This is a genomic window from Brevibacillus borstelensis, assembly GCF_037834415.1.
Classification (GTDB): Bacteria; Bacillota; Bacilli; order Brevibacillales; family Brevibacillaceae; genus Brevibacillus; species Brevibacillus borstelensis_A.
The window spans coordinates 1-55,308 of sequence record NZ_JAUMSJ010000011.1; the positions used below are offsets into that span (position 1 = coordinate 1).

General features: G+C 53.4%; 57 protein-coding genes and 2 riboswitches (1 of these 59 only partly in view). Of the genes, 34 read left to right on the forward strand and 23 right to left on the reverse strand.

The genetic code is table 11. The annotated features are described in order from the left end of the window. Positions 1-7 precede the first annotated feature (7 nt). Complete coding sequence (locus Q3F21_RS11315) at positions 8-178, reverse strand: hypothetical protein (RefSeq protein WP_340252524.1); 171 nt, start codon at positions 176-178, stop codon at positions 8-10. Positions 179-1,458: 1,280 nt separating this feature from the next. After that, entirely contained in the window at positions 1,459-3,450 is a 1,992-nt protein-coding gene (gene istA, locus Q3F21_RS11320) for an IS21 family transposase (protein WP_340252526.1), read from the reverse strand. Between the two features lie 301 nt (positions 3,451-3,751). Between istA and Q3F21_RS11325 the strand changes: the two genes are divergently transcribed. From Q3F21_RS11325 to ribH, 12 genes are all read left to right on the forward strand, one after another. Next, entirely contained in the window at positions 3,752-4,426 is a 675-nt protein-coding gene (locus Q3F21_RS11325) for a GntR family transcriptional regulator (RefSeq protein WP_340252528.1), read from the forward strand. A 10-nt stretch (positions 4,427-4,436) separates the two neighbouring features. After that, a complete protein-coding gene (locus Q3F21_RS11330) occupies positions 4,437-5,639 on the forward strand; it encodes a CaiB/BaiF CoA transferase family protein (protein WP_340252530.1) in 1,203 nt (400 codons plus the stop codon). After that, entirely contained in the window at positions 5,636-6,547 is a 912-nt protein-coding gene (locus tag Q3F21_RS11335; protein ID WP_340252532.1) for a hydroxymethylglutaryl-CoA lyase, read from the forward strand. The genes Q3F21_RS11330 and Q3F21_RS11335 overlap by 4 nt, the downstream gene beginning before the upstream one ends. Before the next feature lie 21 nt (positions 6,548-6,568). Next, the gene (locus Q3F21_RS11340) at positions 6,569-7,654 is read left to right on the forward strand and encodes a DctP family TRAP transporter solute-binding subunit (protein ID WP_340252534.1); all 1,086 of its coding nucleotides are present in this window, start codon (positions 6,569-6,571) and stop codon (positions 7,652-7,654) included. Positions 7,655-7,688: 34 nt separating this feature from the next. Beyond that, positions 7,689-8,195, forward strand: a complete 507-nt coding sequence (locus Q3F21_RS11345) for a TRAP transporter small permease (protein WP_340252536.1) — start codon at positions 7,689-7,691, stop codon at positions 8,193-8,195. Then, positions 8,195-9,469, forward strand: a complete 1,275-nt coding sequence (locus Q3F21_RS11350) for a TRAP transporter large permease subunit (RefSeq protein WP_340252538.1) — start codon at positions 8,195-8,197, stop codon at positions 9,467-9,469. Before Q3F21_RS11345 ends, Q3F21_RS11350 begins: the two co-directional genes overlap by 1 nt. Before the next feature lie 93 nt (positions 9,470-9,562). Then, complete coding sequence (yunB, locus tag Q3F21_RS11355; protein ID WP_340252540.1) at positions 9,563-10,282, forward strand: sporulation protein YunB; 720 nt, start codon at positions 9,563-9,565, stop codon at positions 10,280-10,282. A gap of 177 nt (positions 10,283-10,459) precedes the next feature. Next, the gene (locus Q3F21_RS11360) at positions 10,460-11,548 is read left to right on the forward strand and encodes an NAD(P)/FAD-dependent oxidoreductase (protein WP_340252542.1); all 1,089 of its coding nucleotides are present in this window, start codon (positions 10,460-10,462) and stop codon (positions 11,546-11,548) included. Between the two features lie 85 nt (positions 11,549-11,633). After that, positions 11,634-11,782: riboswitch (FMN riboswitch) on the forward strand. 184 nt (positions 11,783-11,966) lie between these two features. Beyond that, positions 11,967-12,116: riboswitch (FMN riboswitch) on the forward strand. Between the two features lie 106 nt (positions 12,117-12,222). Further along, positions 12,223-13,362, forward strand: a complete 1,140-nt coding sequence (gene ribD / locus Q3F21_RS11365) for a bifunctional diaminohydroxyphosphoribosylaminopyrimidine deaminase/5-amino-6-(5-phosphoribosylamino)uracil reductase RibD (RefSeq protein WP_340252544.1) — start codon at positions 12,223-12,225, stop codon at positions 13,360-13,362. 20 nt (positions 13,363-13,382) lie between these two features. Then, positions 13,383-14,042 (forward strand): riboflavin synthase, encoded by a 660-nt coding sequence (locus Q3F21_RS11370; RefSeq protein ID WP_340252788.1) that lies wholly within the window; start codon positions 13,383-13,385, stop codon positions 14,040-14,042. A gap of 14 nt (positions 14,043-14,056) precedes the next feature. Next, entirely contained in the window at positions 14,057-15,259 is a 1,203-nt protein-coding gene (locus Q3F21_RS11375) for a bifunctional 3,4-dihydroxy-2-butanone-4-phosphate synthase/GTP cyclohydrolase II (protein ID WP_340252546.1), read from the forward strand. Between the two features lie 3 nt (positions 15,260-15,262). Next, entirely contained in the window at positions 15,263-15,730 is a 468-nt protein-coding gene (gene ribH, locus Q3F21_RS11380; protein WP_425341245.1) for a 6,7-dimethyl-8-ribityllumazine synthase, read from the forward strand. Between the two features lie 65 nt (positions 15,731-15,795). Here ribH and Q3F21_RS11385 read toward each other — a convergent pair whose 3' ends face one another. The 3 genes from Q3F21_RS11385 to Q3F21_RS11395 form a co-directional block, all read right to left on the reverse strand. Further along, positions 15,796-17,325 carry an aldehyde dehydrogenase family protein gene (locus tag Q3F21_RS11385; protein WP_340252550.1) on the reverse strand — a complete coding sequence of 510 codons (1,530 nt, stop codon included), beginning with the start codon at positions 17,323-17,325 and terminating at the stop codon, positions 15,796-15,798. Further along, complete coding sequence (locus tag Q3F21_RS11390; protein WP_340252552.1) at positions 17,326-18,018, reverse strand: TetR/AcrR family transcriptional regulator; 693 nt, start codon at positions 18,016-18,018, stop codon at positions 17,326-17,328. Positions 18,019-18,428: 410 nt separating this feature from the next. Beyond that, the gene (locus Q3F21_RS11395; RefSeq protein WP_340252554.1) at positions 18,429-19,463 is read right to left on the reverse strand and encodes a M23 family metallopeptidase; all 1,035 of its coding nucleotides are present in this window, start codon (positions 19,461-19,463) and stop codon (positions 18,429-18,431) included. Positions 19,464-19,614: 151 nt separating this feature from the next. Between Q3F21_RS11395 and larC the strand changes: the two genes are divergently transcribed. Both larC and Q3F21_RS11405 read left to right on the forward strand, forming a co-directional pair. Beyond that, a complete protein-coding gene (gene larC, locus Q3F21_RS11400) occupies positions 19,615-20,682 on the forward strand; it encodes a nickel insertion protein (RefSeq protein WP_340252556.1) in 1,068 nt (355 codons plus the stop codon). Positions 20,683-20,771: 89 nt separating this feature from the next. Beyond that, positions 20,772-21,329: a DJ-1/PfpI family protein gene (locus Q3F21_RS11405; protein WP_340252558.1), complete on the forward strand. Its 558-nt coding sequence runs from the start codon at positions 20,772-20,774 to the stop codon at positions 21,327-21,329. 185 nt (positions 21,330-21,514) lie between these two features. On the opposite strand, the gene Q3F21_RS11410 is transcribed toward Q3F21_RS11405, so the two are convergent. Next, complete coding sequence (locus Q3F21_RS11410; protein ID WP_340252560.1) at positions 21,515-22,348, reverse strand: LarC family nickel insertion protein; 834 nt, start codon at positions 22,346-22,348, stop codon at positions 21,515-21,517. A gap of 136 nt (positions 22,349-22,484) precedes the next feature. Here Q3F21_RS11410 and Q3F21_RS11415 point away from each other — a divergent pair, with 136 nt between their 5' ends. Both Q3F21_RS11415 and Q3F21_RS11420 read left to right on the forward strand, forming a co-directional pair. Beyond that, on the forward strand, positions 22,485-23,618 hold the full coding sequence (locus Q3F21_RS11415) for a metallophosphoesterase family protein (RefSeq protein ID WP_340252562.1): 1,134 nt from the start codon (positions 22,485-22,487) through the stop codon (positions 23,616-23,618). After that, complete coding sequence (locus Q3F21_RS11420) at positions 23,615-25,831, forward strand: ATP-binding protein (protein ID WP_340252564.1); 2,217 nt, start codon at positions 23,615-23,617, stop codon at positions 25,829-25,831. The genes Q3F21_RS11415 and Q3F21_RS11420 overlap by 4 nt, the downstream gene beginning before the upstream one ends. Before the next feature lie 91 nt (positions 25,832-25,922). On the opposite strand, the gene Q3F21_RS11425 is transcribed toward Q3F21_RS11420, so the two are convergent. Next, the gene (locus tag Q3F21_RS11425; protein ID WP_340252566.1) at positions 25,923-27,125 is read right to left on the reverse strand and encodes a TIGR00300 family protein; all 1,203 of its coding nucleotides are present in this window, start codon (positions 27,123-27,125) and stop codon (positions 25,923-25,925) included. A 170-nt stretch (positions 27,126-27,295) separates the two neighbouring features. Between Q3F21_RS11425 and lipA the strand changes: the two genes are divergently transcribed. After that, on the forward strand, positions 27,296-28,183 hold the full coding sequence (gene lipA / locus Q3F21_RS11430; protein ID WP_340252568.1) for a lipoyl synthase: 888 nt from the start codon (positions 27,296-27,298) through the stop codon (positions 28,181-28,183). A gap of 41 nt (positions 28,184-28,224) precedes the next feature. On the opposite strand, the gene Q3F21_RS11435 is transcribed toward lipA, so the two are convergent. Next, positions 28,225-29,220, reverse strand: a complete 996-nt coding sequence (locus tag Q3F21_RS11435) for a YhcN/YlaJ family sporulation lipoprotein (RefSeq protein WP_340252570.1) — start codon at positions 29,218-29,220, stop codon at positions 28,225-28,227. 113 nt (positions 29,221-29,333) lie between these two features. Between Q3F21_RS11435 and Q3F21_RS11440 the strand changes: the two genes are divergently transcribed. After that, a complete protein-coding gene (locus tag Q3F21_RS11440; RefSeq protein ID WP_340252572.1) occupies positions 29,334-29,924 on the forward strand; it encodes a YutD family protein in 591 nt (196 codons plus the stop codon). 113 nt (positions 29,925-30,037) lie between these two features. Here the strand turns inward: Q3F21_RS11440 and Q3F21_RS11445 are convergent, their stop codons facing one another. Beyond that, positions 30,038-30,313 carry a hypothetical protein gene (locus Q3F21_RS11445; RefSeq protein ID WP_340252574.1) on the reverse strand — a complete coding sequence of 92 codons (276 nt, stop codon included), beginning with the start codon at positions 30,311-30,313 and terminating at the stop codon, positions 30,038-30,040. A 570-nt stretch (positions 30,314-30,883) separates the two neighbouring features. On the opposite strand from Q3F21_RS11445, the gene Q3F21_RS11450 reads away from it, so the two are divergent. Next, positions 30,884-31,516, forward strand: a complete 633-nt coding sequence (locus tag Q3F21_RS11450) for a nitroreductase family protein (RefSeq protein ID WP_340252576.1) — start codon at positions 30,884-30,886, stop codon at positions 31,514-31,516. 192 nt (positions 31,517-31,708) lie between these two features. On the opposite strand, the gene Q3F21_RS11455 is transcribed toward Q3F21_RS11450, so the two are convergent. The 3 genes from Q3F21_RS11455 to glpX all read right to left on the reverse strand — a co-directional run bounded on the left by Q3F21_RS11455 (position 31,709) and on the right by glpX (position 34,367). Next, positions 31,709-32,878 (reverse strand): dicarboxylate/amino acid:cation symporter, encoded by a 1,170-nt coding sequence (locus tag Q3F21_RS11455; RefSeq protein WP_340252578.1) that lies wholly within the window; start codon positions 32,876-32,878, stop codon positions 31,709-31,711. A gap of 207 nt (positions 32,879-33,085) precedes the next feature. After that, on the reverse strand, positions 33,086-33,382 hold the full coding sequence (locus Q3F21_RS11460) for a DUF3055 domain-containing protein (protein WP_340252580.1): 297 nt from the start codon (positions 33,380-33,382) through the stop codon (positions 33,086-33,088). A 10-nt stretch (positions 33,383-33,392) separates the two neighbouring features. After that, positions 33,393-34,367, reverse strand: a complete 975-nt coding sequence (glpX, locus tag Q3F21_RS11465) for a class II fructose-bisphosphatase (RefSeq protein WP_340252582.1) — start codon at positions 34,365-34,367, stop codon at positions 33,393-33,395. A gap of 122 nt (positions 34,368-34,489) precedes the next feature. Between glpX and Q3F21_RS11470 the strand changes: the two genes are divergently transcribed. The 4 genes from Q3F21_RS11470 to Q3F21_RS11485 all read left to right on the forward strand — a co-directional run bounded on the left by Q3F21_RS11470 (position 34,490) and on the right by Q3F21_RS11485 (position 36,717). Further along, the gene (locus tag Q3F21_RS11470) at positions 34,490-34,594 is read left to right on the forward strand and encodes an amino acid ABC transporter permease (RefSeq protein WP_340252584.1); all 105 of its coding nucleotides are present in this window, start codon (positions 34,490-34,492) and stop codon (positions 34,592-34,594) included. Positions 34,595-34,700: 106 nt separating this feature from the next. After that, positions 34,701-35,135: a type VII toxin-antitoxin system HepT family RNase toxin gene (hepT, locus tag Q3F21_RS11475; RefSeq protein ID WP_340252586.1), complete on the forward strand. Its 435-nt coding sequence runs from the start codon at positions 34,701-34,703 to the stop codon at positions 35,133-35,135. Positions 35,136-35,226: 91 nt separating this feature from the next. Continuing rightward, positions 35,227-35,862, forward strand: a complete 636-nt coding sequence (locus Q3F21_RS11480; RefSeq protein ID WP_340252790.1) for a helix-turn-helix transcriptional regulator — start codon at positions 35,227-35,229, stop codon at positions 35,860-35,862. 75 nt (positions 35,863-35,937) lie between these two features. Then, on the forward strand, positions 35,938-36,717 hold the full coding sequence (locus tag Q3F21_RS11485; protein WP_340252588.1) for a TIGR01457 family HAD-type hydrolase: 780 nt from the start codon (positions 35,938-35,940) through the stop codon (positions 36,715-36,717). 111 nt (positions 36,718-36,828) lie between these two features. On the opposite strand, the gene Q3F21_RS11490 is transcribed toward Q3F21_RS11485, so the two are convergent. Continuing rightward, on the reverse strand, positions 36,829-37,344 hold the full coding sequence (locus Q3F21_RS11490) for a phosphatidylglycerophosphatase A family protein (RefSeq protein WP_340252590.1): 516 nt from the start codon (positions 37,342-37,344) through the stop codon (positions 36,829-36,831). Between the two features lie 123 nt (positions 37,345-37,467). Here Q3F21_RS11490 and Q3F21_RS11495 point away from each other — a divergent pair, with 123 nt between their 5' ends. Genes Q3F21_RS11495 through Q3F21_RS11505 form a run of 3 tightly spaced genes read left to right on the forward strand, consistent with a single transcriptional unit; the run spans position 37,468 to position 40,428 of the window. Next, positions 37,468-38,553 (forward strand): hypothetical protein, encoded by a 1,086-nt coding sequence (locus Q3F21_RS11495; protein WP_340252592.1) that lies wholly within the window; start codon positions 37,468-37,470, stop codon positions 38,551-38,553. Continuing rightward, a complete protein-coding gene (locus Q3F21_RS11500) occupies positions 38,510-39,469 on the forward strand; it encodes a 2-hydroxyacid dehydrogenase (protein ID WP_340252594.1) in 960 nt (319 codons plus the stop codon). Before Q3F21_RS11495 ends, Q3F21_RS11500 begins: the two co-directional genes overlap by 44 nt. Next, positions 39,466-40,428 (forward strand): alpha/beta hydrolase, encoded by a 963-nt coding sequence (locus Q3F21_RS11505; protein WP_340252596.1) that lies wholly within the window; start codon positions 39,466-39,468, stop codon positions 40,426-40,428. Before Q3F21_RS11500 ends, Q3F21_RS11505 begins: the two co-directional genes overlap by 4 nt. Positions 40,429-40,449: 21 nt before the next feature. On the opposite strand, the gene Q3F21_RS11510 is transcribed toward Q3F21_RS11505, so the two are convergent. Beyond that, a complete protein-coding gene (locus Q3F21_RS11510) occupies positions 40,450-40,671 on the reverse strand; it encodes a NifU family protein (protein WP_340252792.1) in 222 nt (73 codons plus the stop codon). Between the two features lie 195 nt (positions 40,672-40,866). Between Q3F21_RS11510 and cysK the strand changes: the two genes are divergently transcribed. Genes cysK through Q3F21_RS11525 form a run of 3 tightly spaced genes read left to right on the forward strand, consistent with a single transcriptional unit; the run spans position 40,867 to position 43,300 of the window. Continuing rightward, the gene (cysK, locus tag Q3F21_RS11515; RefSeq protein WP_340252598.1) at positions 40,867-41,790 is read left to right on the forward strand and encodes a cysteine synthase A; all 924 of its coding nucleotides are present in this window, start codon (positions 40,867-40,869) and stop codon (positions 41,788-41,790) included. A gap of 1 nt (position 41,791) precedes the next feature. Continuing rightward, positions 41,792-42,925 carry a bifunctional cystathionine gamma-lyase/homocysteine desulfhydrase gene (locus Q3F21_RS11520; protein ID WP_340252600.1) on the forward strand — a complete coding sequence of 378 codons (1,134 nt, stop codon included), beginning with the start codon at positions 41,792-41,794 and terminating at the stop codon, positions 42,923-42,925. A gap of 36 nt (positions 42,926-42,961) precedes the next feature. Then, the gene (locus tag Q3F21_RS11525) at positions 42,962-43,300 is read left to right on the forward strand and encodes a YuzD family protein (RefSeq protein WP_340252602.1); all 339 of its coding nucleotides are present in this window, start codon (positions 42,962-42,964) and stop codon (positions 43,298-43,300) included. A 147-nt stretch (positions 43,301-43,447) separates the two neighbouring features. On the opposite strand, the gene Q3F21_RS11530 is transcribed toward Q3F21_RS11525, so the two are convergent. Further along, on the reverse strand, positions 43,448-43,735 hold the full coding sequence (locus tag Q3F21_RS11530; protein ID WP_340252604.1) for a hypothetical protein: 288 nt from the start codon (positions 43,733-43,735) through the stop codon (positions 43,448-43,450). Positions 43,736-44,445: 710 nt separating this feature from the next. On the opposite strand from Q3F21_RS11530, the gene Q3F21_RS11535 reads away from it, so the two are divergent. Then, positions 44,446-45,345, forward strand: coding sequence for a hypothetical protein (locus Q3F21_RS11535; RefSeq protein WP_340252606.1), 900 nt, complete (start codon positions 44,446-44,448; stop codon positions 45,343-45,345). Between the two features lie 234 nt (positions 45,346-45,579). Further along, positions 45,580-45,921: a hypothetical protein gene (locus tag Q3F21_RS11540; protein ID WP_340252608.1), complete on the forward strand. Its 342-nt coding sequence runs from the start codon at positions 45,580-45,582 to the stop codon at positions 45,919-45,921. A gap of 111 nt (positions 45,922-46,032) precedes the next feature. On the opposite strand, the gene Q3F21_RS11545 is transcribed toward Q3F21_RS11540, so the two are convergent. From Q3F21_RS11545 to Q3F21_RS11560, 4 genes are all read right to left on the reverse strand, one after another. Further along, on the reverse strand, positions 46,033-46,368 hold the full coding sequence (locus Q3F21_RS11545; protein WP_340252610.1) for a hypothetical protein: 336 nt from the start codon (positions 46,366-46,368) through the stop codon (positions 46,033-46,035). 97 nt (positions 46,369-46,465) lie between these two features. Beyond that, positions 46,466-47,038 (reverse strand): hypothetical protein, encoded by a 573-nt coding sequence (locus Q3F21_RS11550; RefSeq protein WP_340252612.1) that lies wholly within the window; start codon positions 47,036-47,038, stop codon positions 46,466-46,468. Between the two features lie 199 nt (positions 47,039-47,237). Continuing rightward, a complete protein-coding gene (locus Q3F21_RS11555; protein WP_340252614.1) occupies positions 47,238-47,720 on the reverse strand; it encodes a hypothetical protein in 483 nt (160 codons plus the stop codon). A gap of 159 nt (positions 47,721-47,879) precedes the next feature. After that, positions 47,880-48,947 carry an NAD(P)/FAD-dependent oxidoreductase gene (locus Q3F21_RS11560; RefSeq protein ID WP_340252616.1) on the reverse strand — a complete coding sequence of 356 codons (1,068 nt, stop codon included), beginning with the start codon at positions 48,945-48,947 and terminating at the stop codon, positions 47,880-47,882. Positions 48,948-49,133: 186 nt separating this feature from the next. Between Q3F21_RS11560 and Q3F21_RS11565 the strand changes: the two genes are divergently transcribed. Continuing rightward, a complete protein-coding gene (locus tag Q3F21_RS11565; RefSeq protein ID WP_340252618.1) occupies positions 49,134-49,394 on the forward strand; it encodes a DUF1450 domain-containing protein in 261 nt (86 codons plus the stop codon). Positions 49,395-49,530: 136 nt separating this feature from the next. Here the strand turns inward: Q3F21_RS11565 and Q3F21_RS11570 are convergent, their stop codons facing one another. Both Q3F21_RS11570 and mqnE read right to left on the reverse strand, forming a co-directional pair. Then, positions 49,531-50,766, reverse strand: a complete 1,236-nt coding sequence (locus Q3F21_RS11570; RefSeq protein ID WP_340252620.1) for an MFS transporter — start codon at positions 50,764-50,766, stop codon at positions 49,531-49,533. A 190-nt stretch (positions 50,767-50,956) separates the two neighbouring features. Further along, a complete protein-coding gene (mqnE, locus tag Q3F21_RS11575) occupies positions 50,957-52,060 on the reverse strand; it encodes an aminofutalosine synthase MqnE (RefSeq protein ID WP_340252622.1) in 1,104 nt (367 codons plus the stop codon). 429 nt (positions 52,061-52,489) lie between these two features. On the opposite strand from mqnE, the gene Q3F21_RS11580 reads away from it, so the two are divergent. Together Q3F21_RS11580 and erpA are read left to right on the forward strand one after the other, a co-directional pair. Beyond that, positions 52,490-52,711 carry a Spo0E family sporulation regulatory protein-aspartic acid phosphatase gene (locus Q3F21_RS11580; RefSeq protein ID WP_340252624.1) on the forward strand — a complete coding sequence of 74 codons (222 nt, stop codon included), beginning with the start codon at positions 52,490-52,492 and terminating at the stop codon, positions 52,709-52,711. A gap of 139 nt (positions 52,712-52,850) precedes the next feature. After that, a complete protein-coding gene (gene erpA / locus Q3F21_RS11585) occupies positions 52,851-53,210 on the forward strand; it encodes an iron-sulfur cluster insertion protein ErpA (RefSeq protein WP_340252626.1) in 360 nt (119 codons plus the stop codon). Between the two features lie 521 nt (positions 53,211-53,731). Here erpA and Q3F21_RS11590 read toward each other — a convergent pair. Both Q3F21_RS11590 and Q3F21_RS11595 read right to left on the reverse strand, forming a co-directional pair. After that, positions 53,732-54,856: a hypothetical protein gene (locus tag Q3F21_RS11590; protein WP_340252628.1), complete on the reverse strand. Its 1,125-nt coding sequence runs from the start codon at positions 54,854-54,856 to the stop codon at positions 53,732-53,734. Beyond that, positions 54,832-55,308: the 3' portion of a sigma-70 family RNA polymerase sigma factor gene (locus tag Q3F21_RS11595; RefSeq protein WP_340252630.1), read on the reverse strand. The gene runs 75 nt beyond the window's last position; the window shows 477 of its 552 coding nt (coding positions 76-552); its start codon lies off the right edge, out of view; its stop codon occupies positions 54,832-54,834. Before Q3F21_RS11595 ends, Q3F21_RS11590 begins: the two co-directional genes overlap by 25 nt.

A 55,308-nucleotide genomic window follows, 5' to 3' on the forward strand; every position in this document is an offset into this window, starting at 1 on the left:
TGAGGGGCTAAAAAGGAACCTCGGCGAGTTCTTCCAAGCTTACGCCCTCAGCAAGCTGAATCGGTAAATTCTCAAAGTCAATTTTTTCTTCTGCTGAGATAGTTGAAGATGAGTATAATGTGGGTAAAAGCAAAGAAATTGTTAGTACAGGAACTAAAAGCTTCTTAAAAAGTTTCATCGTTTTCTCCTTCCTTCTCTATAATACTCTTTTACAATAATGTAAAAAACTCGAGAAATATGTCGAAATTTGTAAGACACAAAAATTTAACATTTTAAAATATTTTACTTTAAATGGATCTGGGGAAATGTAATAGCCATCATACATGTCGCTTAAAACTGGTGAAATTAATCCTTTAGAATAACTGCCTTTAATAAACAACACCGGTTTAACCCCTCAAAATTTGAGTCAATCTCTCTTATACTCGCATTTTCATAGGACTCTTCTTTTATCCCGCCTTGAGTGCAGGACAGGAAAAGTCTAGCGTCAAGGGGTATGCTTGACCCCAGACTTTTCCTGTCCTGCTTGACTACCAAGTTGAAAAAAGGTTTCGTGTGCTTCGCTGTCTAGCTAAACTTTCACGATAAATGGTTTTACACGGTGCAGTGCAAGAGTCTTGCTGAATTCTATGGGTGATAAGTCATACAAACTGCCATGTATCCGGCGTTGATTGTAAAAAAGCAAGTCCACGATCGCTCGATCATAAACGTCGATGAGCCCTTGAGGAAAAAGAAACGATGCTCCCCGACAATAAAGCCATATTTGACGTCTACTTCCCACAATTGATTCGGAGGCGTAATTTCGCGGTTATTGGCGAGCTTTCGAGGATGCTACTTTTTTGGGGGCGTTGCGGTTGTAAGAGTTTTTCTTCTTTCAACAAGCGGTATTTTTTCTTGTTGATTATCAGTTGGTGGTTTTGCCGAAGGCATACGGTTAGCTTTTGATATCCATAAGCAGCTTTCTCAGCAGTAATCAGTTCGGATAACCATTGTTTGATTTGTTCGTCGGAGATTGGCCGGCCATCCTTTGACAACGAATAACCAGGGACAGGTCGACCTCTGTGATAAACACGGATAAACACGCGGTTCTTGAACAGTTTTGTTCTTGCGGTAATAGTAGGTTGCTTCAAGGATGCCGACAATACGTAGCACTATTTTGGTTGTATACCCCAGCTGTATCCATTTGTCGGCTATTTCCATTTTGTCCGATAAGCTGGGTTCATCTTTTTTACAAGATCACGGAGGATTGCAATTTCCAAATCCTATTCTCAGTAAATTTCTTCAGTTTATCATTCTCGGTTTCGAGTTCGCGAAACTCTCCTGGACTTGGTGTATAGCTTGTTACAGCCTTTACATCGGAAGATGTGAATGTCAATCAAAATGTTGACCACCGTGCTCATCAAAAAATTGACCACCTTTGCAAAAATCAATCCACCCGGCGGGTGGGTAACTTTTTCATGATCACGATCTTTGAATACTTTGCTTAAAACGATAGCTGTCCCCATTCATGGCAAAGATATGAGCACGATGTGTAAGCCTATCAACCAAAGCTGCTGTCATTTGTTCATCTTTAAAAATCTGTGTCCAATCCGTAAACTCGAGATTACTGGTGATGATCATGCTGCCTTTCTTATAGCGGGCTGCACAAAATTGAAACAATAACTCCGCCCCCGTTTTACTGAGGGGAACAAATCCTACTTCATCTAAAATGATCAAATCCGTTTTTAACCATTGTTTCCCCAACTGGAGAATTCGTTTTTGGGACTGCGCTTCTATCAGTTCGTTACATATTTTAGCCGCTGTCCAAAACTGTACAGAATAGCCCTGATGACAAGCCTCTTTTCCGAGAGCAATGGAGAGATGCGTCTTACCCGTACCGGAGTTTCCGATAAACATGATGTTCTCTGCCTTTTCGATGTACTCACAGCGAGCAAGTTGTAACAGCTTAGGTTTCACACTCCTTTTTTGTAACAAACGATTATACTGGCTAAGATCAGGGGCTTTTACTTGAATATGTGGAACAGAGCCATCCTCGGTCAACGTGAGTCGGGGGAGGCGATGTTCCGGTAATGTCCGCTGAAACAACAATTGCCTTACGGCATCATACTGAAACATCCCTTTTTGACAAGCTTCACCCAGTGTTTCTTCCACAAGAGAAGCATCGAATTCGCGATGCAGTAACAAGAGTCTGACGAATTCTTTCGTTCCTCCTGGTCGATATCTGCACTTGTCCAGAAACCGTTGGTAAATCGGGGGAAACCCTGCCTGATGCAAAGGTCTGGCGTATAAAACCGCACCTGGGCGAGTAAGAAGCAAATCCAAGTAATGATCGTATTGCAAAAGCTCTTTTCCCTTTTCCAAGCATCGCTCATGTGTAGCAATCAAATTTTTGCCGTGGTAAACCTCAATCCGTTCAGTAAACACTCGACAGGAAAGCTCGGTAGATGCGTGAGAAACGGGAACGGAATAGGCATTTTTCTCAAAGTGAATCATAGACAGGGAATTACTTTTCACGGATACAATACGGCAACAATCCAGCGGTCTTGAAGGTAATGGCAACATGAGCTGTTGCTCCAGTGCAAACGCTTCTCCAACGGTTAGGGAGAACCTCGGGACATTGGTTGTCTCGTAAGAGATACACTTTTCAAGAAGAATTTGATTTAGCTCCTCGAGAGAAGAGATGTTAGGTACTGGAGTAAAGAATTGCTTCTGAACAAATTTTACGAGATTTTCGACTTGGCCTTTTGGATGACCTTTTCCCGGGTCACAGAAATAGCTATCGAACAGGTAGTGAGCACGAAGTTGGACAAACCTTTCTTGCTCCTCGCGATTTTTGCCTTCTAGAACCTTTTTTACAGCTGTTGTTAGGTTGTCATAGGTGACGACCTGAGGAACAGCACCGAGAAATGCAGAGGCATCGACATGCCCTTGAAGAAGAGCCTCTTGCTTTTGATGAAAGAATGTTTTGACAAAAATCTTTCTGCTGTACGCACAACGCATACAAAAGACTTGGACCTTTACCTGCTTGCCCTGTAAAAGAACGGTAACCTCCCCCCAGTCAAATTGAGCAAATTTCCCTGGCGGGAAGTCGAGGGGGACAAAAGCTTTTGGAGGAGAGACCCTTAGTTGCCTGACGTAACGACGTACCGTAGATTCGCCGCCGGTGAATCCATACTCATCGACGAGTCTCTGGTAGATGCGTTTGGCAGAATGACGCTGCTTTGGAGGAGCTTGTTCATCTTGACGCAGCCATTCCAAGATGATGGATTGGACGGAATCAATGACTGGTTTGGGCTTCGGTTTTGAAAGCCGATACACAGGGATTTCAGTGGATTTCAAGGCTTTTCGTATAACTTGACGGGAATAACCGGTTTCGCGAGAAATTTGCCGAATCGGCTTTCCTAGCAGAATGTGTTGTTTCCTGATAAATTCATAATTAGCCATCTGAAGCATTTCCTTTCCTCCTATATCTTGTTGTCTCGTCAACTTCAAGATACAGGAAAGAGGCGCTCAGGTGGTCAATAATTAGATTAGCATTCACAATAGTCTTGCCTTCCTAGTTAACTGCAACTTCCAGGGATACTCTTAAATTTGTTGCACCGTTTTAGGTAATAGATGAGTATATGGAAAGAGTAACAATCCACTTCATATGCATCACAAACATAATTGACACTCTTTTTACAATTATATTACTATTTAAAAAACATCTTTGTATACAGCATACAGTATTCATGGTTGGGGTGGGTTTAGCAAAATGGCCAAAATGATCAAACGGAGTGAGACGCTCCAGTCCCAGGTGTACGAGTATTTGCGGGAACAGATACTGTTTGGCGGCCTCACCCCGGGTCAGCGGCTGATTGAAGAGCGGCTTTGCGAAGAGACTGGTGTGAGCCGCAGCCCGATTCGAGAAGCCATTCGCCGTCTGGAAAAGGACGGCTTAGTTATCGTTCAGGCGCAGGGAGGAGTTACCGTCTACCAGCCCACACTGGAGGACTTTACTTATTTGTACGAGTGTCGCTTAAGTCTGGAGCCGACAGCAGCCATGTTTGCCGCCGAACGGAGGACTGAGGCAGAGATCAGCGAGCTTCGGGATCTATTGGAACGGATGAAGGAACTGACCTACCCGCATGACTCTCGACGCACGCATGAGCTGAACTTCGCGTTTCACCAGCGCGTTTCGGAAGCGAGCAAGAACCCGTACCTGACCAAAATCATGAATGAACTGAAGGTTTTGATCTCGTTTTACCGCAACGCCATCCTGGAGGTGCATCCTCGCAGGCCGGAAACGGTCATTTCCGAGCATCAGGCGATCGTGGAAGCTATCGCCCGGCAGGATGGGGAAGAAGCGAAAGCGAGAATGACAGAGCACATCACCCGCGACTTTGAGCTGTGCATGGCAGCCAATCGCAAACAACAAGAAAACCAATAAGGAGGGGCCAATGACTACGACGAAGCCGCTGCAAGGCGTACGTGTCCTGGAGCTGGGGACGCTTGTGGCCGCGCCGTTTGCCGGTAAAATTTTCGCTGAATTCGGCGCGGAAGTAATCAAGGTGGAAGCCCCTGGAACGGGGGATCCCTTGCGCAACTGGCGGACGATGCACAACGACACCTCTGTCTGGTGGTATGTGCAGGCCCGCAACAAAAAATCGATCACGGTAGACATGCGTTTGGAGGAAGGGCAGGAGATTATCCGCTCTCTGGCCCGGGAAGTGGACATCATCGTTGAGAACTTCCGGCCCGGCACGCTGGAGAAGTGGGGGATCGGGTACGACGTTCTCAGCGAACTGAATCCCGGCTTGATCATGGTGAGGATTTCGGGCTATGGGCAAACAGGCCCGTATCGCCATAAACCCGGCTTTGGAAGCGTGGCAGAGGCGATTGGCGGTCTGCGCTACCTGACCGGCTACCCCGAGCTGCCGCCAGTGCGAGTAGGTGTCGCCATCGGCGATCTGACCGCAGGGCTGTACGCCGTGATAGGCGGGATGATGGCCTTGCAAGCAAGAGACAAATCACCGGAGAAAAAGGGACAGTTGGTTGACGTGGCGCTTTATGAAGCCGTATTCAGTCTGCTCGAGGGCGTCCTGCCGGAATACGACCTGAAAGGGCTGGTCCGCGAGAGAACTGGGAGCACGCTTCCGGGAATCGCACCTTCCAACACGTATTTGTGCGCAGACGGGAAGTACATCGTAATCGGAGCGAACGGTGACAGCATTTTCAAACGGCTGATGCATGCGATCGGACGAAGCGATGTGGCGGAAAATCCGCGTTACGCGAACAATCAGGGACGGGCGGAAGATGTCGCCTACATCGATCAGGTGATCGAGGAATGGACAAAGCGGCATACGCTCAAGGAAGCGCAGCGGTTGCTGGACGAGGCTGCTGTTCCCGTCGGGCCGATCTACAGCATCGAGGAGATCGTCCAGGACGAGCATTATCGGGAGCGCGGCATGGTGGAAGAGATTGACCTGCCGGACGGCGAAAAGGTGCTCTTTCCGGGCGTAGTGCCCAAGCTGTCAGAAACACCGGGTACCCATGAGTGGGTAGGGCCTTCTCTGGGAGAGCATAACGAGGAGATTTTCGGAAAGCTGCTCCAGCTGGACCCGGCTGTATTGGCCATGCTGAAGGAGAAGAGAGCCATATGACGAGAGATGTTACCATTCTGGAAGTAGGGCCGCGTGACGGGTTGCAAAATGAGGCGGGATTTATCCCGACTGAGAAAAAGCAGCAATTGATCCGTATGCTGGCTGACGCTGGCTTGGCAAGGATCGAAGCGACTTCGTTTGTCCACCCGAAGCGCGTCCCGCAGATGGCGGATGCCGAAGAGATTGCGAAATCGCTCGCGGATATTCCTCATGTGTCGTTTAGCGCCTTGGTTCCCAACCGGAAGGGGTATGATCGAGCAGCTGGCCATGCGCTTGGCGAAATCAACTGGGTAACCTCGGCGAGTCCGGCTTTTAACAAAGCCAACATCAACCAGACGATTGAGGAAAACCTGGAAGCGTTCCGCGAGCTGGTGCCGATGGCCAACGAAGCTGGACGCTTGCTCAGGTTTTCCATTGCGACCAGCTTTGGCTGCCCGTTTGCGGGAAGAGTGGATCCAGATGTCGTGGTGGGCCTCGCCGAGCAGTCGCTCGATGCGGGAGCGGGAGAGATCAGCATCGCCGACACGATCGGCATCGCCGTGCCGGATGAAGTGTACGCGCTCTGCGATCGCCTGGTCAAGGCAGTGGGCCGTGAGCGATTGTCTCTTCATCTCCACGACACGCGCGGTCTGGCCTTGACCAATACGTATGCAGCGTACACAGCCGGCATCCGGACGTTTGAGACGGCCGCAGGGGGCTTGGGAGGCTGTCCGTTTGCTCCGGGCGCGGCAGGCAATGTGGCGACGGAGGACGTCGTGTACATGTTTGAGCGGATGAAGGTAAAAACAGGGATTGAATTTTCAAAACTTTTAGACGCTTCCGAGTATGCTGTCAGCCTGTCAATGAGAATGCCGCTGGGGCGCATCCGTCTCGTAGAAAAGAAAGATCAGTCGACGATTCGCTTTTAATCGATAGGGAGGTTTTCGACAATGAAGAAGAAATGGATAGGAGTACTGACGACAATCAGCTTGTTGGGGGGGCTTTTGGCAGGCTGCGGGGGAGCTCCTGCGCAAAACGGAGCAGGAGGCGGCGGAAGCGCGCCCGCAGCAGGCAGCTCGCAAGGCGGAACGGCAGCCGCCACGGACGAATACCAGGAAGCGACGATCCGTCTCGCTTACAACCTGCCGCAGGATCACCATATTTCCAAGGGAATCGAGGAGTTCGCCAAAAAGGTCACGGAGCGCTCAGGAGGCAAAGTCAAAGTCCAGGTATATCCCGCGGGCCAGCTGCTGAGTGACAAAGAAATGAACCAGGCGATTTTGACCGGCGGCGTGGAAATGGGCGTCAACTCTACGACGCTGTGGGCATCCGTAGTTCCGGCAATGGGGCTGTTCGACGTTCCGTTCGCGCTCCCGACCTCGTACGAGTTGGCGGGGAAAGCGCTGTCCGGGACGGTCGGCGAAAAGCTGAATGCGGAAATGGAGAAGAAGGGCGCCAAGGTATTGCTGTTCGCGGACTATGGGTACGCGCAATTTGCCAACAGCGCGCGGCCGTTGACCAAGCCGCAAGACTTCCAAGGTTTGAAGATTCGCAGTATCGGGCACATTCCTTCGGTGATGATCCAGGCGTACGGCGCGGCTCCGGTCTTCATGGGGGCCGGCGAGGTTTACATGGCTCTGCAGCGCAAGACGATTGACGGCGCGACTTCTGGTACGACAGCGATGGTGCAGCGCAAATACGACGAAGTTTCGAAATACTTGACTGTGGTCAACTACGCTTATCTGGAGTTCGTGCTGGCCGTCAACAAGAAGTACTGGGATGCGCTGCCGCCAAAAACACAGGAGCTGCTGACTTCTACAGCCAAGGAGACGGAAGACTGGATTCGCCAGCAGGCTGAGGCCGAAGACAAGGCGACTGCCGATGAATTGAAGAAAAAAGGCATGGAAGTCTACGTAGTGCCAGAAGCGGAGCTGCCCGCATGGAAGGAAGCGGCGAAGCCAGCCTGGGATGAGTATCTGAAAACCGCCGGCGACTTGGGCAAGGAATTGCTCGAAGATCTCCAAAACATCAAGTAAAGCCTGAGGCAAGGAGCAAAGAGGAGACGTTTGCATGAAATTTTTTCAATTGTTGTACGGCTGGATCGACCGTCTGATCAAGTGCGGGGGAATGATCGCCGGTATTTTTATCGTATTGGCAACGGGGATGACCTTTTACGAGATCGTCTCCCGCTCTCTTTTTAACGCGCCGACGATTTGGGCCACCGAGCTTACCATCTATGCGATCATGGGGAGCTGCTTCATCGGCGCCGCTTACGCAGTTCGGGTGGACGCACATATCAAGGTGGACTTGGTGCTGCACAACGTACCTGTGTCCGTGCGCCGCTGGATGCTGATCGTATCGGCGCTGATCGGTTTTTTGTTCAGCTTGGTGTTCTCCTATTTCAGCTGGGAGCACGTCCAACAGTCGATGGAGCTGGGGTTCACCTCCGCTTCGCTGCTGCAAATCCCGCTGTACATTCCGGAAATGCTGTTGCCAATCGGCGGCGTGCTGCTTGGTCTCGCCTTCCTTTTGCAGCTGGTTGACTACATGCGCGGACAGGAAGGAGGCGAGGCGTAATGGGACTGTTTTTTGCGGGCGGGATGGCCACGCTGATGCTGGTCGGGGTGCCGGTCGCCTTCACCCTCGCGGTGCTGGCGGCAATCGGCATGTACTGGTTTAATGGAGGGGCTCTCGGGCTTTCTCAAGTCCCGATCATTGCGTACAAGGCACTGGATGATTTCACGATGAGCGCCTTGCCAATGTACGTGCTGATGAGTCAAATCCTTTTGTTTAGCGGAGTCGGCAAGGAGCTGTATGAGATGGCAAGCCGCTGGCTGCGCCACTTGCCCGGCGGTCTCGCCTTGGCGACGCTGGTGTGCTGCGGCATTTTTGCCGCGATTTCCGGCTCCAGCGTCGCGACTGCGGTCACGATCGGGATGGTGGCGATTCCCGAGATGACGGCTCGCGGGTATGACAAAAAGGCGGTGCTCGGCCTGCTCGCTGCGGGAGGAACCTTGGGTATCCTGATTCCGCCGAGCGTGCCGATGATCATTTACGGCTCAGTCACTGGCGAATCTGTCGGAAAGCTGTTCATCGCCGGTGTCCTTCCGGGGATCTTGCTGCTGCTGATCTTCATGGGATACGCCTCCTGGAAAATGCGACACATCAAGGAGGCGCCAGCGACCTGGTCAGAGCGCTGGCAAGGAACACGCAAAGCGGTTTGGGGTCTGATGATGCCTGTACTGATCATTGGCGGCATCTACTCTGGTATCTTTACCCCGACAGAAGCGGCTGCTGCCGGTGTAGTCTTCAGCGCACTCGTAGCCGGACTTGTCTATCGCAGCCTGTCCTGGGACAACATCAAGAAAATATTGCTCTCGACGGTTGCGACCAATGCGATGATCTTGTTCATCATCGTGGGCGCGATGCTGTTTGGCTTTATCCTGACATCGCTGCAAATCCCGCAGGCCATGACCGAAATGGCAACAAGTCTGCCGGTTTCCAAATGGGTCGTCTTCATCCTGATCAATATCCTGCTGCTCGTTTTGGGCTGCTTTCTGGAGACGGTATCCATCCTCGTCATTACGCTGCCGATCTTGTATCCGATCATTACGGCACTGGGATTCGATCCGATCTGGTTTGCGATCATCATGGTCGTCAACATGGAGCTTGCGTTGATTACGCCACCGGTCGGACTCAACCTGTTCGTGCTCAAAGGCGTAGACCCGTCGTCGCCGATATCGACAATCGTTCGGGGCGCCGCGCCGTATGCGATGATCATGGTTCTGTTTATTGTGCTGCTGGCTGTCTTCCCGTGGTTGTCGCTCGGGTTTATCGACGGCGTAAAATAACGAGCGGAAATCCTCTGTCCCGATCCGGGTTCAGAGGATTTTTTGTCCACGTATTTTTTGCGCTTCCCAGCCATAGGATGTACCAACTGGGAGGTGACGGGCGTGGCCGTGTTTCGACCCCGTCGGCGGTGGAGGAACCCGCTTTCTCGTTCGAAAGCGTTTTTTATCGCACTGGTCATTTTTTTGGCGATGAGCATTCAATTTCTGTTTTTTATCGAAAAGCGCCTGGAACCGACGTTGAAGATTCTCGCATCCCAAAAAGCCGAGCAACTGGCCAAGCAAGCGATTACGGATGCGGTTACGAAACGGATCGCCCAGCAAGGCGTAGACTTCAACCAGATCGTCAAGATCGAGAAAGACAATGAGGGGAGAATCCAGGCGTACCAGTTCAACTTCAAGGAGTATGCGAGGATCGTGGGGGAGACCACTTCCCGCGTACAGAACAGGCTGAGGGAATTCGAGGAAGAAAAGGTCGATCGCTATATCCCTTTGGGCCTGGTGACAGGGAGCAGTTTTTTGGCGCAGATGGGTCCGGATTTGCCGGTCACGTTTGTGCCGATCGGTTCCGTAAAGACGAAGCTGGAGACGGAATTGACCGAGGCCGGCATCAACATGGTGCTGGCGACCGTCTACATCTTCGTCGAAGTAGACTTGCGCATTGTCATTCCTTTTGCCACCGACCAGAAGACGATTACGACGAAAATTCCCATTACCCATTCGCTGATCATTGGCGATGTGCCTCAGTACTTGTACAACAATCCAGACGGCAAGCCGGATGTGCCCAGGCTGGAAGAAGCCCCCAGCAAACCGTAGAGAGCCAGGGAGCAAGCGGCGGCGACAACAACGAGCACTTCTCGTTACCGCGGGAAGTGCTCGTTCATGTAATCCGGGAGAGATAGAGGCATGAAGGAAAAAAGAAGGCAATAAAAGTGAATAAAAGGCGTCCGTTCGTCAAGAATGTAGAAAAACAGAGGAACGGATGATGAAAGCGTGAAGGTTGCGATTATGGGCGCAGGTCTGTCAGGCTTGGCCTGCGCGATCACACTGGAAAAGCACGGAATATCGCCGGCAGTCTTCGAAAAGAGAGAGCGATTAGGCGACCGCTTTGTCAACGGCGAGTCCCTGCTCTCCCTTTTGCACAAACCGATAACTGACCCGGTTGCCTTTTTCGCGGAGAAACATGGCATTTATCTCAAGCCGACAGCTAGCATCCAAAAGATGCTTGTGTTCTCGCCGAGCAAAAAAGCGGAAATCGAAGGAAGCATGGGATTTGTCAATTACCGGGGCAGACATGAGCATGCTTTTGAAATGCAGTTGGGCCAGCAGGTAAAAAGCACGATCCATTACCGGTCCAAAGCGACTTACGAAGAATTGCTGATGGAGTACACGCATGTGGTAGTCGCCACGGGAGACGGGGAGTACGCCATGAAAATGCATAACTTCCAGGCAGACCTGACAGTGTCGCTAAAGGGTGCAATGGTAAAGGGACGCTTTGACAGATATACACCTTGTGCATGGCTGGATTACAGTTATATGGCAAAGGGATACGGCTATTTGCTCCCGCTTTCGGACACGGAAGCGAACCTGGTCATGGCTTACCCCGATGATCCCGAGAATGACCAGCTTGACGTCGACGAGCGCTGGGGCGCATTTTGCGAGCGGGTTTGCCGGGATCTGCAGCAGCCGCTCAGGATTACCAGTCACTTTCATGTTACCGGATACCCGATCGGCATCTGTCATAGAGCGAGGATCGGCAATACGTTTTTTGTGGGAAACTGCTTTGGCGCGATGATGCCCTTCTTGGGATTTGGACAATTCGCGGCGCTGTTGACAGGCATATATGCGGCCCACGACATATGCGGCAAGGGCGCTTATGAAGAATTGACGAAACCCTTGCGGCGCAGCTACGAGAATTCACTGGTCTTACGGAGGGCAATGGGGAGGCTGGAAAATAAAGATTTTGACAGAATCATCCCTCTTTTGGGAAGCAGGTGGGGAGAGAGCGCTCTACAGAGCAAATCTTTCGATGTTTTGCCCTGGCTCGCTTTTGTCCTGCGACCGTGGATGAAAAAGCGGTAGATGCCGTCATGGAGGATATTGCCCGCTTCCAATAAAAAAGTGTAGTGCTTGTAAAAAAACGTGTTATAATGCAAGCAACTGAATATCCAACCTTCAGGGTAGGGTGAAATTCCCGACCGGCGGTGATGACGAACGCACGTCCGAGCCCGCGACTCGCCCATGGCGGATGCCATGTGCGACTGACTTGGTGCAATTCCAAGGCCGACGGTAAAGTCCGGATGGGAGAAGGTGGTCGCAGTCTTTCGCTTTGTTTCAAAAACGGAGCGCGAAAGGCTTCTTCTTCTATGCCCTGAAATTTTTTCGAGGGCATTTTTTATTGGGAAAGGGTGGTGGCTCCTCTCGCGATAACGAAAAAAAGGCATGCCGAGCGGTGCCTTCAGGCCGTGGGTGAAAACGGTGTTTTCGCAGGAATTGAATAGAGAACCTTCAGGGCAGGGTGAAATTCCCGACCGGCGGTAATGACGCAGCTTTCGTCTGAGCCCGCGACTCGCCCGTGGTGGATGCCATGTGCGACTGACTTGGTGCAATTCCAAGGCCGACGGTAAAGTCCGGATGGGAGAAGGTACGTGCAGCCATTGTTTCTCTGTGAAAAAACAGAAAGACAAAAGGCTTCTTTCCCCATGCCCTGAAGCTTGCTTCGAGGGCATTTTTCATTGGGAAGGAGAGAGAAACTCATGTCCGGGAATGACTTGACGTACATGTCGCTGGCACTGGAGCTCGCGAAGGCCACAAGAGGACAAACGAATCCCAATCCGTTGGTGGGAGCCGTCGTCGTCCGGGATGGAGCTGTTGTCGGTATGGGGGCCCACGTAAAAGCGGGCGAGCCGCATGCGGAGGTGCACGCGCTGCGGATGGCCGGGGATCACACGAAGGGCGCTGTCCTGTACGTCACGTTGGAGCCTTGCAGTCATCATGGAAGAACCCCGCCTTGCGTGAATGCCATCATAGAAGCCGGGATCAAGCGGGTAGTGGTGGCCGTGGCTGACCCGAATCCGCTCGTCGCGGGAACAGGAATTGCCCGCCTCAGACAAGCGGGCATTGAGGTGATAGTGGGAGTTGGCGAAGCCCAGGCGAGGAGAGCAAACGAAGTCTTTTTCCATTACATCACTACGAAAAAACCGTTCGTGACCGTCAAGACGGCGGCTTCGCTGGATGGGAAAATCGCTACGCATACGGGGCACAGCCGCTGGATTACGGGCGAAGAGGCCCGCAGCCGCGTGCACCAGCTGCGCCGGGAGAACGATGCGATTTTGGTCGGGGTCCGGACAGTCTTGGCAGACGATCCGGAGCTCACTGCCCGCCATCAGGGTTTAGCCAGAGGAAAACAGCCGCTGCGGGTCATCCTGGACAGTCAGCTTCGGACCCCTTTGGAAGCCCGAGTCATACGGGACGGCAAAGCGCCAACGCTTGTTTTTGCAGCGCATGACGCTCCTGCCGACAGGCAAAAAGAGCTTGAGAGACTCGGTGCCGAGATTGCAAGACTGGAAGGGCGCGTGACGATAGACGCGGTGCTTGCGGAGCTGGGAGGAAGAGGGATCGCTTCCCTGCTTGTCGAGGGCGGGGCAGCGGTCAACGGCTCGTTTTTACAGGCCCGCGCCATTCAAAAGGTCGTGCATTTTCTCTCTTACAAGCTGATCGGCGGTCAGGGGGCGCCCGCGCCATACGGTGGTCTGGGTGCAGCCCAAATGGAGGAAGCCATCTCCCTGGCGGAGGTAGAGGTTGAGCCAATCGGAGGGAATGATTTATGCATCACCGGCTATCCTGTATGGCCGGATAGGGCCATCGATGAGCCGTACAGCAGGACAAACGGTTGAAAATGAACGGAGGGATAGCCGTGTTTACCGGATTGATTGAAGAAGTGGGCACAGTGGAAGCCGTCGCGGTGGCCGACCAGTCCAGCAGGCTGACGATACGGGCCTCGACCGTTTTGCAGGATGTTCGCTTGGGAGACAGCATTTCCGTCAACGGCGTTTGTCTGACAGTCGCCTCGTTTTCCGCGAATCGCTTTCAGGCGGATGTGATGCCGGAGACGTGGCGGGTGACGGCCTTGTCCGCGTTGAGGCCGGGGATGGGGGTCAATCTCGAGCGGGCGATGCGGCTCGGAGATCGCCTCGGCGGCCATCTGGTATCCGGCCACGTAGACGGTACGGGAAACATCCTCTCCAAAAAAGCGGACAGCAATGCGGTGCGATTTTCGATCCAGGCTAAGCCGCACCTGCTCCGATACGTGGTGCCGCGCGGTTCGATTACGGTAGACGGAATCAGTCTGACTGTAGTGAACGTCGACGAGGAAAGCCTGTCTGTTTCGATTATTCCGCATACGCTCAAGCAAACGAATCTGCAAGCCAAACAGGTCGGCGATCCCGTCAATCTGGAGACGGATCTGATCGCCAAATACGTGGAGAGGCTGCTTTCCGGCAGGATTCAGAGCGAGCAGCAAAAAGCATCAGCAGGCGTGAACCTGGCCTTTTTGCGGGAACACGGCTTTGCTTAAGGAGGGGGATCATCATGTTTCATACCATTGAAGAGGCGATAGAGGCTTTGCGCAGCGGCCGTCCTGTCATTGTCGTGGATGACGAGGAGCGGGAAAATGAAGGGGACTTCGTCTGCCTGGCCGAAGCGGCGACCCCGGAAATGATCAATTTTATGGCAATGCACGGCCGCGGTTTGATCTGTGTACCGATAACGGAAGAGCATGCGGAGCGCTTGAAGCTGACTCCCATGGTAAAAGCGAATACGGATCGCCAGGGCACCGCCTTCACCGTCTCCATCGACGAGAGCGGTACGCATACCGGCATTTCCGCGCATGAGCGGTCTCATACGGTCCTGTCCATGCTGGACGAGAGCAAAGGCGCAGACGACTTTCGCAGGCCCGGACACATTTTTCCCCTGATCGCGAAAGCAGGGGGCGTGCTGAGGCGGGCAGGACATACCGAAGCGGCAGTCGATCTGGCCCGTCTGGCCGGAGTGAAGCCGGCTGGCGTCATTTGCGAAATCATGAACGAGGACGGGACGATGGCCCGCCTTCCGCAGCTGGTCGAGATCGCCAGACGGTTTGATCTGAAACTGATTACGATCGCCTCCCTGATCGAGTACCGCATGAAGCATGAAAGACTGGTAAAGCGTGAAGCAGAGGCCAAGCTGCCGTCCGCCTACGGAGATTTCCGCATCGTCGCCTATACCAATGAACTGGACGGCAAGGAGCATGTCGCGATTGTCAAAGGCGATATCGACAGCGGCAAGCCAGCCCTCGTGAGGGTTCACTCGGAGTGCCTGACCGGGGACATATTCGGTTCGCATCGCTGCGATTGCGGCCCGCAATTGCATGCCGCCCTGCGTATGATCGAGGCAGAGGGGAGAGGGATTGTCCTCTACATGCGCCAGGAGGGCAGAGGCATCGGACTGATCAACAAGCTGAAGGCTTATCAGCTGCAAGAGCAAGGCTATGACACGGTCGAAGCCAACAACAAGCTCGGATTTCCCGCCGATCTCCGCGACTACGGGATCGGGGCGCAGATTCTGCGCGATCTGGGAGTAAGGCGGATGCGGCTGATGACGAATAATCCGCGCAAAATTCGCGGCCTTTCCGGCTATGGACTCGAAGTCGCCGAAAGGGTTCCGCTGCAAATGCCGGAGCATCCGGAAAACGAAAAGTATTTGCATACAAAACAGGATAAACTGGGCCATCTGCTCCAGTTTGCAAAGGAGTGAGCGATTGTGAAACAGTGGGAAGGAAATCTGATCGGAACTGGCTTGCGCGTCGGGATTGTCGCGGGGAGATTTAACGAGCTGATCGTCAGCAAGCTCGTAGGCGGCGCCCTCGATGCGCTGAAAAGACACGGCGTTGAGGAAGATGCGGTCGAAGTCGCTTGGGTGCCGGGCGCTTTTGAAATTCCGCTGATTGCCAAAAAGCTGGCTGAGTCTGGCAAATACGATGCCGTCGTGACCTTGGGGGCGGTCATCCGCGGTTCCACCCCGCATTTTGATTACGTGTGCAGCGAATGCGCCAAAGGAGTGGCGTCCGTCTCTCTGACCACAGGCATTCCCGTTATTTTCGGCGTGCTCACGACCGACTCGATCGAGCAGGCGATCGAACGGGCGGGGACCAAGGCCGGCAACAAGGGATGGGAAGCGGCATCGGCTGCTATCGAAATGGCGAATCTGAGCCGTCAGTTTGCTTGATCTTTTATACGGAAAACAGAGCGGGGGCAGGCGCAAAGTCGCAGTGCCCCCGCTTTGCTATTGGGCTAAAACAGACGTTTCCACTCACGCCAGGCCGCGAGCAGATTCCGGCCGCTCCATTTGCGTCCCTTGCCATACAGGGCTTTGGTCAAGCCGACAAACAGCGTTTGCTGCTCCCCGGTATACGGATACCAGTTGATTTCGCGCTTCTTTTTGCCGGGATCGTGGATGACTGAAACAGCGTGGGTAAAGGCTTGCAAGCCTTCAGGGCCGCGATAGCGCCCGATGCCGCTCTGCTTGACGCCGCCGAACGGAAGGTTGGGATTGGCGTAGCTGACGATCACGTCGTTGATGCAGACATTGCCGCTCTCAAGCTGGAGGGCGATTCTTTTGGCTTTTGCCTTGTCCTGCGACCAGACGGAGGCATTCAGGCCGTAGGCGGTATCATTGGCGAGGCGAATCGCCTCTTCCTCTGTGGAAAAGGTCATGATGGGCAGGACCGGGCCGAATGTTTCCTCCCGCATGATCTTCATCTCATGGGTTACGCCGGTCAGGATCGTGGGAGGCAGGAACATGTCCTTCTCGGAAAAGCTTCCGCCCAGCTCCAGCTTTGCCCCTTTGGCCAGTGCTTCTTCTACGTGTCGCCGAACGATGCCGATCTGCTGCGGCGAGGTCATCGAGCCGATTTCGGCCTGATCGGGAAAGCCATGGCGAAGGGCTGCCGTCTTTTCTTTTACCAGGCGAAGAAATTCCGGGTAGACGCGCTCATGAACGTAGACGCGCTCGACAGACATGCAGACTTGACCGGAGTTGGTGAAGGCTCCCCAGACAGCGCCGTTTGCCGCTCGCTCGAGATGGGCGTCCTCCAATACGATCATCGGGTCTTTCCCACCCAGCTCCAACTCTACCGGGATCAAATGCTCCGCAGCCTGCGCCATGATCTTTTTCCCTGTCGCAACCGACCCCGTAAAGAAGATTTTGTCCGGACGCGCCGCCACAAGCGCTCGCCCGATCTCTCCGCCTCCATGGAGCACCTGGACGATGTGCTTCGGGCAGGGTACAGCTTGAAACAGTTCCTCGATCAGCACGCCGACTGAAGGGGTTACCTCGGAAGGCTTCAAAATGACAGTATTGCCTGCAATCAGTGCCGAGATAACCGGCACGACGGACAGCTGAAACGGATAGTTCCAGGGGGAGATGACGGCGACGACGCCCATCGGCTGGTAGTGAATAAACGATTTTTTCGGAGAAAGCGCAAGCGGTGTCCGTACTCTGCGCGGCGCCAGCATGCGTTCTGCCTGTTTTTCATAGTAGCGGATGGTGTCCGCTGTGACGAAAATCTCCGTCATGTACGCTTCGAGTGCCACTTTGCCGGTCGCTTCGCTGATTTTTCTCGCCAGCTCTTCGCCTTGCTCCACCAAATAATGGCGAAGATTGCGAAGATAGTGAACCCGCGCGGAAACGGGCGCGCTTCCCCAATGGACAAATGCCTGCCTGGCCTGCTCCATGGCCTTGAGCACCTCGTCTGGAGCGCTTTCCTGCAGGGTTCCCATCACTTCTCCGGTAGCCGGATTTTTTAGCGTAAGAGTACCCATTTATTTCACCTCGTCCTTTGGGATTTTCCATAACATAGCCAGCAGCCGGGACAATTCGTGATCCAGCCTGGCGATCATTTGGTCCGCTTGCTCGGGTTCCACCAGCAGGGCCTGGAAAAACATGCCGTCCAATGCGCTGTAGAGCAGGGGAACCCAGTCGGGCGGGCAGGCAGACATGTTTGCCCGAGGTGTATCCAATCTGGTATCGCGGCCGGCTGCCTGCGTCGCATGCTCGGCATTTTGTTCGTGCTCGGAATGCAATTTTTCCAGCATCCGCGCAATCAGCGTATAAAGTCTTTCGCGAATCTCCTGAACGGGCTGGCGAAAGGCGTCTACGTACATCGCCTGCACCTGCAGGTCGTACCAGAGCCGGTGGAGGTTTCGGTCTTCTGTGAGAGCCTTGTGCAGAAGCGAAGACAGCCGCTTTTGCCACCCTTCGGCAGGACCGGAGAGAAGCTTTTCCTCCAGCTCCTGCAAAAACCTTTCCTTGTAGCTGGAGATGGCGGAAAGCAGCAGGTCTTCCTTGCTGGCAAAGTAATAGTGCAAAATGCCGAGAGAGACCCCTGATTCGCGGGCAATATCCCGGAGCGAGACGGAGGCGTACCCCTTTTCGGCGAGGCAGCGAGTCGCCTGTTCGATCAAATGGGCCCGCTTTGCTTCTGCCTTTGCCTGTACGCGGGGAGAACGAGTCATCAGTGAGCACCAACTTTTTTGGACGAATGTCCAATTTTTTTCTGCTTCGATTGTATAAAAGGGATGACTCATGTGTCAATGCAGTAGAGAAAACCTGGGGAAAGCCAGTAAGCGCAGGCGGCGTACGCGGTACGCCGACGTCCAATTTTATTTGGGAGCCGCGCAATGAAAGAGAGGCGAGAGTGAGCAGGGAAATTGATCAAATGCTGGAAGAACAGCAGAAAAAAGTTGATTCCCTGATTTTGAGGAAGTTTGCAGTTTGAACCTTGAGGATTAAGAAAACAAAGACTGCGTACATGTGGAAAGAAAGGGGAGCCTAAGCCTTGGTTGTTTCTATTAAGCAGCAGGATGGAACAGAAAAATCGGCGTAGCAAAAAGGCGCGGGAGCATAAATTTCCGCGCCAATCCAGTTACCGCTTCTTCTTTTTGCTGTACATCTGCCGTTCCCAACGCTTCAGGTAAGGATACGGGTCAAACGCCCACTCATTGCTCCCCGTGTCACTGTACATGCCGTAGTGCAGGTGGGGCGGAAACTTTCCGGAAGTGCCCGGTTTGCCATAGCCAGAGCTGCCGACGTACCCGATCACTTCTCCCGGCTCCACGATATCCCCAGGTTTCAAGCCTTTTTTAAACGAAGAAAGGTGGGCGAAATAGTGATAGACGTTGCCGATGTCCCGCATGCCGATCCGCCAGCCGCCGTAGCGATTCCAGCCTACCACCTCAATCACCCCATAGGCCGTGCTCAACACCGGCGTTCCGTATCCGGCAAAGATGTCCGTCCCTTCGTGGATGCGCCGGCCTCCCCAGCCGCGAGGATCTCCCCATGTGCTGCGGTAGCTGTATGTGTAGCGTTTCGGGATGGGAAAATGGTGATCATCCAGATCGAGGCGCTGAAATTTGTCATACACGGAAGCAAATTGGGCGATCGTCTTTACAGCCCTGTCCCGTTTGTAGTAAGACCAGAGCCCGATCTGCCAATCCTCGCGGGTAAAGCCGTATTGGGCGAGAAGTCGGGTCATCGTGGTCAGCACATCGATATCGTTTTCTCTGTCTGCCTTCCCGTCTCCGTCTCCATCCATGCCCAGCCCGCCGAAAAATCGGATCGACGAGAGGTTGGCATCCCTCTCATCGGGGTTGAGCGGCCCGCCCCATAAGGCAGGGGGGATTTCAATCGCGGTCAAGCGCTGGGGAGCTTGCTTTTGGTTGTCTTTTTGCCGGGAGCGTTTATGGATGGATCGCTCGTACTGGTCGACAGCCGCCAGATATGACCAGGGAATGCCGTAAACCGTTTCAAAGCGTTGAAACAACGCCAGTCGTTCCTGGTAAACAGGGTCCACTGAAAGAGCCGCAGGGACGGACGGAGCAGCCTGCGAAACAGGTGGCCATGAACAAAGGATCAAGAGTGCGCACAAGCTGATTTTCATCATCAGGCGAAACGTCATCATGCCCGTCTCCCTCCAGCAGTATTCTCTTTTGTATGTTCTGCCAGCTCTCCGAGATTATCCCAGATAGTTTTTGCCAGCCACGGGAGCGGGAATGTGCCCGTGCCTCTTTTTGGTGTATGATCGTATCAGGAGTCAGAACGGAGGAAAGCAAATGCAGATGATGATCATAAGAAGCGATACGCCGCTGTTTTTACATACATTACGTGATCTTTTGCTGAAGCTTTGGAGGCAGGCTGGCATCGAATCGGCAGGGCGAGAAGAAGGCGAAGAGCTCAACGGACGAGCCAGACTTGCGCAAGCAGAGGTTCTGGAGCAGAGGGATCGGGAGGTGAAAGCGGGCCTTTCGGATTTTCTGAAGAGGGCGGAGAGCTATCGTTCCATGTGTCCTTCCGGTGTATGGGAGAAAGAAACGGAAGCACTGCAGCGGCTGTGGACCGCAATGCCCGGAGAAACTCCTGACCGAAGCCCGCGAATCCTTGTTCAGCCGCTGATTATTCCGGCGAGATTGCCAATAGCGGCTCTCCCGCTGCTGGAGGGTTGGCATGTGCGGGAGGACCCTAGCATCCCGGTCGAACAGTTCTCTCCGTTAGCGCTGCTGTGGCTGAAGCAGGTCGGGGCAAAGCCGGTCGAGACCATCAGCGGCAAAGTCGCAAGTGTGGAAGCGCGGGAAGGAGTGGCTGTCGCAAGTGTCGATAGGGATGGGCCAGCAGGCTATGCCGAGCCGGGGACGGGCATTCCTGTGGTTTCTGAATATCGGGAGCACAGTATGGAGCATATTGACGATGGAATGCTTCTTTTGCAGGCCAATGTGGATGACAGCAGTCCGGAATGGATGGCCCACGCCATGGAGCGTTTGCTTGAGGCAGGAGCCAACGACGTTCACTTTCTTCCCGTTACGATGAAAAAAAGCAGGCCCGGGGTATTGGTGCAGGTCTTGTGTTATCAAAGCAGGCTGGAAGAGCTGAAAACCGTCTTGTTTCAGGAAACGACCACTTTCGGCATCAGGTATTTTCCTGTGTCCTGCCACAGGCTGGCGAGACGGTTCGTAACAGTGCAAACAGCATGGGGCGAGGTTCCTGTAAAAATCGGGATTCACCATGGGAGACAGGTACAGTACTCGCCGGAGTATGCCGTTTGCGCACGCCTGGCGAAAGAAGCGGGGATACCGGTGAAACAGGTGCATCAGGAGGCTCTTTTGCTTGCCTTGAAAATGCGTTGATCAGGAGGCGTCTGGCAGGAGTTCACCGGCCCGTGAAGAAATGGGAGAAAAGAGGTTTTTCCTCAAAAAACCAGCAAGGAGGCTGTGCTATGAGCAAAAAGGTGCTGATTGTGACGGGTGACGCAGTGGAGGCTTTGGAAATTTTTTACCCTTATTATCGCTGCCTGGAGGAAGGGCTGGAGGCCGTCATCGCATCGCCCACCAAGAAGACATTGCACACGGTATGCCATGATTTCGAGGCCCACAGTGAAACGTATACGGAAAAGCCCGCTTATCAGCTGGCCTCGCATGTGGCCTTTGCGGATGTGAAGCCGGAGGAATACGACGGCCTGATCATTCCGGGCGGCCGTGCCCCCGAATACATCCGGCTGAACGAGCATTTGAAACCGATCCTCCTGCATTTTTTTGAGGCCAACAAGCCTGTGGCCGCCATTTGCCACGGCTCCCAGGTGCTGGCGCTCGTGGGCGAGCAAGTCCGCGACCGCGAAATGACCGCCTATCAGGCGTGCCGTCCCGACGTGGAAGCGTGCGGAGCCATCTATCGCACCGAGCCTTTGCACGTCCATAACAATCTGGTGTCGGCCCACGCTTGGCCCGATCTGCCGGGATTCATGCGGGAGTTCCTGCGCCTGCTTCGCGAAGCCTGAGCGAAAGCTGCACACCGGCTTGCTCGTTTTATACGGAGTATCGGAAACACGAAAAGCCTTGTCCTGGTTCGCGGACAAGGCTTTTGCATCGCATCTGCCTCCTGTTTCCTGCTTCCGACTTTGCTTTAGCCGGGCAGCTTGGTACGCTTGACGGGGGCTTTTTCCGAAGGAACGCCCGCTCCTGGTCAGATCGTGCCAACCAGTACCCGCAGCACGTTTGGCTGATCGGGAAGATCACGGGTGCCGGCCCCGTAGCCGATGGCTTCCACGGTCATAGCCGGAAGCGGGCCGAATTGCTTGATCAGGGCGGCTGCCACTCCAGCTCCGGTCGGAGTGGTCAGCTCCTTTTGAATATCCGTTTGGCGCAGCGGAATTCCTTTCAGCATTTCCATCGTCGCGGGAGCCGGAACAGGATAAAGCCCATGGTCGCAGCGGACGTAGCCGTTCCCGGTCGGAACAGGGCTGCTGAACAACTGTTCGATCCCCAGATCCTCCAAAGCCAAGGCGATGCCGACGACATCGACAATCGAATCCAGGGCCCCTACTTCGTGAAAATGAACCGTTTCAACCGGCACATTGTGAATCTTGGCTTCGGCCACAGCGATTTTTTCAAAGATGGCCTGGGCTCGTGCGGCAACTCGGGGAGAGAAGTCAGCCGCTTCGATCATCGCTGCAATTTCTTTGTACCTGCGATGATGGTGGTGATGCCCGTGATCGTGGCTGTGGTCATGGTCGTGATGGTGATGATGTCCATGGCCGTGATCATGCTGATGGCCGACACTGAGCACAGGCAATTTTTTTAACGACTTGAGTTTCTCCAGCTCTTCATCGATTACATCCAGCTTTAACGAGCTGACTCCTTTTTTCACTACCGTCTTCCATTCCATGCGGAAATTCCCCAGCGGCAGCTTGCGCAGTTCGCTCTCAATGCTTTCGCGATCCGCTCCGGCGTCGACCAGCGCGGCCAAAAGCATGTCTCCGCTGATCCCCGAAAAACAATCCAAGTAGGCGATACGCACAGCAATCGCTCCTTTCATCCGGTACTCTTTTCCTGTATCATAAAGGGAAAATACGTTCGTGTATGAGACAGGGATTCTGCTGACCAAAGTGTACCATTTCCTCCAGCAGTCTGTCATGGTTGAGGAGTGAGTTTTCATGTTGTCTTTTATTCATACAGCCGACGTCCATCTGGATGCGCCGCTGCACGCGATGTCTGTTTCTTACGAATTGCGGCAGGACGACTTTCGGCGAACGATGCGGACGATCCGGGATCTTGTTTTGGAAAGGCGGGCCGACGTCTGGCTGATCGCCGGGGACCTCATGGAGCTGCACGGGGGGAGAAGGTCCACGGCCATTTTTTTGCGTGATCTGTTCGCAAGCGTGGCTCCTACGCCCGTCTGTATCGCCCCGGGCAACCACGATCCGTGGAGAGCCGATTCCTTTTACCAGTCCCTGGAGTGGCCGGGAAACGTGTACTGGTTTACGCCGGAGTGGGGAGCCTTTGAATTTCCCGAAAAATCTTGTGTCGTCTACGGATGGGGGTTTCCCCAGCCTCATGTATACGAATCGCCGTTGGCCGATTTCCCGGGCAAGCTGACCGGTTGCCGGCATCATTTGATGGTTCTGCATGCCAGCGTGGTTAACGGCGGGGGCGGGGAACATCATCCATACGCGCCGGTAACCGTGGATCAGTTGGCCGAAACCGGCATGGATTACGTTGCGCTCGGGCATATCCATAAACCGGCGAAGTTTTCCCATCCCGTCCACAGACGGACGTTTGCCGCTTACCCGGGATCTCCGGAAGGACTGTCGGTCAAGGAGAGCGGCCCTCGTCACGTCCTGTACGGCGAGTTGAACGATGCAGGAGAGCTTGTGCTTGAGGAGATTCCGGTTCAAACGAGAATGATTGTAAGGCGCAAGATCGATATACAAGGAGCAGAGACAGTCGAACAAGTGGTCCATGCACTGGAGAACGGGCTGTCGGATGTGGAGGACGGGAGCATCCTGGCCGTAACCTTGACAGGGGAGAGACCTGTTCATTTTACCCCTGCGACAGACGTGCTGGAAAAGCGCTTTTCCCGCTTCTTTGCCATCCGCGTCACAGACCGGACGAGACCGGATCTGGATGCAGGCAAGCTGATCGCCGAGGGCGGCATCTGGGGACGCTGGCTGCAACGGCTGGCCGAGGAGGAGGCGGCTGCGGCCGCTTCTTCCGATGAACAGCGCCTGGCGGTGGCTCGCATGGCAATGAGAACAGCGCTGGACCGGATCGGAGGGATGATCGGATGAGGATCAACCAGCTTTCGATCAAGGGCTTTGGCAAATGGCGCGACGCGGATTTTCGCTTTGCTCCCGGGCTCAACCTGTTCTTTGCCCCAAATGAGGCGGGAAAATCGACGCTGCTCCAGGCCGTGTTTGCCTCCCTGTACGGTTTGAAGCGGGACTACGTTCGTTCGGCCCGGTATTTGCCGGAGTATGACAAGTACCTTCCGTGGCATTCGGGCAGCTATGAGCTTGCTGTCCTCTACGAAGTCGGGGGCAAGCGTTACCGTCTCCACCGCCGCCTGGAAAAGGAACGGGAACAGGGGCAGGTGTTTCTCGATCCCGACTGGACCGAGGTTACTCACTTGTACCAGGAGGACCGGCGCAAGGAACGAAACTTTCTCGAGCTCCATCTCGGCTTGTCGCGCAGTTTGTTTACAGACGTAACCTGGGTCAGAAGAAGTCCGCTGGAAGCGTCCGAATACCTGTTGCCCTCGCTCTTTGGCAGCAGCGAGACAGACCCGGCGGCAAACAGGATGCTGGCTGCCTTGGACAAGGAACTGGCTCTGATCGGAAAGAAGGAGCGGGCCGAAAACACGCAGCTCGGCAAGGCGGGAGCACTGGTCGCGCAAAGAGAACGGGAGCTGGCCGAAGCGGAGGCGGCCTGGGCTGCCGTGCAAAAGCTGACGCAGCAGATCGCGCTGTGGGAGCACTCAAAAAAGGATATCGAACGGAAGCGGGATCGACTGAAGCAGCGGCTGATCGCTTTGCAGCGGGAGGAGCAAGCCTGGCAAAAGAGATGGCAGGAAAGCTACAGGGAGCCGGATGAAGAAGGCTGGCAGCAGTGGGAAAAAACAGCCCGGACGGAAGAAGAGCGAATGCTGCATCGCGAGGTTCAGTCAATCTGGGCGGCCTTGGAGCATCCTGGTGAAACCGAACAAGACAAACGAATCGCGGAGTTTCCGGACCCTGCTGATCTGGAGAAGCTGGAATCGGCTTATCGCCGGGGGGCTGAGCTTCGCAAGGCTCGCGACGACTACAGGGAGCATGCGGACCGATTGGCTGAAGCGGCGCTACGTACAGCTCCGCGCCGTTCGGGCCGCGGCGGCAAACGGCATGGGAATGTCCGTCTGTGGTGGGCAGGGTGCTTCGCGAGCCTGATCGCCGCCGCTGTTTTCCTCTTCGCGGGGTACGCTCCGATGGGTTGGGTCGCAGCAGGGGTCTCTGCAGCCTGTGCCACCGCGGCTGTCGTTTTGAACCGGGGAAGGACAAGGCAGAGCGAAAATCAATTGGCTGGCAGCCAGCATGAATGGCGAGCATGGCAGGACAAAGCCGCTCGTTGCGACGAAGAGCTGCATCAGCTTTTGCAAGAGTGGAACGCCTCCGACTGGGATGCCTTCCTGATCATGCGGGAGGAGCGGAAAAGTCTGGCCGAGGGCAGGGAAGCCAGTCTTGCTGCGCGAGAGTGGAGACGCCAGGAGGAGAGGACCAGCCTGATCAAAAGGTGGGGAGAAGCACTGAGGTCTCTGCTGGAACAGGAACAGTTTCTGCGGGAGCAGGAGCGGACAGAGCTTGAGCGGGAAGCCAAACAGCTGGATCAGGAGCTGCTCGATATACGAGAACGTATCGCCAGGGCAGCGGGAGAGCTGGGGAAGCAGGACGAGGTCTCATTGGCAAAGGTGCGAGGAGATTATGAAGAGGCAATCGAGGCGCTCCGCCAGCTCCAATTGAACCGGGAAGCGCTCACGCTCGCCAGGGATACGTTGCAGCAGGCATTACACGAATGGAACAAGGAGCTTTCACCCGCGGTCAATCGGGTCGCCTCCGATGTAATGGCCAAAATGACCGGAGGCAAATACGAGGATGTCAGGCTGGACCCACAGGAACAGTTTGGCGTAAAGGTATGGGACAAGCCGCACCAGCGAATCGTCGAGCACGATTTTTGCTCGTCGGGAACCCAGGATCAGCTTTATTTTGCCCAGCGAGTGGCGCTGCACAGGCACGTCAGCCAACAGACAGAGCCGCTTCCCTTGTTTCTGGACGACCATTTTGTCCATTACGATCCGGAAAGGCTGGAGCGAGCGCTGCATACGGTGATGGAGCTGGCAGAGGACTATCAAATATTTTTGTTTACCTGTACGGACCGGGAGAGCAGGCTTCTGCAGCCATTCCTGCATGGATCGGGTCGCCACCGGCTGCATGCCTTGACGGAAGTGGACAGCGGGGAGCCGCAGCTATAGAGCTATCATAGGTATACGAAAAAACCTCCAGACAGGAAAAAGTCCTATCTGGAGGTTTTGACATGATTCGTTTTCGCCTACAGCTTCAGCATTAGCCCAGTTCTTTGTCCAGCATCGTGAGGAACAGCCCGACGTCGGTTACGACTCCGACAGTCTGGGCCGAACCGCGGTCCATCAGCTTGGTGACAACCGCGGGGTTGATGTCCACGCAGACCGTCTTGATCCAGCTGGGCATCATGTTGCCTGTGCCGATCGCATGCAGCATCGTGGACAGCATCACGACCATGTCGGCGTCAGCGACCTGCTCCGCGTATTGGGCCTGCGCTTCAATCAAGTCCATCAAGGTATCTGGCAGAGGACCGTCATCGCGGATGGAGCCGGCCAGTACGAACGGCACCTGGTGCTTGACACACTCGTACATGATTCCGCTCTTCAAGGTTTGATCAGCGACTGCTTCCGCGATGGAGCCGGAACGGTTGATCGCATTGATTGCCCGCATGTGGTTCTTGTGTCCGCCGCGGACCACGGATCCGGTGTCCAGATTTACACCCAGGGACGTGCCGAACAGGGCTCTTTCGATATCGTGCACGGCGAGGGCATTCCCGGACAGCAGCGCATTGACATATCCCTTGCGAATCATGTTCTGGAATCCTTCCTGTCCGCCGGTGTGAATGACGACGGGACCGGCGACAAACACGATGCGGCCGTTTCGATTGCGGATGCTCCGCATTTCTTCAGCCAGCTGCTTGACGATTACTTCTACGCGCCGCTCCGAGCTTACTTCGTTGTTCATGAAAGAAAATTCGGCGGAGCGCTCCTCCGTATGCTGAACGACGAGCCGTACCCCGTTGCTGCCGCAGATGACATGATCGTCCTTTTTGATATCCCGCAGCTTCACGCAGTGGACTTCTTCGCCCTTGACCACGAGACAGGCATCCATCCGCTGATATTTCGCCCTGACCCATTTGCTGTTGAGAAACACTTCGGTGGCATGGTTGGTGGTAGAGTAAAAATCATCGGGAACCACTTTGTCCTTTTCCGCCAGTTTAATCGTCGGAGCCTCTTCCCCGGTAGGGATGGTACAGCCCAGGTTGATCAGCTCGTTTAAAATCAGCTCGAGCTTGTCTTCCGGCAGATTCAGCGCGATTTTCGCGGCCGATTCGTCGTCCACCTGATCGCCTACGGATAACTCCAGAACGCGGTATTTCCCGTTGTACTGGACGACAGAGGCGTCGATTTGCTTGAGAATGTTGTCGCGGATGATGTGTCCGCGAACTTCGATGACACGTTCCATTGGTTGCTCCCTCCCATAGCTGTCGGTATTGGTTCTTCTTAGTATATCGGTTGTATGGACCGGCTAAAAGAGGATGCTGATAAACGGATAATTATGCAGGTGTTGCCCCATTTAGGCGCAAACTCTATAATGAATGGAGATTGACCAAGTCCAATGAGGAGTGAGCCCTAATGACGCAACGCAAACCGGAGTGGCTCAAGATCAACCTTGTATCAGGAAAAGAACTGGCCAACTTCAAAGAACTAAAGCAAACCATGCGCAGTCAGACGCTACATACAGTTTGTGAAGAGGCGAAATGTCCCAACATTCATGAGTGCTGGGCGAATCGAACCGCCACTTTTATGATTTTGGGCGATATATGTACGCGTGCTTGTCGATTCTGTGCGGTAAAAACCGGTCTGCCTTCCGAGCTTGATCTGGCGGAACCGGAACGCGTCGCGGAAGCTTCGGAGCAAATGGGCTTGAAGCACGTCGTCGTAACCTCTGTCGCCCGGGACGACCTGGCGGACGGAGGAGCAGCAGTGTTTGCCGAGACCATCCGGGCCATTCGCCGTCGCTTGCCGCTTGCTTCTGTAGAGGTCCTGATCCCTGATTTCATGGGGAACTGGGATGCGCTGAAAGTGGTTATGGATGCTCGTCCGGACGTGCTGAACCACAATATCGAGGCCGTCCGCCGCATGTCGGACAGGGTCAGAGCACGTGCCAAATACGACAGGACGCTGGAGCTTTTGAAAAAGGCGAAGGAATTTCAACCTGACATTCCGACCAAATCGAGCTTGATGATCGGCGTAGGCGAGACGTTCGAGGAAATCGTGGAGACGATGGACGATTTGCGCAGCGTCGATGTCAACATCATGACGATCGGTCAGTATTTGCAGCCCACCAAAAAGCATCTTTCGGTGGAAAAGTACTATCACCCCGACGAATTTGCCCGCTTGAAACAGGAGGGCATGCGCCGTGGATTCAGCCACGTAGAAGCGGGACCGCTGGTTCGCAGCTCCTACCACGCACACGAACAAGCGACTGCGGCGAAAGAGACAATCGCCCAAGCGCAATGAAGAAAAGAAACCCCTATGCGGACATAGGGGTTTTATGCATGTTATCGGGAGGAGGTTCCCATACCTTGCTTTGCTCTGTGGGCACGATTTGTTTCGGTAGTCATCGATGACCCCTTCGTGCGCATTTCCTCGCCGTCCACTGTTCCGCCCATCCGCTTGATCAAGGTGTCGATCTGGCGGGTGTCTTCTGCCCTGGTAACCGGTCCGCTTGTCGTGCGGCTGGCAATTCGGGAAATCTCGTCAATGTCTTGTTGGTTGTCCGTCACGTACACTTTGTAGTAGCGAGGGCAAACCGACATTGCGTTCATTCGCGCCTGATCCTTTGCTGTCCGGCCGTCCTGGCCTTGTGTGTTGAGGCCGACAAAGACCTCTTCGTCCGTCACCAGTACAGTGGAGCGATCCACCCCGGGACAGCTGACGGTAACGTTGCCCACCGCTTGAGCCAGTGCATTTCGATCCACGTAAACGTTGTTCGCCCCAGCACCAAAGCCCGTTCCGCCGGCACCGGCAGCTTGAAGGTTAGCGCGATGTGCCTGGGCGTAGCCTATGTGCGGCATCGTGGTTGTCGCCAGAGTGCCTGCACCTTGGTTTGTGCGATAGATGGACTGGTTGTTGAAACCAGTACGGTTCAGAGGGCGCATGCCATTGTCCGTAAAGGCATTGTAGCTGTTGATGCCGCCGTTATAGCCAGTGTCACCAAAGACAGTGCCCCCCCGGGTTGTCCCGGCGGTCCCGTTCATGGTACCGTATCCGGTTCCGGCAGTACCGAACCCGGTCCCGGCAGTTCCGTAGCCAGTTCCGGCAGGACGGTTGGCGTTTGTATACGGATAGTTTGTTCTGGCATTATCCGGCAATCCAGGTGCATTGTTGTAGATCCCTGCTTTGTCTGCATTGAAAAGACGCGGAGCTGCTTGGTTTACTGTCGTGCCGTTTGGACGATTGGCGTCAGGAGCAGCGTTGAACCCGCATGCGGAAGTCAACAGAGCAATACCAGCAACAGCTTGAAGCAACCAGGTTTTTTTATTCAATGGTTCCACCCCCTACAGCTAGGGTGTCCTCAGAGCATGTCTCGTTTTCGTGGGAATTTTATCTCTCTCTGCAAAAAATGTGGTAAGATGGACACAGTATGCATGGTAAGGAGGAAGCGGCCTTGATTCGCACCCAAGCAGGCACGTATGAGGTTATGGAAGACAATCGCGACGGCTGGAATTCGGAAGCGTTCAAAGAACGCTACAGCGACATTCTTGACAAGTACGATTATATTGTGGGCGATTGGGGTTACGGTCAGCTGCGCTTGCGTGGATTTTACGAAAGCACCAACCGGAAAGTGCCGTTTGAGCAGCGAATTTCCGCTTTGGATGAGTATTTACACGAGTTTTGTAACTTTGGCTGTCCCTATTTTGTCCTGCGAAAAGTAAAATCTACCCCATATAATCCCGACCAGCCTGCAGATGATGGCGACGATCTTCTGGTGGGTGGGGAAAAGGAAATGCAACCCGATGAGGAGATCTTTGTGGAACGCAAGGATCGCCGGCGGGTCCATCCCAGGCAAAATCGCCATGAGCGAAACGACCGCAATCAGGGAGCGGGAGAGCGCAAGGAACGGGGAGACAAGCCCAAAATCAAATCGGACAGGAACGGCCGGGAAGGCGGAAAAGATCGCCAAAAGCAAAATCAGATGCGGCCAAATCGCGAGCGGGACAAAGTCCCAACCGGTCAAAGCCAGCCTAAAAAGGAATAGGGTCCGAATAGAAAAAGGCACTGTCACAAACTGGGACAGATGCCTTTTTTGCTTGGTGATAAGGTTCTGTTGGACAGTTTACTTAGTTAAGCAACAACGAGGAGGAAAGTTTTTTACAAGGACTCTTCCGTTCGGGAAACCGGCCAGTAGCCGTACGGATAAGAGTACGGATACGGAGAATAGGGGTAGGGGTACGGAGGGTAGTATGGATAGTAGGGCTGCTGGTACCCGAAAGTAAACGGAAAGATAAATGGAAAGATGAAGTCAAATCGGCGTCTCCTACGTCTTCTCCATTGAACGGGATATGCTTGATCCTCCAGATATGCTTGATAATCCTGGGATGGATAACCGGTCGAAGGATCAACGGGATGCTGATAGTAAGGTTGCATCGTGCGAAAGACACTCCTCTCAAGGTTTTCTATCTGTTTTTCAGTAGCAGTATACGGGGTATTCGCCCTGTCGGAGCATTGTCCGACATTAAATGGGCGGAAAAAAGCCCAGTCCATAAAAGGACTGGGAGATCAGGCCGGTATAAGTACGTTATAAGAATCGGTCGTGAATTTCATTGCGCTGTTCGTCCAAAAACCGTTCCTTGTAAACGATATTGGAAGGTCTTTCGAGTTTTACGCTCTCTGACAGACAATCTGCTGTTCGCTTCCTTTTTGTTCTTGCTTCATAAACAATCCCAAAGACCATGAATCCAGCGATGACAAGCAGGAGAAAAGCCCACAGCGGCAAGATCAATTCCTCCCCAAGACTTTTGTATAGAAGACGGATAAAAATGGAGAATCGTTTCGGAAAAACCAAAAAAGAAATTACACGAGGCTGCTATACTTTTATATAAAAAGTATATATACTTACTTTTAGTAATGTAAATTTATAAAAATCCGAGCGACATGTCAGAGCGGGTTTCATTTTCATACATAAATCGTCTTCGGAAACACAGAGGAGAGGGAACGATGAAGGATTTGGCTTCGATTATCAAGGAGAGACGTTCTGCCAGCAAATTCGTGAGTGGGGTAGAAATTTCCAAAGAAGATCTGGATGACATTTTTGCGCTAGTAAAGTTTGCTCCATCCGCATTTAATCTGCAGCATACACATTACATCGTAGTGAAAGATCCCCTTTTGAAGGAAAAGGTTTATGAGGCCGCTTATCGCCAGTACAAGGTGCAGGCGGCTTCGGCGGCGATTGTCGTTCTGGGAGATATGCTGGCCTACGAGCAGGCAGGGCGGATTTATGAAGGGCTTCTCCATCTGGGGGTGTATGATCAGCAGGAGTATGATCGAATGGTCACGGAGACCGTCCAGTTTTATAAGGGGCGCGGAGAGGGGTTCGCGAAGGAAGAAGCGATCCGAAATGCCAGCTTGTCCGCCATGCAGTTGATGCTGATTGCCAAGGAAAAAGGCTGGGATACATGTCCGATGATCGGGTTTTACCCGGAGGCCCTTCAGGCAGTCCTTGAGATTCCCGAGCGGTATGTGCCGGTGATGCTGGTCACCCTGGGAAAAGAAGATACCGCCAGTCAAAGGCCGAGGGGATACCGCAAGCCGGTAGGAGAGTTTGTCACCTACGACGCAAGTCCGAAATAAGCAGTGGAGCCAGGTTTTAAAAAGAGGGGCGGGATGGCGCCTGAAATACGAAAGTCCCGGGAGTGCGGATCATGGCAGCTTTGCCGTCCTCTTTGCAAGCACGCTAAACGACAGAAAAAACGCGGGAGCTGTTGTGAACAGCACCGCGTTTTTTGCCTCTACCGTTTTGTAAAATCGCCCCCCAGGCCGTGTTCAGGCTGCTGCTTCAGACTTGCTCAATCTGTCCGTAATGACCGCGATCGCGCCATCTCCCGTCACATTGCAGGCAGTCCCGAAGCTGTCCTGCGCGATGTACAGGGCAATCATCAGGGAAGTAAGCGTGGTGCTAAAGCCAAGCATCGACTCCAGCAGACCGAGCGCAGCCATGACCGCGCCGCCGGGAACGCCCGGAGCTGCTACCATCGTAACCCCTAGCATGAGAATGAACGGAAGCATGACCGAGAAGGACGTGGACATGCCGTTCAGCATCATGACGGCCATCGAACAGGAGACCAATGTAATGGTGCTGCCTGACAAGTGGATGGTCGCGCACAGCGGAATCACAAAATCGGCAATTTTATCCGTGACCTTGTTTTCCTTCGTTTGCCGCAGGGTTACCGGAATGGTCGCGGCCGAAGACTGCGTTCCGATCGCTGTAAAGTAAGCGGGCAGCATGTTTTTCAACAGAACGATCGGGTTTTTCCGTCCCAGTTGTCCGGCGACGACGTACTGCATCACCAGATAGAGCAGGTGCATCGCGATAATGATCACAAACACCTTGGCAAACACAGACAGGATCATCTTGACCTGCCCGCCGTAAGTGAGGTTGGCGAATACGGACAAGATGTGAAGCGGCAGCAGAGGAATAATCACAGAGGAAATCATTTTCTCCACGATAGCCCGCAGGTCAACCATGACGCGCTGGAGCGAGTCCCCCTTGATCACAGAAACGCCCAATCCCAGGGTGAATGCTAGCAGAAGAGCTGTCATGACGCCCATGATCGGGGGCATATCCACCGAAAAGAAAGGCTGGACGAGCGCTTCTTCCGGATTGGCAAATGTTTTCGTCAAGCCGCCAACCTCCAGAATATGGGGGAACAATCCGGAGCTGACGAAGTAGGCGGCCGTTCCGGCAATAATAGTGGAACCGTATGCGACGGCTGTGGTCAACCCGAGAAGCTTGCCGGCTCCTTTCCCCAGCTCGCCGATACCCGGCGCGATGAAACCGATGATGATCAACGGGATAGCAAAACCGAGAAAATTGCCAAACAAGCCGCTGTAGGTGGCCAAAACCTTAATGGTTCCCTCCCGACAAACGGAACCGATGAGAATCCCCAATATGATAGCGATTATGACCTTGGGCAACAGGCCCAGCCTTTTCATGACGCAACCCCCTTGGTTCAATGATGTTTGTTTAAGGTGAACACATATCCACGTGGAATGGAATAAAGAAAAAGTAACATAATCGGTGGCTAATGTCAGCATAACTGTTAAAAATAACAATTTTAAGAATATTTAGTATAAATAAAAAGAACATGCCAGCCGCATGCTCTTTTCCGCCGTTCCTGTATTCTTTTCTCTTGAAAACGATTAATCTCCGCCGTTTGCTCCCGCTGTATAAATGATCTGTTCCAAAAACGTCCGCAATTCTTCCGCTTCTACTTCATTCAGGTTGAAAGCGAACTCCAGATAGCCCTCTTCTTCCAGGTCGTCGCTGCCGATAATGGCGGAACGGCCGTTTTGAATGTTTACCACCAGCTTTTTTCCGTAAAAGCGATTGGTTGTCATAATCGCCAGATCAAAGCGTGTGGATTCTGCCATAAAGCTGACAAACCGGGTCTTCGTCTCCTCGGTCTCGTCGTATAGATAAAACAATTCGTTGGACATGTTCTTCCCTTTACCTCCCGATGAGATACTGTTTTTGGGTGAGATTGTGCAATGCCCGAACAAACCGGATGGTTTTCGTCTTGGCACGCATGACGATCGAATCGGTTTCCACCAGGTCGTCTCCCAGATAGCGGACGCCCTTCAAGAGCTCGCCGTCCGAAACGCCGGTCGCCGCGAAAATCGCGTCGTCTCCCTTGACGAGATCGTCCAGGGCGAGAAGCTGTTCAGGGTCCTTCAGTCCCATCTTGATGCAGCGCTCGCGTTCGGCCTCGTTTTGCGGTCTGAGCTGTGCCTGCATGTCGCCCTCCAGACATTTGATCGCGGCCGCGCTGATGACGCCCTCCGGCGCACCGCCGATTCCGAGGAAGAGATCGATCCCCGTTTGCGGCATGCAGGCTGCGATAGCCGCACCGACATCGCCGTCGCCAAACAGCTTGACACGCGCCCCTTTTTCTCTGACAGCGTCGATGATTTTCTGATGGCGCTCCCGTTCCTGGATGATGACTGTGACATCCTGAATCCGTTTGCCGTTAGCCTGCGCGACGACTTCGATCATCTTCTCCACCGGATCGTGCAGATTGATCTTGCCTGCGGCCCGTTTACCCACAGCCATTTTCATCATGTACATGTCGGGCGCGTGCAACAGCGTTCCCCTGTCTCCGATCGCCACGACAGACATGGCGTTGTTATGGCCTTTGGCAACGATGGTCGTACCCTCCAGCGGGTCGACGGCTACATCTACCTCCGGTCCCGTTGAATCGTCATGGCCCAGCTTTTCGCCGATGTACAGCATCGGCGCCTCGTCCAGCTCGCCTTCGCCGATGACGACCGTTCCGCGCATGTTGATCGTGTCAAACATCGTGCGCATGGCGTTGGTGGCAGCCCCGTCGGCCTCGTTTTTCTTGCCGCGCCCCAACCAATGGGAAGAGGCCAATGCCGCCATTTCCGTTACTCGTACGACTTCCAATGCCAGTTCGCGTTCCACTGTTTCAAGCTCCTCCTTGTGCCGCCAAAAAACTCATCCCCCATTGTAACACAAAAAGCAACAGGTATTCGTGACAGCACGTACAATTTTGGTATACTGATGGATGAAAAGAGGTGAATCGCATGAACAATTCCTATTTGCAGGAAGGGGAATTGGTTCTACTTGTCTTGCTCCTTACTTTTGTCATTACGATATGGTACGCCAAGCGCAAAAAACGAAACAAATAGCGCTCGCTAAAAACGATGCCTCTTCATCGCCGGTTATAACCAGTTTGCCCGGATGGCTTTATGTCCATATCGGGAGAGAGGCAGCATCGCTATGAGGGGGATTGTCATGTACGACGTAAATACAAAGCGGATCGACGAGGTACTGGGACATATGTCGCAAATGCTCGCGCTCCTGGAAACGTTGACATCGCGAAAACAAGACGCTCTGCTTGAGGACAAGGTGGCGCTAGCAGCGATGGAAAGAGCCCTGCATCTGTCCATCGAAGCGGTCATCGATGTCGGCAACGCGCTGATCGACGGATTCATTATGCGCGACCCGGGGAGTTACGCGGATATCGTGGAAATCCTACGGGACGAGCAGGTGATCAGTGACGAGCAAGCGCACGTTTTGACCGAAGTGGTTGAATTCCGCAGATTTTTGGTCAATGAATACGCGAAGATTCCACACGATGCGATGATCCCTTTGACCGCCAAAGCTCTTCCCGTACTGCGCAAGTTTGAGCCGGCAGTCCGGGCATACCTGGAAAAAGAGCTGTTCTAAAGGGCATTTGTGGATTTTATATACAAAACGATTTCGTTTGTTTACTAAAGTGTCCGAGTCCGGTACAATAGGAGGAAAGGCGGTGATAACAATGAGTACCGAAAATATATCTACCCGCGACCAGATTCTAAACATGCTGAAGGTGAAGGGATCACTTTCCGTCAGTGATATGGCTGTCGATCTCGGAATTACAGAGATGGCCGTGCGGCGCCATCTGAATACATTGGAGCGGGATAACCTCATCAAATCGACACTGGTTCGGCAGGCGATGGGCCGACCGACCAATGTGTATTCACTGTCGCTAGAAGCTGACGAGCTGTTTCCGCGCAATTATTCTCATCTAACCTTGGATTTCTTGCGCGATTTACAGGATATAGATGGAAATGCAAAAGTAGAAATGCTGTTCCGCCGTCGTGAAAATCGACTGGAGGAAGCTTACCGCAACCACGTTCAGGGAGACCTGGAGGAGAGGGTCGCCAAGCTGGCTGAGCTCCAAAACGAAAAAGGATACATGGTAGAATGGGAAAAGCTGGATGAGGAAGGGCGTTATCGCATTCGCGAATTCAACTGCCCTATTTCCCAGGTGGCCCGCGAATTCAACCAGGCTTGCAGCTGCGAGCTCTCTTTGTTCCGCCGCGTGTTGAAGGCAGATGTCGAGCAGACTACCTGCATGGCCAAAGGCGGGGAAAAATGCGTGTTTGAGATTCGCGAAACGCGCAAGGCCTAATCCCAGAAACAAAGACGACAATCCACTCGGTTTCGGGTGGATTTTCTTTCATTCTTTCATCGAGGAGGTTTTTTCGTGAAGACGTACCGAGGCTATTTGCTTGATCTGGACGGAACCGTATACAGGGGAAAGGAAGTAATTCCGGGGGCGGCAGAATTTATTCGGCATTTGCGGGAAAATAACGTGCCGTACCTCTTTTTGACCAACAATTCGGCTGCCACGGCAGGGCAGGTGGCTGAGCGTCTGCAGGCGATGGGGATTGCTGCCTCGGCAGACGAGGTGTATACCTCCGCCATGGCTGCGGCTCACTATCTGGCGGAGCATGCCTCCCCCGGCACGCCGGTCTACGCGATCGGCGAGGAGGGACTGCGAGCGGAATTGACGCGCCACGGCTTTGTCTTGACAGAGGAGGCGCCGCGTTACGTCATAGTCGGGATTGATCGGGCCTTTACTTATGAAAAGCTGACTGTCGCCGCCCGGGCTATCCGTGCTGGCGCAACGCTGATCGCGACGAACAGGGATGCGGCCCTGCCTTCGGAAAATGGCCTGTCTCCCGGGAACGGGTCGCTGGTAGCCGCTGTTTCCGTCGCTTCGGGCCAGGAGCCGGTCGTGATCGGGAAGCCTGAGCCGATCATTGTCCGCCTTGCCCTGGAAAAGCTGGGGACAGTGGCGGAAGAAACCTTGCTCGTCGGCGACAACCTCTTTACCGACATCGACGCGGGGGCCAGAAGCGGGATCGATACGCTTCACGTCCTGACCGGTTTTTCCAGTGCGGAGGATGCACTGAACCACCCCAATCGCCCGACGCATACGGCAGCAGATTTGTCGGAATGGCTTCGCCGCATTTCCCCGTAGTTCATCCGATAACGGATTTTTGCTTAGCAGATCTGGACCTTTGCCGTTCTTTTGGCAAACGGCATGCGGTCATAAACAGGAAGAGCTCCCGGGCTTTTGGTCCGTCCAACCTCACGGGCAGGATTCTTCCTCCTGCTTTTGGCGATGGGCGATGCGACTGGATGCCGCCGCGGCGATGGCGCCTACGAGATCGTCCAAAAACGTATGGACGCCGAAGCTTTTGTCGTTCAGCTGCTTCAGCTTGCCGTGCTTCAGCTTGTCTACATATCCGTAGTTGGTAAAGCCGATGCTCCCGTACAGATTTACGATGGCCAGCGCCATTACCTCGTCAATGCCGTAAAGGGATTCATCGGTTTCAATGATTTCCTGGAGCGGGGAAAATAGCTGCTTTTTTTCTGCCAGAATGTCCAGCTGAATCCCGGTCAAGAGCGCATTTTGCACTTCCCGTTTTCTCAAGACAGCCGTTACGCTTTCTTTGCAGGCATCCAAGGTCAGATGAGGGAAGTAGTCCTTTTGCAGGAACAGGACGATCTCTGCGATGTCATCCACCTGTACGCCTCGCTGCTGCAAAAGCTCCAGCGCGATTTCATAGCAGGTCATGCTGTTCAGCGGACTGTATTCTTTCATCACACGGACCTCCTCGCACGCTTATTCATGGCACGAAGGTAGTATTTACAGGGAAGTAGGCACCTATCCCGGGATTCTGACATACCTTGCTTCATGAGAAGGTGTGCAGGGAGGGTTGTTCCGATGGAGTATCAGACGATTTTACAGGAGGCGTACGGATTATCTCTCGCCAGTTACAGCAGAAGAGGGTACGGTGCGCAGCTGAAGACGGATCAGGGATTGTTTTATCTCTATGAAGCTCCGGCTGCCTACAAATACAAGAGCAAGTTCATCGAAAAGGTAAGAAAGCATCTCAGTGCCCAAAATGCGCTGAAACCCCTTGCGCTGGTCAAGACGTTGAAGGGCCAGCAGCACGTCGTCCATGACGACCAGATTTTGTACGTGTATCGCGGACTGAGGGAAGCGGTTCCGGAAAATCACGCCTTCAAGTGCGGGCAGGTGCTTGCCTATTTTCATCAAGGGACGGGTTCATTCAAAGGGGATAAGCTTTTCTTGCCTTACAGCTCTCTGGGAAGCTGGCCCGCCATGTGGCGAAAAAAATTGCGTCAATACGAAGGATATCGCGACGATATGGACGAATGGGATTTGGAGATTACTCCCTTTGACGAGTATCTTTTGACCAGCTACACCTATGTCCATCAGCTAGGCGAGACAGCGGTCCAATATTTGTACCACGCCGAATACGACAAAGTCGTCAAGGAAACGGCTGCCTGCGGGAAAGTGGCGTACCAAAATTTTGAACAGGACTACATTCTTTGGGACGAGGAAAGAGGCGCCCACCTGACCGGAGAATGGAACTGGGTCTTGGACATGCGCTCGCGCGATATCGGACAGTGGATCAAGGCCGAGGTCAAGCGCAACGGATGGGAGGAGGAACAAGTCGCCAGCTTTCTCGACGGGTATAACAGCGTGACACCGCTTTTGGAAAGCGAATACGCCGTCATTTACGGTTTGATGCTGTATCCGGGGAGATTTCTCAAAGTGGTGGAAGCGTATCGGGAGCTGTCCGCCGAGGAGAAGAAGGAAGTCGACGGAAGCGGATGGCAGGAGCAGTTGGAGGGCGAACTGACAAAAATGGAAGAGGCGCTGTTTCGCTACCCGGTGTTCATTCACCAGCGGTATGGCGTTACGGTTCCGCAAATTGATTGGTTGTGGAGGCCAGAAGATGACGAAACCAGTCGTGTTCGTGACGAGGCAAGTAGCGAGTGAAGCAATCGAGTATGTAAAAGAGGCAGCCGAAGTCGAGGTATGGGAGGAAGACCGGCCCTGCCCGCGGGAGATTTTGCTCCAAAAAGCGGAACAGGCTGACGGACTCCTTACCATGCTGACCGAGCGAGTGGATGAAGAGCTGTTGTCCCGCGCCCGGAAATTGAAGGTTGTGGCAAATATGGCGGTGGGATACGACAACATCGATGTCCCGGCAGCCAAAAAGCGAGGCATCCATATAACAAATACGCCCGATGTGCTGACCGAGGCCACCGCCGATTTGGCTTTTGCGCTTTTGATGGCGGCAGGGAGACGGATAACGGAAGCCAACCGGTTTTTGCTGGCAGGCGAGTGGAAGTCGTGGAGCCCAACCTTGCTTGCGGGCCAAAACATTTATCATACGACACTGGGGATAATCGGCATGGGGCGGATCGGGGAGGCTGTGGCCAGGAGAGCCAAGGGCTTTGGAATGCGCATCTTGTACCACAACCGCCGCCGCAGGCCGGAAGCGGAGCTGGAAGTCGGGGCCCAGTATCGCGAGCTTGATGATTTGCTGAGACAGGCGGATTATGTCGTCATGCTGACGCCGCTGACTCCGGATACGGCGAAAATGATCGGAGAGCGGGAGTTTTCGCTGATGAAGCCAACCTCGGTCTTTGTCAACGTGTCCAGAGGCGGAACGGTTGACGAAGAGGCCTTGTACAGGGCGTTGGTGGAGAAAAAAATCTGGGCCGCCGGATTGGACGTATTCCAGAAGGAGCCGGTTCCGCCGGATCATCCCTTTCTCACACTGCCCAATGTGGTCGCCTTGCCCCATATTGGCAGTGCTACATACCAGACTCGCATGGAGATGGCAAAGCTGGCGGCGGCCAATATCCGGGCAGTCCTGGAGGGAAAGGAGCCTGTTACACCAGTATGAAAGTCATTGCTATCGCGGTCTTGATCGCAGTCACTGCAATCGCGGCGGCAGCAGCCGTAGCCCTGCGGGTCACCTGGAAGCTGACTCATCCCCGCCGCAAGCCGGTGGAAAGCAGGCCGGAGGATGTTTCGCTGCAAGCCTACGAGTCTGTCTCCTTTCCGAGCAGAGAGAGCGGGATCACGATTCGCGGCTGGTTTATTCCGGCAGAAGGCAACGGATTCGGAAAAAGCGAAAGGACGCTGATTTTTTCCCACGGTTACGGACAAAACCGCCTGGAGCCGCACCTTCCCGCCCTATCGCTTGCCGCCGACATGGTTTCCAACGGATACAACGTGCTCCTGTTCGACTTTCGCAACAGCGGGGAATCCTCGCCGGCCTTGACGACGATTGGTCTGAGGGAGCAGCAGGATTTGCTCGGGGCGATTGACTATTTGAAAGCGACGCGGCCCGAGCAAAAAATCGGCTTGATCGGCTTTTCCATGGGAGCGGCCACATCCCTGATGGTGGGCGGAATGGACGAGCGGGTAGAGACCATCATTGCCGATTCGCCATTTTACTCCCTGCAAGAGTACCTTGAGGAAAATCTGCCGCAGTGGACAGGCCTGCCACGCTACCCGTTCAACTGGCTGATTCTGACGCTAAGTCCACTGATGCTTCAGGCCAATCCCAGGGACGTTGTGCCGTATGAAGCTGTCAAGCAGGCGGGGAAGCCGATATTGTTCATTCACGGAACGAAGGATACAACTGTGCCCAGCTCCAACAGCGAGCAATTGTATCAGCTTGCCACGCATGAAGCTTCTCGCCTCTGGCTCGTGCCGGGAACGGGCCATGTCCGCAGCTATCCGCATGATCCGGAAACGTATGTGAGCCATGTGATCGACTTTTTGCAGCGCGCATGGATAAGCGGAACAGAGACGAAAAGCTTCATACACGCAAAAAAGCCCTCGCCGATCGACTGACCGGAAAGGGCTTTTTTCAACTTAGAATACTTGTTGTACTTCTTTCACGCCTGGGATTTCTTCGAGCAGCGCCCGCTCAATCCCGGCTTTCAGGGTGATAGTCGAAGAAGGGCAGCTGCCGCAAGCTCCCATCAGACGAAGCTTGACAACGCCATCCTCAACATCGACGAGCTGTACGTCGCCGCCGTCGCGTTGAAGATATGGGCGCAATTTATCGAGTACTTCTTCTACTTGATCGAACATGTTATCCATGGGTACTCACTCCTTTCATTCCTACCTCTATTATAATCCCCGCGCCGAAAGAAATCCATGACCGGTTCCCCGGCCGCTGCACTTTGCATAAATTGGGCCGCTTGCGCTCCGCACGTGGACTTTTTGTTATGGCCTCATGTTATAATAAAAACGAAAACGAACAAACACGATGAGGGGTCTGGTGCCGTGAACGTATATGGAAATGTGAAAGAACTGATCGGAAATACGCCGATTGTCGAGTTGACGAAGTTTTCGCTTCCGGAAGGCGTTCGTTTGTTTGCCAAGCTGGAGTATTTCAACCCTGGCGGAAGCGTCAAGGACAGATTGGGTGTCGAGCTGATCCGGGCTGCCGAAGAGAGCGGCCAGCTTAAGCCGGGCGGCACGATTATCGAACCGACAGCGGGCAATACGGGGATTGGTCTCGCTCTGGCGGCTGTCGGGACTGAATACCGCGTGATTTTTTGCGTGCCTGCCAAATTTTCTGAGGAAAAGCAAGAGCTGATGCGCGCGCTCGGAGCAGAGGTCGTGAATACGCCGACGGAGCAGGGCATCAAGGGAGCGATCGCAAAGGCGCAGGAGCTGGCCGCAAGCATCCCGGGCTCGTTCGTTCCGCAGCAGTTCGCCAATCCGGCCAATCCGGACGCGCACTACAAGACGACAGGTCCAGAAATTTGGGAACAAATGGAAGGGAAAGTGGATGTGTTTGTGGCGGGAGCAGGCTCCGGCGGCACGTTTATGGGCACCGCCCGCTATTTGAAAGAACAGAATCCGCAGGTGAAAACCGTGATTGTGGAGCCGGAGGGGTCCATCCTGAACGGAGGCGAGCCCGGTCCGCACAAAACGGAAGGCATCGGCATGGAGTTTTTGCCTCCGTTTATGGATACCGGGTACTTTGACGCGATTCACACCATTTTGGACGTGGAGGCGTTTGACCTTGTGAAGCAGCTCGCTGCAAAGGAAGGGCTTCTGGTCGGCAGCTCGTCGGGAGCGGCAATGGCGGCGGCGCTGAGGGAAGCGCAAATCGCCAAGCCGGGAACCAACATCGTCACGTTGTTCGCGGATGGAAGCGAGCGCTATTTGAGTAAAAAAATCTACCAAGGGGGCATATAAGATGCGTATCAAAACGCGCCTGATCCACGGAGGAATCGAAGGAGATCCACACACGGGAGCAGTTTCCGTCCCGATTTATCAAGTGAGCACGTACAAACAGGAAGCGATCGGCCAGCACAAAGGCTTTGAATACTCCCGGACGGGGAACCCGACCCGGCATGCGCTGGAAACGTATATCGCCGAGCTGGAGGGCGGTGCCCGCGGTCTGGCGTTTGGCTCCGGCATGGCGGCGCTTTCCACGGTGCTCTCGATGTTCAACAAGGGCGATCACGTGGTGGTCGGAGACGATGTGTACGGAGGAACCTACCGCGTCATTACCCGCGTGTTCTCGCGTTTGGGCCTGGAAGCCACTTATGCGGATACGAGTGACGCCGCAGCAGTAGAAGCGGCCATTCGCCCGGAAACAAAGGCGATCATCATGGAGACGCCGACCAATCCGCTCCTCAAGGTAAGCGACATTGAAGCGCTGTCGAAGATCGCGAAGAAGCACGGCATCCTGCTGATCGTCGACAATACGTTCATGACGCCGTATTGGCAAAATCCGCTCGACCTTGGAGCAGACATCGTGTATCACAGCGCGACCAAGTACTTGGGCGGACACAGTGACGTCGTCGCCGGGCTGGTCGTGACCAAAGACGCGGGACTCGGCGAAGAGCTTCATTTTCTGCAAAATGCGATCGGGGGCATTCTCGGTCCACAGGACTCCTGGCTCCTGCTGCGCGGCATGAAAACGCTCGGCATCCGGATGGAGGAGCACGAGCAAAATGCGCGTGCGCTGGCTGAATGGCTGGAAAAGCGGAGCGATATTTCTCGGGTGATTTACCCTGGATTGGCCAGCCATCCGCAGCATGAGCTGGCGAAACGCCAAGGACGCGGCTTTGGCGGCATGATCTCCTTTGACGTGGGAAGCGCGGCTCGGGCAGATGAAGTGCTGTCCCGCGTGAAATATTTTACGCTCGCCGAGTCTCTGGGTGCAGTCGAAAGCCTGATCAGCGTTCCGGCTCGGATGACGCACGCCTCGATCCCGGCAGAACGGCGCGCCGAGCTGGGAATCACTGACGGCCTGGTCCGCATCTCGGTTGGAATCGAAGATGTGCAGGATTTAATGGAGGATCTGGAACAAGCTCTCTCCTAGTGATAAGGGTGGAGAAAATGTGAGGGGGCGGAAAGCGTGAGTGTGGAGATCAAGGTATACGGTACAGAACAGTTGTGTGCGAGCTGCGTCAATTTGCCGTCGGCCAAGGAAACGGCAGAATGGCTGCAGGCAGCGGTTGGCCGCAAGTTCGGCAACGACAACGTCCGCATCACGTATAGCGACTTTCAACAGCCGGAGACAGAAGAAGACAAAAGCTGGGCGAAGCGCATACTGGAGGAAGATTTGTGGTACCCGCTTGTCGTAATTTCCGGGGAAATTGTCGGCGAGGGAAACCCAAAGCTGAAAAACGTTTATGAAAAGCTGGAGAGCATGGGCTTGCAGCCTTTGGATGCGCCGGTTGACAGCGTTGAATAGATCAATGGAATCAATACGTGAAAGAAGCGGTCAGACGATTTACGGTCTGACCCTTTTTTGTTTCCAGAAGGGATTGCTTATCGTTCCGAAGTTCGACACCCGAAGCAAGCAGTAACAGCAACAAAATAGCAGCAGCGGTGCAGCAAGTCATGGGCAACAGACAATCTTCTCGCTGCCAGGGGTGATTTGTTCAATACGCTCGCGACTTGCAACGTCAATAAGAACCATATCGCTTGCTTTATAAAAAGCTCCAGCCATAAACTCCCCAGTTTGTTGATTTTTTTTACGGAGACTTTGAATGTTTTGATAAGTGAAGAAAGATGCAATCCACCGTGAGCGGTCGGAGAAAGTAACAATTACATCGAGATTGTCATCGTAGATATCCCATTCACCTTCTGTCCAATTCTCAGCTTCAATCCATATGTGTTTTTTCATAATTTTGATCCGCCTTTAAATGGTTTGATTGGTGAAATGGTATCACAAATATCGAGTTTATTTCCATGTTTAACAAACCACACGATACCATTACTTGGGGCAACTGAAATCCAATTCCTGGTTGCCGAGAATACCCGTGTCGCTCTGGCATGTGCTGATATGAAAAGTTGGTCGAGGCGTTTACGTACTATTGTTGAGGAAAGTGATGAACTGGGTGCAAGGGAGTGCGCGGTAGAGGCACTCAAAGCGATTCGTTCATCTTAACAAAATGAGAAATTGTGATGAGTGGTGGCGTGGGATTGTATAATTGTGGGAAAAGGTTAGGGATGGTGATCATGTGTTAGTAGGGATATTCATTCTCAGTATACTGAGTTTTGCTTGTTTACTATCTATAGCATTTAACTCAAAAGAGCTTGTAAAACAAAACAACCGGATTATTGAATTACTTCAAAATCCAAAGGACAGAAAAGAGACTTAACAAAATATTTGGGAGTAAAAAGAAAAACCTCCTTGCAGGGAGCCGAATATAGGTTCGCTACCGACATTATACCATGGCAATCTGTGAGAGAAAGATGAGCACACAAGAACAATTAAAACGTAAAAAACGAATTTTTACCGCTTTGTTATGGTTTCGTTATGCCTTTGTAACGACAGTCCGCAGGGTTCGTCCTATAATTATGAATGTAGCCAACACCAAGGAGGAAACCGCAATGAACAACAAATGGATGAAGCCCGTTACATTCCTGCTGCTTGCCGGCGTGATCGGAGGTACCGGACTGACGGTCGCCTATACAAAAACAGCGCATGCGGACACGGAAAAAGGCAAGCTGTTCGCTGGGGCAGCAGAGCTGAAGCTGGACAAGAACACCTATGTGATCGACCAAAAATCCGCCGATGTCAACGGTGATCAAGTGCCAGACACTGTCTATCTGGTAGGGGTAAAGGAAAAAGCGGACGATATTTACGCGGCCGATATGAACATCGTGGTTCAGGACGGAAAGACAAAAGCCTACACCAAAACCGAGATGAAGGATCTCGGCGGTTATGAAGGCGAGCTGACTCTCCTGGACTTCACAGGAGACCGCGTGGCCGACGCCTTTGTAAAAACGGCGACAGGGGGCAGCGGAGGCATTTACAATCACGTCATCGCTACATTCGCAGATCAAAAGCCAAAAGTGATATTTGGCGAAGCGGAGAATGAAGGAGTTCGTTACGAGGGCAAGTTTTTGGACGGATTTAAAGCAGAGGGTAAGGGAGTGCATCTGCAGCAGCCGTTGACTCTTGATGTACAGGCAAACAAGGAGCTGTACCTGTCGGCCAAGCTGTATGACAAGAACGGCAAGCTGCTGAAAAAGGATGAAGACGTGTCCGTCTATTCCTATCCTTTCGGCTCGCTGCAACCGATTGACATCGACAACAACGGAACGTTCGAACTGATGGGCGAGCAGCGCATCGTCGGGTTGAACAATGCGGATACCGTTTCCACGCTCAAGTCGATCTGGGGCTTTGGCAGCGAAGGCAAATGGGCGCCGTGGGAAGTGGAATACTCCACCTACCTCTTGAAGCATCCAAATGAAGCGATCGATGCCACGCCCGGCACAAAAGAATAAGCGGGACAACTGCTGCCTGAAAACTGCAGTCTGTCCGCAGGCAGCAAAAAGACGCGGTACCATTACCATTGCCGCGTCTTTTTCAATATTCCCAGGGCTTATCAAAAATCTGCCGCTTTGCTCCCTGCTGTCTGCTGTTCGTAACCTGAAAAAGCTGCAAGTGGGACCGTTCTACCTTCCCTGTTTTGCTCATATACATCGACCGACATGGACAAAAGAGGGAGACGATGCAAAATGGAAGAGCGGTTGGCACGCTATTATCAGCTAAAAGAGGAGCAGAAAAAAATCGAGGAAGAACTGCAGGCACTCAGGCAGGAAATCCTCGGAGAATTTCCCGACGCCGGATCGGTGAGCCTCGGCGATTACCGGCTTGCCATCAGCTTTCAGGAAAGGCGGGAATATGACGACGACAGGCTGTACAACGCGCTGCCCGAAGCTTCCTTGTGGAGACTGGTATCGAGAGCGGATGGCGGGAAAATATCCAGTTTATTGAAATTGAACGTCATTCATGAAGGCATACTGGAAGGGACCTATGAACTGAAACGAGTGCCAGTCGTGAAGGTACAAAAATGCTGAATAAAAGGTCTGACACCCTGCAAAGCCGGAGCATACTCCGGCTTTTTGCTTTATCTTCTACAGCCTGACGCCATTGCTGGAGAACGATGCTCGAAGGCCCGTTTCGAGCGGTTATTTTGCCATGTACTTGTTCTGGTAGTCCTTCCGTTTACGGAAGAACAAAAACCACCAAACCAGCAAGTAAAGGTAACCTGCGGTGGCAAAAACAGACCAGATTGCGCCTGCTTGCAACTGACTGACCAAATGCTCGAATTCATGCGTGCCCTCAGCCCGTCCGATGCTGTTTACCAAACTAACCAGAGGGACGACAATTGCGAAGACGACAGCGGCAATCGACGAGCGTTTCATTTTCTTTTGCGCAAGACTCCACAGGGCGAAGACGAGAGTGGCAAACAGGAAAACGTAATAAATCGCCCAAAACCATGCAGGAAGGGTTACTGTGCTCATGTTGCACCTCTTTCTATTCGAAGCTCTTTGCTTTCACGCCCATGTCCGGTACGACAAGGATTTGCTTTACACCGCCATTCCTTTCAAGAAAGGGGACTTAAGGCCTGGTTCGTTTCGCGTAGCTGCGATAAGCGACAAAAACGGCCGCAATGGCAACAAACAGTCCGATCATCCACACGTTTTCTTGCTTTTCCAAAAAGCCGGCCGCTTGGTTCTCTTCTGGCTTTAGCGGGAAAGCGGTTATAGGCGTTCCCGGTCCGATGGCATGCAAATCATCTGTCGCATCGGAGAGCAGCGCTGTTCTTGTGCAAATATTGGTCGCCAGTCCGCCCGACTCGCTGTAATACGTATCCGGATGCGCATACACGAGATATTCGCTGCCCGTTTGGAAGACGAAGCCGCAGTCGGCATCACCTCTGCCTGTCACGACCAGAACCTCGGATTTGTTCACTCCTTTCCACGTATTGCCGACCTGAAATTGCACATCGGTTCCATACTTTGTCGGAGTGACGGCGGAGACCGTACCCGCAAAGACGGCTTCGGCCTGTTCAAGAGCTTCCTCCGGAGCCGGAGGGGGAGCGCAGGAACAGGCATAGGCAATCGACGGAGTGAAGACAAACGAAAGGAGAAACAAAAGGGGCACCAACCCTGACGCTAACCACCTTGCCATACAATCACCTCATCGTAAAGACGCAGCAGGATCGGCGCTCGTTTCGCAAGGGAGGAAAAAAATGTAACGAAACAAGCGGTTTGCCGGAGGGCGCCGCAACGTGTCCAGGGAGATGCGCCGTTCGGAAATGGCCGTGCAGGATGGATCGACTCGGCTTCTTGGAGGCGAGGGGGATGATGCCAAATAAACCGGAAGGAGCTTACCGAACGAGCCAACCGCACCGCTCTTTATACTCCTCGCCGGAAATATTTTGCCTTTTGTCAATCCCGATCAGAGTAACCAGGTCGGGGCGATCCCGCACGGTGAGCGTGACGAGATCGTAGGGGGGCTGTCCATATGCTGCACCGAATGAAACGACTTCGATGGCAACCTCAAAGGCTGGGAGTCTGGGGTCGCCCAGCCGCTTGATGCTGGCGATTTTTCCGCAGCCGAAAGGTTTTTGAAGGGTGCTGCCGATCAGCTCCAGATAGCGGTTCAGCAAAGCGCCCTCGAGAAGCTGCTCGCGGCCCTGTACGGGGGATGGAGCGGGAAATTCCTCGGGTGCAGCGCCGGAAGTGTGCAGCTCTGGCTCAGACACAGCTGCATGAGGGGAAAATGAATCTCGCGAAATTCCCGAGGCGGTCGGGCAGCTCGATGCGAAGGCCGCTGCGACAAAGAAAAGGGAAAGAAGTACATGTTTCATCGTTTCACCTGTCAGGGAAAGACTTTGCTTGTGCTTTCGCAAATCAATTCGCCAGCGTCGCGGTTATGCCGTTAGTATGAGGAAGCTGTGGACAAACCATGCGGCAGACAAGCAAAAAAGCCCTCGGCTGCGAGAACCGAAAGGCTTTCCATTGCCAGGCTAGCCCAGATGTTTTTTGTACATCCAGAGAATGCCGCTTTTCATCACGCGAGGCATTTGGCCGACCAGAGACACTTTCCCCAGCACGCCGAAGCCTTCTTTTTTACCGAGAGAGCCGAGCAAGCCCTTGTGCTTGATCACAGGCAGCGAGGCAGGGTACTCTTCCCCTTTGATATCCTTTTTCAGCATGAGTGCAATTTGCTCTCCCTGCAGTTCCGCTGTTTGCGCGCTCGGCGCGTAAGGAAGGCTCGCACAGTCGCCTACCACGTATACATTGGGGTAGTTCGGAACCTGGTGATAGGCATTCAGCTTGGCTCGTCCAATATTATCCGTATCGATCGGCAGGGCGCGGACGATGCGGTTCGCTTGAATACCGGCCGTCCAGACGATGACGTCGCTCTCTACCGGCTCGTTATGGTTATACACCACGCTCGGCTCGACGCGGTTGACGTTGGCCATCGAGACGAGTTGAACATCGTGCTCAATAAACCATTGCGAAGCGTATTCCTGCAGTTTCTTGGGGAACGGGCTGAGAATGCTCTCGCCGCGGTCCACGATGCGAATGTTCAGATCGGCACGGCTTTCCCGCAGCTCGGAGGCAAGCTCCACGCCGCTAAGTCCTCCGCCGACGATCGTAACCGTACTATATGGATTGAGGTTATTGATGGCCGCATACGTATTTCGCGTTGCGGTCATGGACTGGATCGAATTGGTGAACTCTTCGGCACCGGGAATATCGTGATAACGGTCTTCGCAGCCCAGCGCCAACACCAGCCAGTCGTAGGAAAGAGTATCGCCGTTGGCAAAGTTGACGATTTGCTCGTCCAGATTTACTCCTGCTACTTCTCCGTACTTGATTGTCAAACGAGGATCGCTGGGAAAAGCGACGCGTACGGCCATTTCCGGTTCCGTACCTGCAGCCAGAGCGTAATACTCTGTCTTCAATCCGTGAAACGGCATCCGGTCCACTAGTGTGACAAAGACGTCATCTGGTAAATCAGGGGACAGGATGCGCTCGATAATCCGCAGACCCCCGTATCCTCCGCCAAGGATAACAAGTCGTTTCATAGAAGGTCTATCCTTTCTTCTGTCCGTTATTTTACAGCACCCACTCTATTGTTGTTCTCTTTCGCTTAAATTGCAAGCAGAATCTTTTTCCCATATATCGGTGCACTTGTGTACTGAATTTTTGCCCGAGAAGCGGTACAATAAAGACGAAATACGAAGCCGATCGCTATGGCAGGTGAGAAATACATGAAGCCCTTAGTAGAATTTTGCGCGAGCAATGTTTCTTCCTATACAAAGCCAGTAATGGAAGCGCTGGAAAATGACCCGGAGCTGGATGTCGACGTGCTTGAATACGGCTGCCTCGGGTACTGCGGCGAATGCTACATGCAGCCCTTTGCCCTGGTCAACGGCGACCTGGTGCAAGCGGAAACGGCGGAAGAGCTGTTGGAGAAAATCAAAGCGAAGCTGAAGGCGGACGAAGAAGAGATGGCCGACTTTCCTTTTTGAGCAAGCAAGAGGGGAAAAGAGCAAGTTCGTTGATCTCGACGCTACTCGCATGCAAAGGGGCTGTCCTCTCGCAGGTTTCTACGAGGGAGACAGCCCCATTTTTTCATTCCACGCGAATGCCTTTTATCAGAAACGGCTATTCGCTGCCTGTGCTTGCCTCGGCTGACCTTTCCCGAAAGAACAGCTTGACGAACGGCAAATGGGTGACGAGCATAAACCCTAGGCACGTCAGCAGTACAGAGTAGATCGGCAGGGCGGTGAGCAGTGCCCCCGATAACATGATCCCGGCCGCATAGCATGCATCCAGTACCGGCAGAGTCATGCTGTTGAACAATCCCTGCTGCTCGTACGGAATCCGCGTCTGTATTACCGAGAAGTAAATGATCGTCGCCACGATTTCAAAGACAGCCGCCAGGACAAGGACGAGGAGAGTCCAGGTCAGGCCGAGCTGAAAGGCGAGGCCGGTCAAAAGGAATGCTTCCCCCAGTCCAAACAGGAAATAGACCCAGGTCAGGGAGTATGTCCGCGTCAGCCGGTTTACGATCCCGTCGCAGACGATCGCTCCCGCGAGCGCCCCCAAGCCCTGCGCTGCCAGAAACAGACCCCAGTAGAGCTTGGGGTCTCCATGCAGACCGGCGAGCGACAGCAGGAAGATTTTCAGCATTCCCATCAAGAGAGAGTACCCGATGGCCGTAACGACGAAGGCAATGATCATCCGATCGCGCCCAAGCAAGCGGAAAAAGGAAGGGAGCGCTGAGGAAACCGCATTTCCAAAGCCGCTTTCGTCCTCCGCTTTTTCCTCACTTTCCGCAACCGGAAGCGTGAAAAACAGGGCAAATGCAGCGAGTCCTGCAAAGCAGCAGAGCTGCAGCGTCACCCCGGTGCCAAAAGCGAGGATGATCATGCTCGCGGCCAACGGCCCGATGATTTTGCAGAGGCGCTCGATTCCCATAACCGCCGCGTTTCCCTGAATTTCCATGCCCTTTGGAATGACCCCGGCCCGCAAGGTAAGCGAGGCGGGCGAACCGGCTGTTTGCGAGATGCCGATGCCGAGCAGGATGAGCTGCACCTGCCACAGCGAAGATGTCAGCGGCAAGAGCGTGACCAGGATGCTGTAAGCCGCGATGTCCAGGATCGTTACTCTTTTGGCGCCCCAGCGGTCGATCCAGGAGCCGATGACTGGGCCCAGCAGGATGGCAGGAATCAGCTCGATGACAATGCTGAAGACAAATTCCTTTCCCAGTCCGTAGCGTTGGTGCAGAAACAGCGGGATGGCGGTAATCAGCATCCACTGCGTCCACTCCCACAGAAACAAGGCAGCGAGATAGCGCCGGAACATCTTTTCACTTTTTGCTATTTTCCAGAAACTCAATTGAGATCCCCCCGAATTATGAATGGCCTAACCGGGGGGCTGCAGCAATCAAGAGCGGCATGGTTCACACCTCCTAAACATTTGAAAATACCTTACAATCAGTAACGTAGCAAAAATGGCAGTCAAAAAGCAATGAAAAAAACAGGACACCGTTAAAGGCGTCCTGTCTCTAGGTACAACAGCGTATCGTTTAGTATTCTTTGACAACGTTGTAGAAGGTGTCGCGCTCCAGTGCGCGTTTGCCGGCGCCCTTGATCAGCCAGACCAGCTCGTCGACAGTGAGCGCTTGCTGCGTAAGCGCCCCGGCGGAGTGGCTGATGCGCTCCTCGATCAGCGTTCCGTGCACATCTGACATCCCCATGGTCAGAGAGAGCTGGGTCAGCTGCGTGCCGATGTTGATGAAGTAAGCCTTGATGTGCGGGAAGTTGTCCAGCATCAGGCGGCTGATCGCCATTGTTTTCAGGTCGTCGATCGCCGAGTTGCGGCGTTTGATGCCGGCTGTCGCTTTGATCGGCTGGACGGCAAGAGGGATGAATACCAAAAATCCGTTGGTTTCATCCTGCAGTTCACGCAGGCGGAGCATGTGGATCACGCGCTCTTCCAACGTTTCGATCGACCCGTAGAGCATGGTGGAGTGGGTCTTCATCCCCATTTGATGGGCCGTCCGATGCACTTCCAGATACATGTCAGTCGTCGCTTTATCCGGACTCATTTTCAGGCGGTAACGCTCCGTCAGAATTTCCGCGCCGCCGCCAGTCAAGCTCTCTACGCCAGCCTTGCGCAGCTCCTCCAGCACTTCGCGGATGGACAGGCCGGAGATGCGGGAGAAGAACTCGATTTCGGCTCCGGTGTAGGCCTTCATCGTGACATTCGGGTACGCTTTTTTCAACGTGCGGATGTTGTCCAGATAGTAATCAAACGGGACATGCTGGTTGTGGCCGCCGACGATGTGAAACTCGCGGATGCCTTCGTGGTAGCGGGTTTCCACATAGTGAAGCAGCTCTTCGGTGTTCATGGTGTACGCGCCGTCTTCGCCCAGGTCGCGGCGGAATCCGCAAAACTTGCAATGGGCCTCGCAGACGTTTGTCGGATTGATGTAGAGATTTTGAATAAAGTAAACGTTGTCCCCGTTCTTCCGTTGATTGACCAGATTGGCAAGCTGGCCGATCGTCAGCAAGTCATGGGAGTTAAAAAGGGTGATACCGTCCTCCAGTGTGAGACGTTCCCCGGCAATTACCTTGTTGGCCACAGAGGACAAATTTTTGTCCTGAATCACAAGGGTATCGAGTGCCATTCCAAACACTTCCCTTCATCTAAAATTACTCGCAATCTGTGATGATGTTCGAAAGGGTATCGGTCTCTACCGGGCGCTGAAGCCATGGGACACTCCTCCAGATGAAGCCTTCCGTTCAGCGAGAGTGTTGACAAACAGCGCCTTGCAAGCAACGACGATGATTCCTGGCTCTTCATGAGCAGTCTGGCAATCTGTGATCGATCGTTACCCTTTTCCTCGCGACAACAAAAGCACCTATATTATAAACCTCTTGCGGTAGTCGAACAATAACAGAAGTTCTAAGAAACAGCTTTTGTAAAAATATAACAAATGTCGGCAAAATTCCAGATCTTTCATGGGTATAAAAGGAAATTTTGTTTGCCTAATGTCTTAGCATCTTGTAAAATAAAGGTACGAAAGCCTTAATGATCTTTAGGAGGAGCTTCAGCAATGCGGGACGTTTTGCTTGAAAAAATTGAACTCCTTCGACAGCGTATGGTTAGTATGGGGTTGGAGTTTGGGTTGGATCATCCAGAAGTACTGGAATACAGCAAGAAGATTGATCAACTTCACAACGAGCTGAACCAAATGGATCATAATCTGTCCAAGGCAGGCAAAAAGAAGCAGTCATACTGCTTTTATATTCTGGATAAAAAGGCCTATTTTGCATAAGAGGGGCAACCCTCTTTTTTTGCTGCCTTTTTGGGTGCGTCCAAAGTGCAGCGCAGTCTTGAGAGCGCAGGTGCTTCTTAGGTATACTGTAAGTAGAACGCCGCATCATAGTAACAACGGCTGACAAGGAGGGAAACGAATGATTACCATGTCCGAGCAAGCCGCCCTGAAGGTAAAGGAAATGCTGGCGGCAGAAAACAACCCTGACCTGTTTTTGCGCGTAGGCGTCCGGCCCGGCGGTTGCAGTGGCTTTACCTACGGGATGGGATGGGATCAGGAGATCAAAGAAGGCGACCAAACCTTTGAACAAAATGGAATCAAGATTGTTGTCGACAAGGACAGCTACCTATATATCAAAGGCACGGAAATCGACTACAAGGAATCGATGATGGGCGGCGGGTTTTCCATACACAACCCGAACGCGATCGCTTCCTGCGGCTGCGGGTCTTCGTTCAAGACGGCGCTGGCCGAGGGGAAAGCGGAGAAGTGCGACGACTGAGGCAAGACAAAAGATGAGAAACCTCCTTGGGCATGTGCAGGGGCAAGATGCATGCCCGGGAGGTTTTTTCGTACAATCATGCAGATATGTTTACACGTACATGGCTGGTAAAAGCAAGGGAGCGATCTTGCAAGAGAGGGGAACTTTATGCTCTACATGATAACGATGCTAAGTGTGATTATCGTTCTTGTTATATGGAACTATGTTATTTCTCATAAATACAACATGAATAGAATCATACTGGTCCCGACAATCGTTACGCTTGTTATGTTCATTTACATGCTAGTAAATTTTTTAAGAATGTGAGGGTTGGGCCTTTCATTTTTGGAAAATATGGTTTTCCCGGCTACCGTTGCCGAGGCGTGTTTCGCAGTCTACTTGAAAGCGATCAGTCGATAAGGTTCGAATTTGCTGCCCAGTTTCACTATGATGAGATTTCTTTACATAAAATAATATGCTGAAGGGTAAGGCGCGAAAATGCGCCTTTTCCCGTTTCAGAAAGCTACTTTTCACAGCGACGATCAACTGCTCTGAGCCGACGCAGCCCCACGCAAATACTCCATCACCGCTTGATCGACAACATAGCTGTCCACCAGCTTCACCTCTCCCTCCGTAACCTGATAGGTCCAGTAGCTGGGAATTGTGATTGAACGATTGCCGTCATATCGAATCGTCCACATCCGTTCAAATGTAACGAGATAGCTGTCTCTCGTCTGCAGCTTGACCTTCGTCCGCAGGCTGGTGGTTGCCAATGTCTCCGGGATTCCTTCGACACGGACTTGTTTGGTTTCGCCAGGGTGGGCAGGAAACTCCGGCTGTTCTGACAACGCCAGCTCAATCGCTTCCTGAACGGTAAATGCGCGATCCCGGTAAAGCTCCTCGAATCCTGGTTCTCCGCCTTGCAGTCCCCAGATAAGGATATAGCGGCCGTCCCAGTTTTTCGTAAGACCCAGTCCGAAGAAGGGACTCCATGTCGAACTCGTTCCCGCTTCAATCGTCTCTTCTTCCGGTGAGCCAAAATCCTTCGCATAGAATGCCTCCAGCCGGGCTTTTTCCTGCATGATCTTCTGTTCGTCTTTGCTCTCGACCCAGTATCTGGCGGCATAGAGGAAGCCGTGTTCAAAAGAAAGCGTCAGCTGTACCTGTTCATCACCCAAGGCGACGGGCATGAAGGCTTCCTGCAAGCCATCCTCGCCCAAGCTTTCGATTCCCCCAAGCGGCTGGAGTTCTCCCAGTTCAGGGAAAAGCGCTTTTGCCTCGTCATAGGTCATGCCTAATGCAAATACGCGGTAAAGGGCCAGCTTGTCTGCTTCTGTTTGCCAGGCGACAGTTTGTTTGGGTGCTTCGGGCAGTGCAGGGGCTGGCGTCTGCTGCGGATCAGGCGCAGTCACAGGAGGAGAAACCAGCTGGCTCGGAGTTCCTGGCGGGAGCAGAGTGAGCGGGCTTGCCCAAAGAAGTATGGCGGCTACTGCGGCAACGCCGATTATGGCACACGCACGGAAAACGTATCGTTTGCTCCGGCTTGGAGATGTTGTCTGGGAAGCCAGCGTTCTTTGTTCCAGCAGGGAAACTTCCTCTGGGGTCAGTCTGAGAGATTGATGCACCAGCTCTTTTCGTTGTTTCAGCTGTCGGTCAAGGATGTCCAATCCTGCTCTCCTCCTTTCAACGTTTGCCTCAGCTTTTCCAGTCCGCGCGAAAGCCGGACCCTCACCGTCGATTCCTTCATCCCGAGCAGCGCGGCGATTTCGGGAGTGCGCATCTCCTCAAAGTAGTAGAGCACAATCACTTCCCTGTATTTGGTGGAAAGTCCCATCACCTTTCGGATAAGCTCGTCATTTTGAAACTGCTGCATTACCTGCTCCTCGCTGGAGGGGGAGGAGCTTTTTTCAAAGAAAACGGAGGTAAACAGAAGATGGCGATGATTCCACGATTTCAGGTGATCCTTCGCGGTGTTGATGGCAATCCGATACAGCCAGGTCTTCGGGCTGGCGTCTTCTCGGAAGGAATCGAGCTTTTGAAAGGCTTTTAAGAACACCTCCTGGGTCAAATCCTCTGCGACTGCCCTGTTTTTGACGTAGTAAAAGGCCGTTCGAAAGAC

Bases quoted from the DNA above. Each gene is read 5' to 3' on its own strand.
- istA (WP_340252526.1), bottom strand. From the start codon at position 3,450: ATGCTTCAGATGGCTAATTATGAATTTATCAGGAAACAACACATTCTG.
- Q3F21_RS11390 (WP_340252552.1), bottom strand. From the start codon at position 18,018: ATGACTCGTTCTCCCCGCGTACAGGCAAAGGCAGAAGCAAAGCGGGCC.
- Q3F21_RS11510 (WP_340252792.1), bottom strand. From the start codon at position 40,671: ATGTTCGATCAAGTAGAAGAAGTACTCGATAAATTGCGCCCATATCTT.
- hepT (WP_340252586.1), top strand. From the start codon at position 34,701: ATGTACGACGTAAATACAAAGCGGATCGACGAGGTACTGGGACATATG.
- Q3F21_RS11445 (WP_340252574.1), bottom strand. From the start codon at position 30,313: ATGCAACCTTACTATCAGCATCCCGTTGATCCTTCGACCGGTTATCCA.
- Q3F21_RS11540 (WP_340252608.1), top strand. From the start codon at position 45,580: ATGGAAGAGCGGTTGGCACGCTATTATCAGCTAAAAGAGGAGCAGAAA.
- Q3F21_RS11530 (WP_340252604.1), bottom strand. From the start codon at position 43,735: ATGAAAAAACACATATGGATTGAAGCTGAGAATTGGACAGAAGGTGAA.
- Q3F21_RS11565 (WP_340252618.1), top strand. From the start codon at position 49,134: ATGAAGCCCTTAGTAGAATTTTGCGCGAGCAATGTTTCTTCCTATACA.
- Q3F21_RS11450 (WP_340252576.1), top strand. From the start codon at position 30,884: ATGAAGGATTTGGCTTCGATTATCAAGGAGAGACGTTCTGCCAGCAAA.
- Q3F21_RS11500 (WP_340252594.1), top strand. From the start codon at position 38,510: ATGACGAAACCAGTCGTGTTCGTGACGAGGCAAGTAGCGAGTGAAGCA.
- lipA (WP_340252568.1), top strand. From the start codon at position 27,296: ATGACGCAACGCAAACCGGAGTGGCTCAAGATCAACCTTGTATCAGGA.
- Q3F21_RS11420 (WP_340252564.1), top strand. From the start codon at position 23,615: ATGAGGATCAACCAGCTTTCGATCAAGGGCTTTGGCAAATGGCGCGAC.
- Q3F21_RS11490 (WP_340252590.1), bottom strand. From the start codon at position 37,344: ATGAAAGAATACAGTCCGCTGAACAGCATGACCTGCTATGAAATCGCG.
- Q3F21_RS11460 (WP_340252580.1), bottom strand. From the start codon at position 33,382: ATGTCCAACGAATTGTTTTATCTATACGACGAGACCGAGGAGACGAAG.
- Q3F21_RS11480 (WP_340252790.1), top strand. From the start codon at position 35,227: ATGAGTACCGAAAATATATCTACCCGCGACCAGATTCTAAACATGCTG.
- larC (WP_340252556.1), top strand. From the start codon at position 19,615: ATGCAGATGATGATCATAAGAAGCGATACGCCGCTGTTTTTACATACA.
- Q3F21_RS11345 (WP_340252536.1), top strand. From the start codon at position 7,689: ATGAAATTTTTTCAATTGTTGTACGGCTGGATCGACCGTCTGATCAAG.
- Q3F21_RS11325 (WP_340252528.1), top strand. From the start codon at position 3,752: ATGGCCAAAATGATCAAACGGAGTGAGACGCTCCAGTCCCAGGTGTAC.
- Q3F21_RS11350 (WP_340252538.1), top strand. From the start codon at position 8,195: ATGGGACTGTTTTTTGCGGGCGGGATGGCCACGCTGATGCTGGTCGGG.
- Q3F21_RS11340 (WP_340252534.1), top strand. From the start codon at position 6,569: ATGAAGAAGAAATGGATAGGAGTACTGACGACAATCAGCTTGTTGGGG.
- mqnE (WP_340252622.1), bottom strand. From the start codon at position 52,060: ATGGCACTCGATACCCTTGTGATTCAGGACAAAAATTTGTCCTCTGTG.
- Q3F21_RS11330 (WP_340252530.1), top strand. From the start codon at position 4,437: ATGACTACGACGAAGCCGCTGCAAGGCGTACGTGTCCTGGAGCTGGGG.
- Q3F21_RS11550 (WP_340252612.1), bottom strand. From the start codon at position 47,038: ATGGCAAGGTGGTTAGCGTCAGGGTTGGTGCCCCTTTTGTTTCTCCTT.
- Q3F21_RS11555 (WP_340252614.1), bottom strand. From the start codon at position 47,720: ATGAAACATGTACTTCTTTCCCTTTTCTTTGTCGCAGCGGCCTTCGCA.
- Q3F21_RS11385 (WP_340252550.1), bottom strand. From the start codon at position 17,325: ATGGGTACTCTTACGCTAAAAAATCCGGCTACCGGAGAAGTGATGGGA.
- Q3F21_RS11425 (WP_340252566.1), bottom strand. From the start codon at position 27,125: ATGGAACGTGTCATCGAAGTTCGCGGACACATCATCCGCGACAACATT.
- Q3F21_RS11580 (WP_340252624.1), top strand. From the start codon at position 52,490: ATGCGGGACGTTTTGCTTGAAAAAATTGAACTCCTTCGACAGCGTATG.
- Q3F21_RS11505 (WP_340252596.1), top strand. From the start codon at position 39,466: ATGAAAGTCATTGCTATCGCGGTCTTGATCGCAGTCACTGCAATCGCG.
- Q3F21_RS11375 (WP_340252546.1), top strand. From the start codon at position 14,057: ATGTTTCATACCATTGAAGAGGCGATAGAGGCTTTGCGCAGCGGCCGT.
- Q3F21_RS11470 (WP_340252584.1), top strand. From the start codon at position 34,490: ATGAACAATTCCTATTTGCAGGAAGGGGAATTGGTTCTACTTGTCTTG.
- Q3F21_RS11415 (WP_340252562.1), top strand. From the start codon at position 22,485: ATGTTGTCTTTTATTCATACAGCCGACGTCCATCTGGATGCGCCGCTG.
- Q3F21_RS11535 (WP_340252606.1), top strand. From the start codon at position 44,446: ATGAACAACAAATGGATGAAGCCCGTTACATTCCTGCTGCTTGCCGGC.
- Q3F21_RS11315 (WP_340252524.1), bottom strand. From the start codon at position 178: ATGAAACTTTTTAAGAAGCTTTTAGTTCCTGTACTAACAATTTCTTTG.
- Q3F21_RS11495 (WP_340252592.1), top strand. From the start codon at position 37,468: ATGGAGTATCAGACGATTTTACAGGAGGCGTACGGATTATCTCTCGCC.
- Q3F21_RS11335 (WP_340252532.1), top strand. From the start codon at position 5,636: ATGACGAGAGATGTTACCATTCTGGAAGTAGGGCCGCGTGACGGGTTG.
- ribD (WP_340252544.1), top strand. From the start codon at position 12,223: ATGTCCGGGAATGACTTGACGTACATGTCGCTGGCACTGGAGCTCGCG.
- erpA (WP_340252626.1), top strand. From the start codon at position 52,851: ATGATTACCATGTCCGAGCAAGCCGCCCTGAAGGTAAAGGAAATGCTG.
- Q3F21_RS11520 (WP_340252600.1), top strand. From the start codon at position 41,792: ATGCGTATCAAAACGCGCCTGATCCACGGAGGAATCGAAGGAGATCCA.
- Q3F21_RS11560 (WP_340252616.1), bottom strand. From the start codon at position 48,947: ATGAAACGACTTGTTATCCTTGGCGGAGGATACGGGGGTCTGCGGATT.
- Q3F21_RS11455 (WP_340252578.1), bottom strand. From the start codon at position 32,878: ATGAAAAGGCTGGGCCTGTTGCCCAAGGTCATAATCGCTATCATATTG.
- Q3F21_RS11395 (WP_340252554.1), bottom strand. From the start codon at position 19,463: ATGATGACGTTTCGCCTGATGATGAAAATCAGCTTGTGCGCACTCTTG.
- Q3F21_RS11405 (WP_340252558.1), top strand. From the start codon at position 20,772: ATGAGCAAAAAGGTGCTGATTGTGACGGGTGACGCAGTGGAGGCTTTG.
- Q3F21_RS11545 (WP_340252610.1), bottom strand. From the start codon at position 46,368: ATGAGCACAGTAACCCTTCCTGCATGGTTTTGGGCGATTTATTACGTT.